Genomic DNA, 57,671 nt, shown 5'->3' with positions numbered 1-57,671 from the left:
GCTTATAATAAACAACCAAATGAAAAGAACGCAATGTATTGGGCAAAATCGGCAAGCTTGAAAGGTGATAAAGCACAAGCAGTGGAAATATTAGAAGCGCATGTCTCATCCGAACCGCTAGCGATTAAGGCGAAAATGATGTTGGCAGTTGGCTATATTATTGAACAAAAACCAGAGAAAGCGATGGCTACATATAAAGCGGTCCTCCAAATTGAAAAGAATAATAGTGTCGCGTTAAACAACTTAGCAAATTTGGAATTACAACAAAATAACACCACGGAGGCATTACATTATGCTAAAAAGGCGTTAACAGTTAACCCCACAAACGTTGATTTTATTGATACTTATGCACAAGCCCTAGTCGCTGTTGGACAAATAAAGCAGGCAATTGAACAATACGATTTAGCGCTATCGTCAAATAGCACCCCTAAAGTTCAAATAATTATTCATAAGGCAGAGGCGTTAATTGCAGACAGTCAACGTGAATTGGCCAAATCGTTCCTAACATCGATTAAAACTCAACAGCCTGATGAGCGTGAACAAATTAATAAACTACTAAGTGAAATTAATTAACTCATCATTGGCTGCTGTCAGTGGTAATTTGCTATTTAAGTACACAGTAACGCATTTTGTGTAACTGCCAAGTTTAAACAAGCTCTTTCAAACGGTCTTCGAATTTAATCATAAATCGATTCAAGGCCGTTTTCCAATTTCTTATTGCCATCGTTTATTTATTTGATGCTTATTCAATTGCTAAATAAATTTTTTAGCCGATTCATCATGCAGAAATAATTTGCGTTTTTTAATGGCCTTACGAATAACACTGTTCAATGATTTAATTTCATTAGGGTTATAAATGGCTTTGCGTATATCACTAGGCTAGTTATCGCGTGCTGACATTTTGCCAATTATTACGTTATGAGCGCGAGATACTTGAGTGTTTACTGTCCCTGCGTTGCTCAAATTTCTCGAACGTCATTATGCCTTCCTCTTCGGTTATCTAAATACTGAGTAATTATTTATGTCCGTCAATTTTGACGTCTGAGGCGAGGTCAGCGGCTTATCTTGTTTGGTTTTAACCACCAAAAAGGCGCTGCCAATATAATCGTGTGTTCAATTTTACTGACTTTGTTAATTATAAATTTTTAAATAAACAATATGTTATGAATGATGATTGGCTAAAATATATAACTGCATTAATGTTTTTATGGTTAATTATTCTCAAAAATAGGCGTTTATCTTTATGCCTGAAATTTTTAGTTCCACCACGCATTACATATGTCTGCTATTTTTACGTATTTACTTTTCTCATAACCTTGTTTTTCGTTAAGTTATTGTTAAATAATATTAAATAAATAATGGCTTAATGTTTGCATTTACCTTGGTAGTAGCTGTTATTGATAAGGAGTTATTGATAACTAAGAAATATAGTTGTAATAAATTAATTTAATTTAATAGGAAGTAAAGATGTTTAATTTAAGAAAAAAATTAGGTTTAGCCGCATTGTTAACTGTAAGTCTAGTTGGTTCTAGTCACGCTGATACAATATTGGATGATTTTAGTTATAGCCCTGTTGTAGATATTGAGGTTAACTCAGGGGTTACATCAGAGACTACAGAAAGATTAGATATCAATGCTCTTGGTGGTGACGTAATTTACACGTTGATCTATAATGGTGGGCAACTTGATTCAAGTTCGAGAAGTATAGACTTTGGCGGTGATGACGCTTTAACTTGGAATAATGATGCTACAATGCTATCTACGTTATCATTATTTTACACTGGCACTAATGGTACACCTAGTGAGCCTCTTGATCTAACGGCAGATGGAAATCAAAATGCATTCTATTATGATATTCTAGCGTCTGATACCGGTTTTGATATCAGTATTATTGTAGGCTCTGGCGGTTTTGACTTTAATACCCGCAGTAGTGTTAATGAAAGTGCATATTCATCAGCATCTGCATCAGTTAGTGGCTTAACTCGTACTACGCTTAGTTTTAGTGATTTTAATACAGTCTTAGGCTTAGGGGCAAACTTCGCCTCTGTAGACTATGTTCATGTGTTGCTTTCGACAACCACTGCCGGTGCGGATATGATAATTACTGAATTTGGTACGGTTCCAGAACCTACTAGCCTCGCTATATTTGGTTTAGGGCTAATCGGCCTAGCCTTTGCTGCAAGAAAAAAATCATAATTACTGATTTTCTTTCCTGTATTAAAAAAGTATAGAAAAAAACCTCGTTCAATGAGGTTTTTTTTTGCTAAAAATATCCTCATGATTTAAAAATTAATAACCTTTCTCCCCTATACTCCACAGCAATGACAATTCATCAAGGTATAAGCATATTTTAATTGGCTAATTAGTGTCAGCTTTTTTTACAACTTGATTTGTGCGAAAAGTAGACGATTCATTAGGTGGTTGTATTCAAATGATTTGTTATATTTGGCCTGTTTAATGCAATTGTTTACTCGCAACGGTTGTAACTTGCATAATTTTTAATTATGGAGAATGAAAATGTTAAATTTAACTAAAAAAATATTAATGACACTGGTGCTAACCTTAGGGATGGCGAGTTACAGTTATGCAGACATAGTCCTAGATGATTTTGACTATACGCCTGACCCACAAATAAATCTTGAAGTTAATGCTAGTAATACTTCGGACAGTACCCAGCGAAATAATGTTAACGTCTTGGGCGCGGATGTTGTTTATGATTTAGAATATATTTCTGGCGACTTAGATTCATCTGCAGTCACCTTTGGTGCTGGTAATCTGGCGCTTAGCAATGACGTCCTAATGAAATCTTCGTTATTGCTAACATATTCGGAATTAGTTGCACCGGGAGCTCCTATCGCCGATTTTAGTGCTCTTAATGGCTTTTATTTTGATCTGTTAAACTCTGATTTAGGTTTTTCAATCTTAGTGACCATTGGCTCTGACAGTGGCGCGAATACAAGTACCTCAAGTACTGTTTCAGGTGCAATAGCTAGTTTGACGCGTACTAATATACTTTTTAGTAGTTTTATGACTGGGCTAGGCACAGGCGCTAATTTTGCTGCGGTAGATTATGTTTCAGTTTTAATCACGTCAGAATTAGACTCTGTCGATCTACTGTTAACCGAATTTGGTGCGACAAATGTACCTGAGCCTACATCATTGGCCATTTTTGGTTTAGGCTTAATCGGATTAGCCTTTAGTGCGAGAAAAAAAGTTTAATCATCGATGGTGAAAGTAATAATATGAAGTATAAAAAAACCTCGTGCAAACGAGGTTTTTTTATACGATTTTATAGTGCAGGAGTGGTAGGGTGTTAGAAGAGTTTTTCCTTAGACAAGCAAAATACACGACTAAAAAAATATTATGCTTGTTCTTCCTAGTCTATTTGATTTTTCCACTATACTTATTGCCTCAAATTCTTCCCGAAGGTCAACCGCTAGACTTACAACTTTATTACACGCCAATGCAGGCCTATAAGCTTATCGCATCTTATGGCGTTGAAAACCGCCTTGCATATATTAAGGGACTCATCACTATTGATATGGTGTACCCACTTTTTTATTCACTTTTCTTAAGCTTATTACTGACTTTTTTTATTGCGCGAAGTTATGCAAAAAATCATAAAATGCAGTACGTAAGAGTACTACCTTTTTTTATCATGTTAGTTGATATTATTGAGAATATTTGTATTATTTTAATGCTACTTGAATTTCCCTGCGTAATCGAAAGCCTTGCCTTAGTGTCAGGTTTGATGACGTTATTAAAGTGGCTACTCATTGTAATGATTTTTGTTATATTGTGTTATGCCGTGGTTCATTTTTATCTGCATCGCTCTGATATTGAAGCGTCAGAAAACAACGCGTGTTAACAAATAACTGTTAACACTGAGTGCTTATCATCGAGTTACTGTGAATCTTTTACATACCTAAGCTCTTCTAAGCTTAACCTTACTGATCTACTCGTAGGGAGTGTAGAACGTCCTAGGCGACCGGCAAATATAGCACGACCAGCATTACTGTCGCCTATTAAGCTTTTAAAACAATGGTCCATTTTGATGGCATTTTCTCTAGCCTTTTTATTTTCAGTAAATTTTACATCAGTGCGTAAATACTCAGAAAAAATAACAGGTGTCTGCTCGGGTTGAAAGCCAAGTTGCAACGCTGTGGCTTGCAGCCAAAATTTTTGTACTGCTGCTCCTGCTTCTAAATAGCTTGCTAGCCCAGAGGGCTCTTTGTCAGCAATAATAACAAAGTGCGCACAACTTTTTATTGCGGTTGAAAAGTCCAATAATAGTTTAGGAACCACAGTACCGGCCAGATACTTATCAAGAAAGTGAAAGCGCGACCAGCTTTTTAATGACCAACGGGATAGAGTAATAGTTAAGGGGTCTATACCTAAAGATTTTGCTGGTAGCTTATCTTTACTAAATGTTGAGTTACAGTTTTTCCCCGGGCTAGTATCTTGCTCAATAGGAGTGAATTCGACTATTTTTGAATGCACGTTAAAGCCTTCTTCCATACTTAATCGCGTGGTGGCATTACCGTACATCAACTTAGCCACTTGCCAACGTTCAGCAAAAGACTCTTTCCAAATAACTGAATAGCCTTCAGGTAGTGTTGCTGCTAATTTTTGTTTTTCGGTTGTAGATAACGGCCTTGTTCCCATCCTTTTTCTCTGCACACAACGTGTTTTTATATAAGGAAAAAGAGCGTGAGTTGAAAGTGGCGTTTTAGACGCTTGTATTGCTAATTTAAAAGTAGGAAACAAGTCATAGCTTTCTTGGTCAGGCTCAAGACCGTTTTTATTGTTTATTTGACTGCAGCATATTTCAAAATTGAGAGATTGCGCGGCAATTTTTGCATTTTCTAGAAAGCAACCAAGCGCAAGTTTACTGGCGTTACCCTTTAAATCATAAACAACATCTTTTCGGGTATCATGACCATGAATGATGCAGCTATGCTCGTCTAAGACTTCAATTCTTAGCGGTTGCATATTGTCGCCACTGGGTGACCATTTAGCGTATTCAAAAATTTGTTCTATCGGTTTCAATTCAGTTTCAATCTTTATATTTGTTGTTGGCCGCATGACAATTTTTTTAGCTATTTTAAACATTAATCGGGGTAATATGCCGGCATTACCAAATGGTCTCCATGTTTTGGCGAACTTATTTCTATAGGCATCGAAATGTAAGCCCCACGGGGCAGCCAAAACAGGCCCTCTATTAAGTAATATTTTTAAAGCATAAGTTTCGGCAATTCCGGCACATAAATCTACGGCCATGGGGGTTGAAGGCCCGCGTTTTTCAATAAAACTGATGCGACTTTCATCAACAAGGTAAGAGCGCTGTAGCATAGCTGGAGATAAGCCAATGAGGAACTGAACTAGTTGGTCATTTTCAGTGTCTTTGTCGTCGAAGCGAAAGTATTGTTCGTAAGACATTTTACCCGGCATGAAACATAAAAATGCACAGCCCATTCCTAAAGGTGCTGCGGTAACTACGGGGATGTTTTTTTCATAACACTTTTGAAAAACGATTTTACGGGCTGCTAAAGCAAAAAAATCAAGGGCATCAACGTAGAGATCAACATCTTGTAAAAATTCATCTACATTGTGAGCAAATATTCCTTCAGGAAATTTTTTTATGTTGGCATCAGGGTTGATGTCTTTGGCCATATGTTCCATAACATCAACTTTTTGTTGTCCTAAAGTCGACATAAAGGCGCCAGACTGTCGGTTAAAGTTATGTACTTCAAAATTATCAAAATCAGATATCTGAAAATTATTGATGCCCAAACGCGCTAACGTTAGCAAGTGTGCACCGCCAACACCGCCAGCACCGGCAATAGCTATTCGTTTGTTTTTTAATATTTCTTGTTCATTCTCAGTCACCCAACCTATATTCCGAGAGAATGCTTCTTCATAGTTAAACATGAGGATCCTTTTATACTAAAATTTAGGTTTATTCAGCTAATATCAGTTGTTGATCTTAGTAATAGCATTAATACGGGAGATTACTATTTCAAACCTTTACCAATTTCTCTTTCTATCTCTTTATATAAACATTTAAATCCAGGGGTTAGGTTTTCCATAAAAATAGTTGGGTTGATGTAGTAAGGGGCACGCAAGCCATGATAATCAATGGCTTCGCCAAGCTGAATGAAGTTAATACCAACAAATCGTAGACTGCGGGCTAGCCTTGGTTCCATCATGACATACACGTGTTTTACGCCAGTTTTAATGCTTATTGACGCCCCGATCATATAAAGTCCAATAGCAATAAATGGAAAGCAACGTAACTCAGTTTCTGAGTAGGTGGGTTCATTAATCGTACCGACTGCTGAGCCCTTGAATTTATCTATTTTACGTCGTCTAAAGTCAGCTTTTACGGCAAGGCGAGATATTTCACCTACTTCATGGCGTGGAAAGTTACTTGGGTGTAGTTCTTTATTTTGTATGACATTGGGGCAATATTTTTCGATCGGTAGTAGTTCAGATTCGTTAGCTGATATCACCATTCTTACGCAGCTTGTGTAGGTATCCGACGGCTTATGTTTTATCATAGCGAAGATCGAGTGGGCATCAAACTCATCTTGTTCCTTGCCACCGTCTTTTACTTTTTCATAGGCCAATTCTTCACAATAAACGTTGTGACGAATGCGGAACACTTCGTCGCGTAACTCATCAGTATTGGCAATTTCAGGCTTTAAGAATTGGGTGAAATGCTCAGCAATATCCATCGCATCATGATTAACTTTCATTGATGCAATGCGTTTGGTGATGGCTCCAACCACGGGCACGTTTAGTAACTTCTTGCTCCAATTCATTACTTTTAGTTCCTGACTTTCAGTCGGTTATGCATGACGATAATTATGTTATTTTTAGTATAGCTATATAATTAATTTACCATTTTATGTAATAATTATGAAACATAATTGTTATTTATTTATTAACAGTTATGTTTTTAAACACTTAACGGCCATGATTAGTTTTAATGGGTACAATTTTCATTGCAGTTTCATAGCCAATATCGAAAAGTGAAAACTTTTTTTCTTCACTCATGCCAAAATCAACAGCTGAGCATAAGCCGGTATTGATAATGATAGTATTGTGCCAAAAGGCGTCATTAATATACTCACGTGATATGGTTGTCATAAAGGTTCTGATCAATAAGGTTACGTAATTTACGATAGGAAATAGCCCATCTGTTTTGAGCTCGTCATATTCATGCTCACCACGCAGACGAAAACACAATACGGGTGTGCCGTCCATAGCCCAATCTCGGTGCAAGGCATCCTCAGATAAAATACTGCCATCAACCATTAAATGTTTACCAAAGGGTTTAAAGCTGAAAACCAGTGGAATTGACATAGAAAAACGCACGGCCAAAGAAACTTTCATATTAGGTGTTCTTGCTCGGTTAAATATAATGGGTCGTCCAGTTTTAACGTCAGTTGCTACTATATGTAAGTTTCGGTTTAGGTCGATAAACCTTTTACCGGTTAAGTGTTGGTCAACCCATTGTTCAAAAATGTCACCGGAACTTAAACCGCCATTACGAATTAAGCACACTAATGAGAAACCTTTAAATTGATTATAATCGGTAGTTATCGCAATATGTTTAATTTCTGCTATCGATAATCCAGCAGCATACAAGCTTGCAATTATGCTACCTCCCGATACGCCAACAAGATGAGAGAAATCAATATGCAAATCTTTCAATGCTTGCAAAACGCCGATATGAGCGGGTGAGCGTGTTCCCCCGCCAGCTAAAATAGGCACTATACTCGCCACATATATCTCCTCGCTGTATCCAATTATTTAATTATGGGTAAAAATGACAAAATCGCTAGCAAAAAAATGTGCTAAGTTCAGGTAAAGTTTTAAATTTTTAAAAGGAGTGAAAATATGAATAAATTATTACCACTATTAATCTTTATTGGGCTGATATTCAGTTCAATAGCCTGTGCTGATTTAGCGGATACGGTTAGCTTACTTAAACCTTCTGTGGTTGGCATTGGTGTTTATACGCCGACAGGACAGCCGAAAAATCAACTTTATGGCACGGGCTTTGTCATTGGTGATGGCACTTATATCGTGACCAATAACCATGTTATTGAGCAAGAGTTAGATGATAATTTGTTACAGAAATTAGCCGTTTTTACCGGTAAGGGCCAAGCGGCGAAAGTGAAATTAGCTAAATTGGTTGCCCGTGATGAGGAGCATGATATTGCTATTCTTAAAGTTGAGGGGAAGGCGTTACCGGCATTATCATTAGCAAACAATGACTTTCGACGTGAAGGCAGTGCTATCGCGTTTACTGGATTCCCGATTGGCGCGGTGTTAGGGCTTTATCCTGTAACACACCAAGGTATTATTGCTGCCGTAACACCAACTATTATACCCGTTGATGATGCAAGACAAATAAGCATAGCGATGCTTAAGCGCTTAAGAGACCCTTATTTAGTGTATCAATTAGATGCAACGGCCTATCCGGGCAACAGTGGTAGTGCTATGTATGATGTTAAAACGGGTGAGGTTATCGGCATTATTAACAAAGTTTTTGTTCAGCAGAGTAAAGAAACCGTGATCAGCAAGCCGAGTGGCATTACCTATGCGATACCCGTAAAGTATCTACATAAACTATTAAGAAAGCATAATATAAAGGGCTAGTGACTATATCTTGCCTGATGATTTCAGCCGCTGGTAAAGTAAAAAAGCGGATTAATCTTCAGCACTTGTTTGTTGATTTGATGTGGCCGTTTTATTGTTTAGTAGCCTTGATATTGGTACTAGCTCTATGTTGTTTTTTTCGAGCAAAGGCAAGAGTTTATGTAATGATCTGATGGTTTCAGGATGTGGATGAGCGATAGCAACAACGCTACGATAACGTTTGGCATCGAGTATGAGTTGCTTAAATTGACTAAGAATATAGGCGTGTTCTAATTTATTATCGAGAAAAATATGTCGATGTAAACTGGGTACGCCAAAGCTTATGGCAACTTCTTCTGCTTGGCTAGCGCTAGTGGTTAAGCTATCAATAAACATTAAGTTTCGTTCACGCAAAAATTGCATGGTCCACGCCATAGGTTGATATAGCTCGGTAAGTTTACTACCCATGTGGTTGTTGATACCCAAAGCGAAAGGAATCTCAGCAAAGGCATGAGTTAAGCTTGCTCGAATACCCGTTTCATTCATAGCACTGGTTAACGCGCCTGGGCCGAGTTTTTTACCATTTTTTGCTTCCATGGGAATATGCAAAATAACATCATTTTTGTTTGCTTTTGCCTGTAACGCCAATATTTTTCCATAGGGCGTATGGGGAAGAATCGCGTAACTGATATTCCCGGGTAAATACAGTGCTTGCACGTCGCTTTTTCGATAGCCAATGTCGTCAATAATGATCGCTACTTGTGCAGGTTGAGCATAAAGCAAAGTAGGCCAAAGTAAGCTAAAGGTTAGTAGGAATCGCAGCACGGTTAGTTTTTTTTGATGAGATAATAAATCATTATTTAGGGTAACAGCTCAGATGGTTAAAATCGACTAGTTAAACGCTTAACAATGCATAAGCTTATTTACACCAAAGTTTAGGGTTGACGGCTATTCCGGTATGTCGAATTTCAAAGTAAAGGCCTGAGTTGGCTTGACCACCACTTTGACCTACTAAAGCTATGGGTTCACCCGCTTCTACACGGTCGCCAACAGCTTTAAGTAACGCTTGATTATGACCATATAAACTCATGTAACCATCGCCATGATCAACAACAGAAACTAGTCCATAACCTTTAAGCCAATCTGAAAATAAAATAGTGCCGTTATGAATGGTTTTAACTTGTTGGCCAATCGGTGCTGAAAGAAATACCCCTTTCCATTTTAAGTAGCCTTGTTTACTTGAACCAAAACGGTGGCGAATTTGCCCTTTAACTGGCCAACTCAGTTTACGTTTTAATTTACTCAAACCGATTAGGTTATCTACTTTTTGTGCGGTAGCAGCCATTTTTTTCAACAAGGCAACCAATGCTGACTCTTCTCGTTCTAATTTAGTTAGCTTCTGTTGTTCGGTAAGCGCTTTTTTATTGAGCGCTTTTAAGGTTTGTTTTTGTTTGGTTTTTGATAATTCGAGTAGTTGTTTTTGCTGACTTTGGGTTTGTGTTAATTGCGTTAATTGCTCTGCTTGCTGCTGGTATTGTGCTGTCACGTCATTCAGTTGAGTAATCGTACTTTTAAAGGCTTCAATTTCTTTAATACGGGCAGCATTGAGGTATTGATAATGAGTAATAGTACGCTGTACGTTACTAGGTTTTTGTTGGTTAAGGATTAACTTTATATAGTCGTGATGGCCAGTAGAATAGGCGGCTCTAAGCTGCTTGGCTAATATCTGCTCTTGCTGTTTTTTGGCCAGTGTTAATTGTTTTTTTTCTGCGCTAAGTTGGCCCAGTTTTTGGCGTGTTGTGGTTAGGCTACTACTGGTATTTGCTAAGTTTCGGGCCACTTCACCTATGGCGATATCGTCTGTTTTTAATTGTTGCTCTAGATCACTGATCTCTACATTAGTACTTGATAAGGTTTGTTTTTGCTGATTAATAGCCTGTTGAATATCAGACAGTTGCTGATTGGTTTTTGCACTATTTTTAACATTAGCGTCTGTTTGGGCCAAAATATCAAACGAGCAAAACATCAGCACTAAGCCAATAAAAAAAGCATAGCCAGTGCTAAATTGGCTACGTTCTAATATTGGCTTGCTGATATTCATCTTAAAAAGCATGTTTAGATTAAATTAAATTAAGTTAAGTTTAATAAGTTACACCCTGTCATATCTTTAGGCTGAGGCATATTCATTAATGATAAAATAGTGGGGGCGATATCACTCAGCGCGCCTGTTTTGGCCATTTTTGCATTTCGACCAATATATATTAACGGTACAGGTTCACAAGTATGTGCGGTGTGCGCTTGTCCTGACACCTTGTCCATCATTTGTTCTGCGTTACCGTGATCAGCGGTAATTAAACACTCGCTGCCAGTTTTCTCTAATGCGGTCACTATTCTACCAATACAAGTGTCGACGGCCTCACAGGCTTTTACTGCGGCATCAAAATCACCGGTATGACCTACCATATCACCATTTGGATAGTTACAAACAATAAAGTCATGCTCGCCGCTTTCTATTGCGGCCACTAATTTGTCGGTTAACAGGGTTGAGTTCATTTCTGGTTGTAGGTCATAGGTTGCTACTTGTGGTGATGGCACTAATATTCGTTGTTCACCGACAAAAGTATCTTCTTTACCACCGCTGAAGAAAAAGGTTACGTGCGCATACTTTTCTGTTTCTGAAATGCGCAGTTGCGTTTTATCATGCTTTTCTAGCCATTCACCTAACACGTTATTAAGTTTTACCGCGGGAAATGCAGAGGGCGTATCGATGTCGGCGGCATATTCGGTTAGCATAACAAAACTGCTGAGTTTGGGTGGTTTTTGGCGTGTGAAGCCTGAAAACTTTGTGTCGGTAAAGCAGCGGGTAAATTGGCGTGCACGATCGGCTCGAAAATTCATAAAGATCATGGCATCGCCATCTTCTACCTTAATCACTTCACCCTGTTCGTCGGTAATCGCTGAGGCTTTGACAAATTCATCATTTTCGTTGCGCGCGTAAGCTGCATGCAAAGCATCAGTCGCCTGAGTATAGTGAAACTCGGCTTGACCTGAAACCATTAAATTATAAGCTAATTCAACGCGTTCCCATCGTTGGTCTCTGTCCATGGCATAATAGCGGCCAATCACTGAGGCAACTTGCCCACAACCTAATTCAGCAAACTTTGCTTGTGCTTTTATTAACGAAGCTTCTGCACTGCGTGGTGGCGTATCACGGCCATCTAAAAACGCATGTAAATAAATCTTTTTTGCGCCTTTTTCTGCAGCCATTTCTAGCATCGCAAAAATATGATCTTCATGGCTATGGACACCACCTGGAGATAATAGACCAAAAACGTGTATCGCTTTATTGTTGCTAACGGCGTTTTCTACCGCATTGACTAAAACAGGGTTGCTTTGAAATTCTTTATCTTTAATCGCTTTGGTAATGCGAGTGAAGTCTTGATAAACAATACGGCCAGCGCCTAAGTTAACATGACCTACTTCAGAGTTACCCATTTGCCCGTCAGGTAAACCAACCGCCATGCCTGAGGTCTCAATCAGCATATTCGGTTTATTCGCCATTAAGTTATCTATTACCGGAGTTTTGGCATGATAAATAGCATTAGACTCTGGGTTTTCTCTATATCCCCAACCATCTAAAATAATAAGAACTGTTGATTTTTTGTTTGGCATCACGGCTTCCTTTATACAAGTAATGAGAGGTAAAAATAATTTTCAACAGCAGTATATCAAGACACGCAGTGAATATCTTCTGTCTATGTAGAGAAAATAGCAGAGAAAACACTTCTGATCTCATCAGTTTTACAAGTCAATTATGGTGTGAAAAGTTACAGCAATAAGAACAAAATTTGTTTATGCTTATTAAGATATTAAGTAAATCTGTTTTTCTATGAAAAGTTCAGTTTGGGTTTAGTTTATTAGCCTGTATACTATTGCCAAATTTTAGTTAATTAGAATATAAAACTTATGGACCAACTTATTACCTTCGCAATGAGTCAATCTTTGCTCAGCACTATTTGGCTGTTTATTGTTTTGATGATTATTGTCATGACGATTAGAATTCAAATGTCACCTATTAAACAATTAAGCACACAACAAATGACTTTTTTAGTTAATAGAGAGTCTGGTGTTGTTGTTGATAGCCGAAGCGAGAAAGACTTTAAAGCCGGACATATTGTTGATGCGTTACACCTTGGCAATGATAAAGTCAGTAAAAATGACTTTTCTAGTCTTGAAAAACATAAAGATAATCCCATCATTATAGTATGTAGTGCTGGCATGAGCGCAGGTAAAGTGGCTAGCCAACTAACAAAAGCGGGTTTTACTCGAGTAAGTTTACTTAAAGGTGGCATGAGTGCTTGGTTAAGTGCAGGTTTACCTGTAACTAAGTAGTGTGCAACTAAACAACGGACTATGATAATGGCAGTTGACATATATACTAAAGTAACTTGTTTTTATTGCATGAGAGCGAAAGCTTTACTTGATGATATGAAGGTTACTTACAACGAAATAAAAATTGATGGTGATGCACTATTGCGTGAAAAAATGATCACACGCAGTCAGGGCAGCGCAACAGTGCCACAAATATTTATTAACAACGAGCATATTGGCGGTTGTGATGAGTTACTTGCATTGCATGCGCAAGGAAAATTAGCTTCACTCTTAGCACAATAATATCAGTGAAAAACATAGAATAAAAATGCCTTAAAAAGGCGTAACTATATAGGAAATAATACAAAATGGCTGACGAAATTCAAAACGGCGCAGAAGCAACAACGGAACAACAAGCACCACAATTTGCTATTCAACGCGTTTATACCAAAGATATCTCATTTGAAACACCCAACTCACCGGCAATTTTTCAAAAAGATTGGAAGCCAGAAATACAGTTAGATATTGATACTAAATCAACTAAACTTGCTGATGATACTTATGAAGTAACTTTGTCGTTAACCGTTACGGCTAAAGTTGAAGACCAAACAGCTTTTCTAGCTGAAGTACAACAAGCCGGTATTTTTACCATAGGTAACTTGCCTGAAGCACAGTTAGCCCATACTATTGGTGCATTTTGTCCTACAACTTTATTCCCTTATGCGCGTGAATCAGTGGCGAACTTAGTTAGCCGTGGCTCTTTCCCACAAATTAACTTAGCACCGGTAAACTTTGAAGCTTTATTCGCCAACTATGTACAACAACGTGCAGCACAAGCGAATGCCGAACAAGCACCAGCAAGCACAGAAACTCACTAGTTTATGAGCCCTGATTCTGCAGCAATCTCCGTTATTGGCGCTGGCTCTTATGGCACAGCGCTAGCAATATGTTTAGCCCGTAATGGTCATAAAACATTGCTTTGGGGGCGTGATGCTCATCACGTTGCTGAAATGGCGAGTACACGCGCTAATGAAAAATATTTACCCGGTAGCCAGTTTCCAGAAGCATTAGTGGTTAGTGATGATTTGGCAAGCGTAGTCGCGGCCAGTAAAAATATTTTATTGGTGGTGCCGAGCCATGTATTTGGTGAAATGCTGGAGAAAATCAAACCTTATCTAAGAAAAGATACGCGTTTGGTCTGGGCTACTAAAGGTTTAGAGCACGATTCAGGGCGCTTATTGCAAGATGTAGCGCGAGAAATCTTAGGTAATGACATATCGTTAGCTGTGCTTTCTGGACCTACTTTTGCAAAAGAAATGGCCGCAGGATTACCAACGGCGATATCTTTATCTTCAACCGATGATGTCTTTGTTGAAGATATATCTAAATTATTACACTGCGGGCGAACCTTCCGTGTTTACAGTAATAGCGACTTTATTGGTGTGCAATTAGGCGGAGCCGTTAAAAATGTTATTGCCATTGGTGCCGGTATGGCTGACGGCATTGGCTTTGGTGCCAATGCACGAACGGCCTTAATTACCCGTGGCCTAGCCGAAATGACCCGCTTAGGTTGTGCATTAAACGCTGAACCGTCAACCTTTATGGGCATGGCAGGGCTAGGTGATTTAGTATTAACTTGTACTGACAACCAGTCACGTAACCGTCGTTTTGGCCTAGCGTTAGGCGCTGGCGCAGGTGTTGAGCAAGCGATTGCTGATATTGGCCAAGTGGTTGAAGGTTATCGCAACACCAAAGAAGTTTATATGCTGGCACAGCGCATGGGTGTTGAAATGCCGATTGTTGAGCAGGTTTACCAGGTACTTTATTGCGCTAAAGACGCCAGATTAGCCGCGGCAGATTTATTATCTCGTGACCGTAAATTTGAATAAGGTTAAATAAACCACATTTTTGGTGACTGAATAAATAGCGGGCAGTTTAAAGAATTACCAAGGTGAAAAATTACCCGTAGGCTCTGTGTATGTATGTAGGGTGGACTTTAGTCCATCAAGTTAAATGAAATTTAACGGTTTTCTCCATAAACTACATTAATTTTTCAATCTATATTTACAGATTATAAAAAATAATACCCGCTACAGATGTTTGTTTGCCCATCACCTTAATCCCCTGATCAACGTTCCACGGACTCAAGTCCGACCGACAATAAAATTCTGAACGTTGAAAATCACCTGTAGGCTCTATGTAGGTTGGACTTTAGTCCATCAAGTTAAATGAAATTTAACCAGCTTCAATATAAGGAGCATCAGGTTATAACGGACTTACTTTTACACTGAGTCTGCAAAGCCTAGCTGGCGCCATGCCTCATAGACAATCACAGCGGTAGCGTTTGATAAGTTCATACTACGGCTATCTTTTAACATAGGTATTCTGATTTTGTCTTGATCAGGTATTTGTTGTCTAACATCCTCGGGTAAGCCACCAGTTTCTGAGCCGAATAAAAGATAATCACCGGACTGAAAACTGATATCGCCATAATAACCGGTAGACTTTGTTGTCACTGCTAATATGCGCTTAGGTTGCTCACTTTCAATAAAACTTTGATAATTCGCATGGCGCTTAAGTGCCGCAAATTCATGGTAATCTAAACCGGCTCTGCGCAATTTTTTATCTTCTAGGTCAAAGCCGAGTGGTTCAATTAGATGTAACCTAAAGCCGGTATTAGCACATAGGCGAATTATATTACCCGTATTGGGTGGAATTTGAGGTTGAAATAAAACGACATCTAACATATCAAGTGCTTAATAAATTGTATAATTAAGTGGTATTATACCGTGCTTGATTCGGCTTTGCTTTATCTATGTTAAGCAATGTTAAGCAATATTTATTCATTAGGAGGACTTAGTGCAGGCTAACAAGATAGATTCAAACCAATATGCTTACTTAGTAAAGCTAGCAGCATTTGCGGCAACAGCAACGGCGTTGATTTTAGTGGTGTTGAAGCTTTATGCTTTTTTTGTCACTGATGCTAGTGCCATGTTAGCTTCTGCGACTGACTCGATTTTAGATTTATTCGCTTCCATCATGAATGTGGTGATTTTACGTTTCGCTTTGGCTCCGGCTGACAAAGAACATAAATTTGGTCACGGTAAAGCGGAGAGTTTAGCCGGATTGGTACAAGCTGCCTTTGTGTTGGGTTCAGCATTATTACTGGTGTTTAATGGTGTTGATCGCATTATTAATCCACAAGAAGTGGTGCGCACCGAAGTGGGTATTGTGGTCTCAATTATTGCTATTGTCTTGACCTTGTTGCTGGTGATACTGCAAAAATATGTGATTAACCGGACAAAATCTGTTGCTATCAGCGCCGATTCTTTGCATTATCAATCTGACTTAATTCTGAATTTAGGCGTGCTTGCGGCCCTGTTTTTAAGCCAAGGTTATTGGTTACAAGCGGATGGGGTTTTTACTGTTGCAGTCGCTATATTCCTGCTAATTGGCGCAGGTAAAATTATTTGGAATAGTGTTCATCACTTAATGGATCATGAACTTACTGAAGAAGAGCTTAATACTATTAAGAAAATTATTTTGGCGCATGAAGGCACTCATGGTTTACACGAGTTGAGAACACGACAAGCCGGGCCAGATCGTTTTATTCAATTTCATTTAGAGTTAGATGGTGAGTTATCTTTGTCAGAAGCTCATAGTATTGGCGAGGCCATTGAAACAGAAATTATTCTAGCCTTAGCACCCTGTGAGGTATTTATTCACCACGATCCTTTGTCAGTGTCTAACCACCAATAGGCTAAAGACGCAAAGGCCATGATTAAGACATAACTTCTTATGTTTTAGTCATGGGCTCTTGGCGTTTAGTTATGGGTTATTGATGTTGTGAAAACCATGTGATGGTTTTATCTATCGCGATATCCCGGTATTGGTCCACTTCAAAAAAAAGTTCGTGATAGGCGCCAGAGATGACTATGGGCTTACCGCCCGGGCAAGCACTGTGATTAAAGTTATTGAGTGTTAGGCAAAAGTTATCTTGAGCATGATTATCAACAATCTGTTCATTTTCTGCTTGCAACATTTGTATTGGTAGCGACAATTTTTCGATATCGATAAATAAATTATCCGAATTTATCATGGCTTGCTCTAGCCAATTAAAGGTGACTCCACCGAGTTTTAGTACTGGCTGGGCTTGATATAATGACTGAAAACGCTGAAAACGCTTTGCTGAATGCATTAAGCGATTTTGTGCAAATGAACTTTGATTACTATCACTTTGTCCAAAAAAATACCATGGTGTATTAGACAGCCAACGGTTTATTGTTGAGCCTGTTTTTATTAATGCTTTCGCTAACCAATCTGGCGTGTCGCCACTTGATATGGCTATCATGGGAGAGCTTAAACTTAATGCTTTGACCTTATGTGGGTATAGTTGCAGGTATCTTAATGCAATAGCGCCACCCATTGAATGTGCCAGCATAAAAGAGCTTTGCTGATGTTGTGGGTATTTTTCAGGTAAGACGTGGTGGAGTAATCGTTGTAAATCTTGCGCGTATTGATCAAAGTTTTCCACATAACCCTGTAAGTGGTTGGTTGTTAAGCGCATCGAAAGTCCTTGCCCACGATGATCAATGATAACGCTATCATAGCCTTGATTATCTAGGTCATAAGCCAACTCTTGATATTTTAGGTAACCTTCTGAACGCCCAGGTACAATAACAATATAAGGCTTTTGGGGACGTTTAAAGTTAGTGGCATAAGCGATGCGAATATTGTCATCTGTTTTGAATGATGCTTGAGTTACTGATTGCCAAAAGTTTTCAATGGCGGAAATTTTTTCTAAGGTAAGTGCTTGCTTACTCTCTAAGCTTTTTGCGTTGGTCATTGCTGAAATCCCTAAAGCTAGCCAAAAGAAAACTAGCGGATAAAGTTTTTTATGATTCATTCGTACTATTTTTACTGATATCAAGGGGTAACTCAATGGTAACCGTAAGACCATTCTCGTTATTGTTCTGCGCACTAATATTGCCATTATGCGCAACAATAGCTTGCTTAGCTATTGCCATGCCAAGCCCCGTGCCACCTGTGGCGCGATCACGTGATTGAGCAACCCGATAAAAGGGCTCAAATAACTTAGCTAAGTCCTCAGCGGGAACACCGATGCCAGTATCAATTATCTCGATAATAAAATGGCTGCTAGTTTTGTGTAAATGTACCTTTATCTGACCGTTTGTGTGGCTATATTTTATCGCATTAATTAAGATATTATTGATGGCACTGGATAATAAGTTTGGATCTGCTTGCAGCAGTGCTGATCTTTGACAGTCAAAGGTAATGGTTATTGATTTTTCATTAGCGATATATTGTGCGTCTTCAATGCAGAGGATTAATAGCTGTTTAAGATCGACAAACATCAATTCTATTTGGCTAATGGTGTTCTCCATTCTTGATAATGATAAAACATTAGCGATCATTTCGTCGAGCCGAGCGACCTCGAGTTCACATCGTTGTAAATGTTTGTGTAATAGTGCTTCGTTTATATTGTTTTGTTGAGCAAGCCCAAGTGCGATTTGCAATCGGGTCATGGGTGAGCGCAGTTCATGAGAAACATCGGCCATCAGTCTTTGATGAGCGCCAATGTTTTGCTCTAGCTTATCAGCCATTAAGTTAAAACTAATCGCACAAGCGCCAATTTCATCATTGCGTTGCGCTATTAAGGGAATGCGGGTGCTAAATTCACCATCACCAAAACGTGCGGCGGCTTTTTGCATAGCTATTAGAGGCTTGGTCAACGAGCGAGTCAGTAGCCAAAGTAAAATAGAGCTGATAATAATAGGAATAGCGAAACGCGGCCACGCGTGCATCCGGTCTAGGATGTTGCCAAAGGGAGGCTTTCTGTCGCGACTGGCAAGAAATAACTGATAGGGTATACCCGCAATATCAATCGTTAGCGGCCCAGTCATACGATAGAATTTAAACTTAACCGTAGTGAGGCTCTCGATATTATTCTCGATTAAAAACTGTTGTAAATTTTTTATTTGCCACTTATCAGTGGCGTATACGGCATGAGTTGAGATGTTTTTTAATAGTAATTCACGGCCTTCTTTTTGCGACAAAATGGCTAGCACTTTTTGTGGTGTGGCGATCAGGTTAGCTTTAATTTTTTGGCTAATTCGCTCTACTCTTGTAATATCAGAGTGATGCGTTGGGATAATAAAACTCTTGCTTCTAAATTGTTCAGATACCAACTTTGTGACACCAATGGTCAATAACACAATTAACCAAAAACAGATAAATAGCTTGGCACCAATAGAGGAAAACTTGCCGGCAATTTTAAACATTAATTTAATTCTCCAGTCAAGAAAATATAGCCGGCACTACGAATAGTCTTAAGTTTGTCGCTTGGGCTAAAAGGTAATAATTTTCGTCTGATATTACTGACATGCATATCAATACTGCGGTCAAACGCGCTTAATTTACGCTTTAGTACCTGTTCTGATATTTCACTTTTACTGACAATTCCCCCTGGCTTTGACATTAAATGCTCTATGATCAGATATTCAGTGCCGGTAAGTTCAATAAGTTGGTTATGGCAACTGACTTGACGGGTCGCATGGTTAAGTTTAACGCCGTTAACTTGCAGTGCGGTGTTTTGTTCTTTGCTATTTTTTACAATATCTATACGGCGAAGAATGGCGTTAATACGAGCAAGTAATTCACGATGTTGGAACGGCTTGGGTAAATAGTCATCTGCGCCAAGTTCTAAGCCTAATATTCGAGAGGCATTATCACCTTTGGCAGTTAGCATTAATATTGGGGTTTTGTGATTGCCACCCAGCGCTTTTAGCACTTCAAAACCGGTTAAGCCTGGCATCATCACATCTAATAAAATCAATGAAATTTTATCATCATAGGCTTTTTCTAATCCTGAGATGCCGTCATGGCAAGATATTAACTCAAAGCCTTCTGTAGCCAGATAATCAGATAATAACTCAGCAAGCTCTGTGTCATCGTCTATTAAGAGAAGTTTATGCTTTTTCATGGTTGCTCTCGTTAATCGCTAGGGTGAAGTATTCAGTACTTATACTCAAACCATTGAAACAAGGATGTTGAGGGCGTTTGGATATAAGCGAAACGGATTAATTATGTAGTCCAATTAGCATTATAATAACGTATAAGTTAAGCGCCAAGGGCTATCTTTACAAAACATTTACGTTGCTTTGCGTTTACTTTCGTTGCACAAATTATACTGGGGGTGAATTAATTGAGGAACAAACTTATGAACACACAAAAACTGTATTTAACAATAAAACCCCATGCGGCGATTGGCATACTTGTGCTTGGTATTATCAGCCTTAGTAGCTTTAGCGCCAATGCTATGGGTCACGAAAACAAACATCATAGCCATCACAATAGTCATCAACAGCATGAAGGTCCTGATAATCAGCAGGCAAAGCTGGAAAAACGCTTACATCACTTAGCTAAAAAGTTAGATCTAAGTCAAGCACAACAAAGTGAAATCAAGCTAATTTTTGTCAGTATGACAGAAGATAAACAGGCGAAAAAGCGCGCTATGTCAGACTTTAAAGCACAAGTGAAACCATTGCTGCAAGCGAGCGAATTTGATGAAAATCAGTTTGTAGCTATCTATGCCAAACATCAGCTGAATTTTCAACAGGCAGCAATGGAAAGGGCAAAAGTTCACCATGGTATTATGCAAGTGTTAACATCAGAGCAGCAGCAAGAGTTTTTAACTATGGGTAAACACCGTTAAATTTTACTCTAAAATACTAAAGGAGAATATTTTTGACATTGTGCTTTCTACTGCGCGGCCATTTTCTTTTGCAGGTAGAAAGCGCCATTTTTCCATGGCGTTACGAATGGTATTGCGAAAGTAGCTAACTTTGCTTTTAGACTCAAACTGAATGTCTTTAACTAGGCCATTTCGGTCTATACTAAACTTCACCATAATCTCTAATTCTATGCCTTTTCTTTGTGCTGAAGCCGGATATTTAGGTTCAGCTGAGTTTATTAGTCGCGCTGTTACCGTACTCGTTTTAAATGCCTGATGTTCGATGACACTCTTGTTTAATTGGCTTTGACTTAAGCGTGCACTACTCAATTTATTATCTGTCTGTTGTGGGTAGTTAGTACCAAATTGAGTTTGGTTTAATGCCTTTATTGGAGTATCCCTAGATGTTATTGGCTCGTTTAACAGTGAACTAACTTGTTGCTTATACGGGTTTGCCGCTGCGCCAACATATGTAGAGTCAGTGCGTTCAAATGCTAATGTTGAAATCGATTTTTTGCTTGCTATGTCTGGCGGTTGGTTAACTTGTGTTTCGTGTTGTAATTCTGCGTGATGTTGGGCTACATTTTTTTTATTATTTGCATTTACAGGCACAAAAGGTAACTCGTTATAATAGGAGCTAGTTGAATTATCACTTAAAACGTCAAGCTTACTTTTTGCTGTTATTTCGTTGTATTTTTGTTTTTTATCAATGGCTTGGGTTAAGTTCACTGCTTTTTTTACTGCCGGAAATTCACGAGTACTTGTGTGATCTCTAGCTAATAAATGGCTAGCAAGTGTGGTGTTGGCATTTGTTTGCTGAAAGGTTTCAAGGGGCGGCGTTATTGAGTTTTTATTTTGCACTGTTACAGAGTTATGCATTGTTACAGGGTTATGCAATGAAATACTCCCTGACTGTAGGTCAATAATCGGCAAGGTTAGCGAGTATTTAGATAAGAGAAAAATAATGCTGAATAAGATGGTAAATGAAGCAAGCCATTTGCCGGTGTCGGCAGTTTTTGTGCAGTGCTGCTGCTGGTCTAATAGTCGAACAACCCGTTGTTTTAAATCACCACCAGAAGCTGCCATAGCCATATTTGGAATGGTGTGATGGCGATGTTGCTCACACAAAGAAGCGGTATCTGCCAAGGTATGTGCATAGGCCAATGAACTACCACCATGTTGTACGGCAATGTCATCGCTACAATACTCTCTTTCGTTACGCATTTGTTTTGACACCCAATTAACTGCAGGATGAAAAAACAGTAATATTTCAACAAGCGTTTGTAAAAAATTGACCAAATAATCATGACGTCGAATATGTGCTAATTCGTGTAGCAAAAGCATATCTAACTGTTGAGGTGTTAAGCCTGACAACATACTAAATGGGATCAGCACCACAGGTTTTAGCCAACCTATTGCCATAGGTACATCGGTTTTTTGAGAAAGTAATAAGGCCACTTTTCTCGACAAGCCGACTTTAACAAGCAGCACATCAAAACGCTTTTGTAGTGCAATATCAACGGGAGTACAGCCCTGCAACGGCAGTTTATTAACATTGTACAGTTCTATGATTAACTTAAGCGCAAGTGTTGTAACAACAGTAAACCACAGCATAGCGACTAGAGGAAAATATTCTAACCATTCCATATACCAAGCATTTGCGGCTGTTTTTTCTAGATAAAAATTGTGATCCAGTAACGGCTGGGCATGAACAAAGTTTGTTACTTGACGAAAATCAGTATCGTAAACAAGAAAAAAAGTGATAATAGGTAAAATGAGGTTGGCTAACATCGCCACCGAGCTTAATGCGTAGCGTAATTGAGCTTTTTGATAGGATATTAGCGACAGTAAGGCTTTTAATACCACTGCAATTAGAACACCTTGCCATAAAAAATGGATAAGAGTTATGGTTAAAGCCGCCAATGATGGACTATGTATTAAGCTTTCCTCAATCATGCCTGTTTAAGTTACCTTTAAAGTCTTAGTTAATTAAGATTGTTGTTCTAATTCATTGAGTAACTGTCTAATATCTTCAATTTCTTCTTTGCTTGTTGAATTATCTAACGCTCGCATGACTAACTTTGATGTTGAACCACCAAAGGCTTTTAACACTAAATCTTTTAATAAAGACGATTGTGTTACCATCTCGCTATTCGAGGGCGCATAAACATGTGCTCGGTTGCTTTCGTCGCGAATAACTAAGGTTTTTTCGTGCATGATTTGTAATATTTTCAGTACAGTAGTATAACCAGTTTTTTGGCTTTGGCTAACCGTGTCATGGACTTGTCGAACTGTAGCTGGTCCGATTTTCCAAAGAATATTAAGCAGCGTTAGTTCCGCCTCTGTAGGCTTAATATTTGATTTATCTCGTAACATTGAGATTCCTTAAGGCAAATTTATTTAAAATTATACCAAGCGAACTAATTTTCTGCTTACTGTGAGAAGTAGTCAGTTTGGTATTGCTATACGAATATACTCGTATCTTATTATTGCTATCCTAGCTTGCGACGAATAAATGAGCAATAGTAATAGTTGAATTGCTCTATTTAATTGTCATTAGATTTAAATCATAAGTACTGAAAATATTTATTAGCCGATCGTGTGAATTATTGCTCTTACAGTACGGTGTGATCCCGGTGTAAAGTTTGTCAATATACCAATACAGGCGCGCCGCTTGCTAAAAAGCTAGCAGTGAGCTCTCAATAAACTCACCACTAGCCCTTGATGGGCAATTATTTGCATTTTGTGCAATGCCTATCACTGAGCTTTGAAGCGATGGGGTAAAATTTATGCACTGGCATCCAATGTCACTAAATCAGCATAATGTTCACCCAAGCGAGTTACTGTTTCTGGCCCCGCTTGCGGGTTAAATTTCACCATATTTGGCGCAAAAGTGGTGACAACAGTGGAGCCGAGTTTAAATCGACCCATTTCAGCGCCTTTCTCTAGTGTTATTGCCCCCGCGCCCTCTGTTGGATATTGCCAGCGAAATACATCTTTACCTGCAGGAGGTGTTATTGTGCCAGCCCAAATTGTTTCAATACTCGCGACTATGGTTGCGCCGACAAGCACCATCGCCATCGGGCCATGTGCGGTATCAAACACTGTGACTACGCGTTCATTACGGGCAAATAAGTTGGGTACATTATTGGCGGTTAACGGGTTTACTGAAAACAAATCACCGGGCACGTAAATCATTTCTCGCAAGGTGCCGGTAATCGGCATGTGAATACGGTGGTAATCTTTTGGGGCCAGATAAATACATGAAAATTCACCATCTTGAAAAGGTGCTGCAGTTGCTTGATCGCCTCCCAGTAAGGTTTCCAAACTGTAGTTAAAACCTTTCGCTTGAATAAGTTGCCCTTGTACAATCGGCCCTTGTTGACTAATGGCACCATCAACAGGATAACAAATAGTGTTTGGATCTGCGATTATAGTGCGTGCGCCTGCTTCTAATTCACGGGTGAAAAAGTCATTAAAGGTGGTAAAGTCAGTGGCGTTTTTTAACTTAGCTTCTGCCATATTAATGTCATAAGCTTTGATAAAATAACTAATGGCCTTAGTGGTAAGCCAGCCAGCTTCTGCCGCGGCAAATTTACCCACCAGTCGCGAAATTGCATGTTTTGGCATCAGGTGTTGTAGGGCGATTTTCAATTTATTAACTAGCACTATTTTTTCCTTATTATGGGGTTAACTGTCTTAATCATTAAAGCGTGAGGTTAGGGTATTATCACCTAAACTGGCTAATATTTTTTGGAAACTGGCTAAGCGCTCTGGGAATATCTTGCCTTCATCTTTCGCCGCAATTAAGGCACAGCCGGGATCGGTTTGGTGTTTACAGTCACGAAATTTACAGGTCCCTATGTAGGGGTCAAATTCGATAAAACCATTACTGACTTGTATGGGTGATAAATGCCACAAGCCAAATTCTCGTATACCGGGTGAGTCAATCAGATCGCCACCTTGTTCAAAATGATATAATCGAGCAACCGTTGTGGTGTGCTGACCCAGCCCTGAATTTTCTGAGACAATTTTAGTGACGACACCTAATTCAGGCATCAAAGTATTAGTCAGCGTTGACTTACCGACGCCAGACTGACCGACAAATACACTGGTATGTTGGCTAAGTTGACACTTTAACTCGGCAATACCTTCACCAGTTTCGTTACTCATGTAAGTCACTTGGTAACCAATTTTACGGTAAATATTAAGTTGATTTTCAATTTCATCACGATTGCTATCATCGAATAAATCAATTTTATTCAATAAAATAACTGGAGTAATACCGGTTTGTTCAGCTGCGACTAAGTAACGATCAATAATGTCGGCATTAAAGGCTGGTAACACGGATGAAACAATCAGTATCTGGCTAATATTGGCCGCAATAGGCTTAACACCGTCGTAAACGTCAGGGCGACTCAGTACCGACTCACGCTCATGAACGGCTTCAATTACGCCTGAAATACTGTGTTGCGTTTCTTTGCCTTTACGCCAAAGCACTTTGTCACCACAAACCAAGGAAGCAATACTGCGGCGCATATTACAACGAAAAATTTCACCATCGCTGCCCTCTACATCAGCATGTTGGCCAAAACGACTAATGATAGTACCGGTTTCAACTGCAGCGAGTTCATCATCTTGCCATTGTACTTTTTCAGTAGATTTACGTAATTTCTTACTTTGGTTCGCTTTGATTTGTCGCGTTTGACCTTTGGTTAATTTTTTGGCTTTAGCCACAAGTTATTCTCTTTTTATGTTAACTCAGAATTTGTATTTTTAATCTCTATTGGCAACAGATAAATAAATTTAATCGTGTTACCTTCTGCCGTATTATATACTCAAGTAGCGCTTAAATGCATGTGTAATCGTGCCTTTACAGCCACACTCTCTGTAGTTTATCTGCTAATATATATAATTTGATCAACAGTAAATAACGTAGGAATGACAATGAACGCTAACGATAGCAATTTAATTTGGTTAGATTTAGAGATGACCGGCCTTGAACCTAGTACTGACGTTATTTTAGAAATTGCGACCATCATTACCGATAGCCAACTTAATATTTTGGCTGAAGGCCCAGTGTTTGCTATTCATCAAAGTGATGAAATATTAAATAATATGAATCCTTGGTGTATCGAGCATCATGGCCAATCAGGTTTAACCCAAAGGTGTCGAGAAAGTAGCACGAGTTTAGCGCAAGCAAGTGCTGAAACCTTAGCATTTTTTAAGCCACATGTTACACAAGGTAAATCGCCTATGTGTGGTAATAGCATTGGGCAAGATAGACGCTTTATTAATAAATACATGCCGGAGTTTGAAGATTACTTTCACTATCGTAATCTTGATGTCAGCACAGTAAAAGAGTTGGCCCGTCGTTGGAAGCCAGAGGTATTAGGCAAAGTGGTTAAAACGGGAGCACATTTAGCCATGGATGATATTCGTGAATCAATTGCTGAATTGAAAGTTTATCAGGAACATTTTTTTAAGCTGTAGTAGCGGCATTTAAAACTGAGTAAAGCATATAATTAGACGCATTAGCGTCTTTTTTATGCCCATAATTCACTGATATACTCTGGCCTTCGAGGTGTTTTTCGAGCTTAATCTCGCTCCTACATGTCGCTCATCGTTTCCAGTTATTTAAACACCTTCGCGTTGTTGTTAGCCATTCATTACTGCGCAGTATTAGTCATCGTAGTGATTTTTCTATATTAGGCTGATAACTTATATGGCGGTTAGGCGGTGGTTTTAAGTAATTATAATTTCAATTTTAAAGCGTAATAAGATAAAAAACTTGAAGGTCTGACCAGTTTGCTTGACAATCATTAACGCATTTTGCAAAACATTTATCTAGGATATTTATGGTTAATCGCTTTAGTCGAATCGTTAAAAAAATTAAAAAGTTACCGAAAATCAGTCATTCATTTTTGTTAACAAAATTATTTTGCTCTCAGGTTAAATACGCCAGCACGTCAAAGGTCACTCTGGTCGATATAGAGCAGCAGCAAGTTAAGTTGTCCATGGTCAATCGCAAAAGAGTACAAAATCATATTGGTGGTGTGCACGCTATTGCCGCGGCGTTATTAGCTGAATCGGCGACAGGTATCGTTTTTGGTTTGAATTTACCCGATAGCTGTCTGCCTTTATTAAAGTCGATGACGATTAATTATCAGCGCAGAATGCAGGGAGATTTAACCGCTATTGCAAGCATTTCAGATCAGCAAATTGCATTATTGACCCAAGAAAAGGGCAATATGGACATTGCGGTTACCATCACTGATGAATCAGGCGAACAGCCAATTGAATGTATAATGACATGGGCATGGATCAGTAAAAAAACCAAAAATTAATAAGCGCTAACCATCATAAACATTAAAAATGCATGTGGCTTAAGGTAATACTAAGTAATCGCTGATTTATTTCAGTGCGCTGTGGTTAAACTTTGGCACTTATTGGACCTTAGCTCGTTACCGTTGATTTATCCCGGCTTGATCTTACTTCCTAGTTTAACGCTGAAACTGCAGCTGGTAGTGGAACGGGTATATATAGGTTAAGATAAAATGCTCTGCTGGCATGATTAATCTTTGCTAATTAACCTTAAAGCCATACACTCTTAATGGTATAACTAATTTATGCTGAGTTATTACACCATACAGCTTGGCGTAACTGGGTTATATAAGTATGTAAACATATTATATATTTGATTTATTAGGATATTACCCAAGCATGGATTCAACACTGCCGCTATATCGTCAGCTTAGCCGTCAATTTTTTTTATTGGCCTTGAGCTTTACTTTACTTTTTTTGCTGGGGTTTTGGTTGTACTTTCAATCGGAACAAGATTTAGCGCTAGTTAACTATCAACAATTGCCTGCCCTTGAACAGCACCATCAACGACAATTGTTATTAATTAAAAATAATCGCTTACTCAATGACATGCTCGATAGTAGGTCGGCGCTAAAATTTGATGAAAGTTATCAAACGCTAAATGAAAATTTAAAAAATATTTCTGCGTTAAGTCAAAACAATAAGCAGTTATTAGCGCAGTTAACTCAGCGTTTAAAAATGCAGGCAGAAAATGTCACACGTTTAACTGAAAGTGCTCGACGAAACCTTCAACTTAAAGACAGTGTCATTATTCAATTGACCCTAGTGACTGATAGTTTATCTCATTTAATCGCTGAGCAAACAAGCCAGCAAAATGACTTATATCGTCAAGTCAGCCAAGACAACTTATCCAAGCGGGTAATTACCATACGGGCGAAGGCATTAAGTAACTTAGTGAATAGCCTAAATATTAATCGTGAGTTGCATCAAGGTATCATTGATACTTTAGTGATGTTTAACCAACTTGATTTACAGTATGATTTAGTCGAATTTAATTATATTCAGCAAGAAATTCAACGCGATATAATGCGTTGGCTGGAAATTTACAGTCATGTGATAAATGAAGATTCAACTAAAAAAGCATTGGTTGAAAAAATATCAGTGCTTAATAGCTTGTTGTTTTATGAGCAAAAAACTTTTGCAAAATGGCGTGGTCAATTACGCAGGGCAGTTGATTTGCAGGCTGAATTAACAAAACAGAAAGCTGAGTTAATCCCCTTACTTGATAACAAATTTGTCGTGCAACCCCTTAAACCATCGCTTATCAAACAACAGCTCTTCGCATGGTTGGTCAAGGCTAATATTGACGTGCAGCCTAAGCATTATAGTTGGCTTATTGCCGGTGTTTTTGTTTTACTTAGCCTAATTTTTATCAGTTTACTTTTCAGTTTACGAAGAAAAATCAAGCACTTTGGTATACAAAGTACCGCTATCGTTGAAGAGTTTGTGACTACAGGTCATGTGGTAGCAGAAATACCTGGGCTTGAAGTCACAGCAATGCTTAATGCTATTAAGCAACTTTCTCAACCTTTACATCGTGAAGCCGACTTTAAACAGCAGCAGCAGCAACACCAAAGGCAAATAGTCTTTATGTCTCGTCATAGCGAGGTTGTTTTTTGGCAAATGCCTTTGCGGTCAGAAAAAAAGCAACAACAATTGTCAGCCTTACTCGGTGTTGACGTTAACACTCAACATTGGCGTCAGTGCTTTAGTCGGATAGATGTTCGGGCTATTTTGTCTCTTGCGCGACAAGCCAAAAAGCATCCGGGTGTTGAAAAAATTTCGTTAATGAGCAATCAAGAAAAAGCCCTGGCTTTAACGCTTGAATATGTTGGTGGTCTTTGGTGTGGCAGTTTATCTAATGCAGAAGAATATCAAGTGCTTAAAGATAGTAATGCACAGTTACAACAACAAATTAAACAGCAAAATCAAACAGATAAGCTTGCTATTATTACCCGTAGCGACAAAGTTTTAGGCCTAGTGAATAGCCTAATGCTACAAAGGCAGTTAGTGTCGATCACTCAGGGCGACGAACAACTTGCCTACCAGCAATTACGACAATTAGCGCGCTGGGGTGAACAACAAAAAACCTGTGCCCAATTACGTCTAAGCGATTTTGTCTTGACCTTATCTAGAGTAACACTTGCTAATGAAATGCATACAGTTTTAGCCAATGTTAGTGTGGCTGTAGTGCCAAGTAACAACTGCATTTATTTGCACATGGCAGAGAATCTAGCCTCTTTGGTGACACTTGAAAGTGAATTGTTTCAGGCCATGATAGCGACAATATGTCATAAGATGCTAACCGAGCAGCGGGGTGCTGAGCTTAATATCGCTTTGCAAGTTATTGACGTAAATAGCGGCCAACAAACCGTGCAGATAAGCTTTTTTCTTAACAAGCCATCTGATGCACAGATGCTATCTCAGGTGATTAACGAGTTAGCGTTCGATGATGAAATAACGGCTGACTTTGCTCATGCTACTGAGCATTATTTACGAGATTTGCAGTTAGTTTTTAATGTCAGTAATAAAGCTAGTCAACTGTTAGAATCGGCTGGAAAATTTTCTTTTGAATTTTCGTTAACTATTGCCGAAGAGCTGAATAAATCTAGCGAACACCCGCAAGTAAACTTAACTAAGTGTGAGCTTTTAGTTATTGCCACTGACAAAGTTAGCCGTGAAAGAATTTGTCATCAACTCGGCCAAAGCAAAGCCATAGTGGAAACAATGCAAGATTTGTCACTATTTCGTCGCCAAATGAGTATAAAACACCTAATGAAGTATCGCTTGGATGTGATTATTTTATCGCCTGAAGTCTACTGTTCAGATTATGATTTGATCACCCAACACTTGTCGAGTTTGCCCGCTAAAATACAACCTAAAATATTAGTTATTCAGCCACTTAACTGTACTAGATTACAAAGAGCAGGATTGTTTTCAGCCAGTAATTTACCTTGGTTTGCCGGTGAGTTAATCACCAATATTATCGCGTTGTTAAGTAATAACAACCAGATTAACTTATTAGTTGAGCCAGAGATTTTCTCACCTTATCGTTTTATACCTAGCCAAGTTGAAGTTTTACTGGGTGTGATCACGGTCAGTAAACATCAAGTTTTGCTGAGAATATTGCATTGGCTTGGTTTACAGGTGACTGTGGTTTCTCAACAAGAACAGCTCGAACACTTATGGCAGTCAGGGCGTTACTTAGTGGCTATTTGTGAGTTTTCCATTTTTAATCATACTGTTAATAGCACTGTTAATAGCACTGTTAATAATACATTGACTCCTGTTCGTGGCGTGTTTGCTTTGAGTAATAATAAAGATAAGTCAGACGATTTTTTCCACAAATGTAACTTACCAACGTCTTGGCATAGTGGCTATTTAGCCCCAATATTAGATATTCAACAATTAATTCAGCAATTATCTCCTTGGTTAAAGTCAGCTGCAGGCACGGGTGAAAATGAAGCCATATTAGCCTCACCGGCAGGTAAGCAAGATAATAAGTACAGTGTCATGTCAAATACTGTGCCTGATAAGAGCGATGTGACTGGTGAGCAAGTATTGAATATGGCTGATATTGAGCAGTCGTTAGACTTCTCTTTTGGCTTTGAGCAAATAAATAAACCAACAGCAGAGGCTTTGGATTTAAAACAATACGCAGAAAATCAAGGCTCTGCTGAGTTAGCCGCCTTTATGTTAGATGAATATTTAGCAGACATTAGCACCAATATCCAAGCGTTAAGTTCTGCACTAGCGGCGCAAGACTACCGCCTCGCTTTAGCGCTTTTACAGTCGTTAACTACCTTAGCGAATGTTATTGCCGCCAGACCTTTATTGGCGCAATGTCGACAGTTAAGTCAGTTGCTCAGCCCAAAAGCGTTAAATGGCGATTTTTCAGTAGCAGAAAAAGAGCCATTGCAACGTCAGCTAAATCACCTCAAACTATGTCTATTACAGCTAACTGAATTTGCAGAAGCGATATGAGTGTTCAATACTACCAGTCAAAAGACAAAGTTAAAGATGTTGCTAGCCCTTGTGTAAGTCATTGTTGCCTCAACGAGGACGATGTTTGTTTAGGCTGCTTTCGCAATATTGATGAAATTATGACATGGCGCCAGCTTGATGTAGCGGCAAAAAAAGAGGTACTTAACCAGTGCCGACAACGTCAACAACAATATGGAAAGTAGCAGGCTAAGACAATAGCCAGTAAGGTAAATCATGCAAGATGTTGAAAAAAATACCTTAGCGCAACTTGATCAACTTAATGTTTTAGTTATCGACGATAACCTGCTAGTACATAGTGTTTTAAAACAAATCCTATTTACGCTTGGTATAAAGGAAGTGCGTTGTGTGCAAAATGCCTATTATGGTCTTAGGTTGTGCGATGAAATGCATTTTCATATTATTATTTGCGCCTTTAATATTAAAAGCGACAAAGACGGTTTTCACTTATTAGAAGAATTGAAATTTAAAGGCCATGTAACTAAAACTACGGTATTAATATTCCTCAGTACAGAAACCAATGAAGCATTGGTAAACTCTATCATCGAGTTACAACCCGATGACTTTTGGACAAAACCGTTAGCGATAAAAAAAGTGAGAACCCGCTTCATCGCGATATTAAAGGTCAAGCAAGTGCTTTTTAATATCAACAATGCAATAGACAAAAAAGCCTACGCCAAAGCACTTTATTTTGCCGATCGACACCTACAAAATGACAAGTTAGCCCATTATCATCCTAATATTAACCGCATTAAAGGTGAGTCATATCTTTCCTTGCTCGAGTTTGAAACCGCAGAATCTTTTTATCGGAGATTATTTAAAACCTATAAATACTCCTGGGTGTATTTAGGTTATGCCAAGTCCTTATTAAAGCAAGGTCGCTTGGGTGAAATTAGCGATATGCTAAACAGCTTGATTGATAAGCCAGACACACGTTTTGGTGCTCACGATATGATGGCGCAGTATTTCATCGAACAAAAACAATACCAACAGGCCTATGAAGAAATTAAAAAAGCCATGGCACTGGCACCGAGAAATATTGAACGTAATAGAAAGTCGTGGGATTTAGCCCGCTTAACTCATGATTATAAAGGGCAATATGTCGCGACGCGCAACATAGTACAACAAGCGAAAAACTCCATTCATGACTCCCCCGAACTTTTATTGAATGTGATCAGAGCGGGTATTGATCTTGCTTGTGCAACTCCTGATGACAGTGCCAATGAAATATTGCGGCAAACGGATCGTTATATCACACAATTTGAGCATGACTGTCAAGATGTGAGCCTTTTTAAGCAACAATTATTAGTGGTTAAAGCTAGGTTACACAATGTCCGTAATGAACAAGTTAAAGCGATAAAATTAGTTGAAAATCATGTGTCGCTTATACCTAGCGCAGTAGTAGAGGATAATTTAGATCGGGTGAAAGTATTGCATGAGTTAGGTATGCGTGAAGAGGCCATAAAACTGCTTGAAGCTATCAATAATCAAATTGCCGGTAACTCGTTGAATAGCCAAGTGGTTAGGCATTACATAGCGCAAGAAAGCCAACAGCGTGAAGATATACACTTTACTGCCAAAGAACTTAACTGCATGGCGGTTGAGCACTTTCAGAAGAATCGATTACTACCGGCGTTAAAGGCCATTAAACAAGCATTACAATTGAGTCCAAATAATGTCAAATTACTGTTTAGCGAATTAAAAATATTGATAAAAATTAAGCAAGAAGATCAGGACACAGCTGAGCATCAGGTGTCAGTAGAGGGTATTCTCGCTGTGCTTTCAACGCTAAACTTGGAAGGTAAAGGCCTGGCAACGCTGAACGAATTAACGCTGAAATGGCAAAAATTAAACTAGTGGCAAACGCGATGATTGTTACCAATGACACTAATTTCCTGATCATTTCATCTGGGTAAAACAATCCACTACTGCGTTATTAAAATAAAGGCCATGGTTTTATCGGTTATTTTAATAAATAAAGCAGACTCGTTAATTAACGACCCTAGTATTATTTAATTTATTAGGTGCTAAGCATCGCGAGGCATACCTTTTTCAACTGAACGAATTAATCGTGCGGTTAAACGTAAATTTTGATCTTTAGCTAAAGCTTGTTGTTTAAGTTTTTGTTGTGATATTGCCCACTCAATATGTTCAGCAACCATAGGGGCTGAGTTTGCTATTTTTTCTGTTAACGCCTCAATATTAGCTGTGGAGAAGTCGGCATTACCTAAGGCAACGGCGATATTGCGCTGCCAACACTGAAAGCCAATACGACGAATAGGCGAGCCTTCAGTTTTACTTAAAAATGTTGCTTCGTCCCACGAAAACAGAGTTAATAAAGTGATATTGTCTAAGTTTTGTCGAGGTTTAAAATCATCTTCACTGCCAAGCTTGGCAAACTTGTTCCACGGGCAAATTAATTGGCAGTCATCGCAACCATACACTCTATTACCAATTAAAGGCCTAAACTCTACGGGTATGGCGTCACGTAATTCTATCGTTAGATAGGATATACAGCGTCTTGCATCGACCACATAAGGTTCAACTATGGCTTGAGTTGGGCAAATTTTGATACAGGATACACAACTACCACAGTGATTTTCTGCCTTAGTATCACTAATTAACGGTATATCAACCAAGAGCTCGCCGATAAAAAACCAAGAGCCCGCTTGCTTGTTAATCAGTAATGAATGTTTACCCACCCAACCTAAACCTGCTTTTTCGGCCAGAGGTCTTTCAAGTATTGGCGCAGAATCCACAAAAGGGCGATAATTAAAATCGTTACAATGGTTTTTAATTATCTCACCTAATTGTTTTAGACGTTTACGCATTAATTTGTGATAATCGCGACCTAAAGCATATCGGCTGATATAAGCATGATCGCGGTTTTTTAAAATACGGGCAAATTTCGCATCAGTAGGTAAATAATCCATGCGTACGCTGATAACATTTAGAGTACCGGCAACCAATTCCTTTGCTCTGGCCCGCATTAAGCCATGGCGGGCCATATAATCCATAGTGCCGTGATAATTATTTTCTAGCCAATGCGTTAAAGCGGCCTCGTGTTCAGATAAGTCGACATCGCTAATACCCACTTGTGAAAAGCCAAGTTCTTGGCCCCAAAGCTTGATTTTTTCTGTTAAATCTTGATAGTTAAGAGCAGGTGTAGTCATGGCAGCCGAATGTTCAAACAATAAAGGTGGTATCAAAGTGTCAAATAGTTTAACACATCATGCTTATAAGGTTAATCAACTACAACGCTATGAGGCTGACGCAGCACAGGCGATCGGTATCAGTTTATTTCAACTGATGGAACGAGCAGGCCATGCGGTGTTAAGTCAAATACAGCAGCATTTTCCCGCCGCGACTCAACTCCTCATTGTTTGCGGTAAAGGTAACAATGGTGGCGATGGCTATATTGTTGCCAGATTAGCTCATCAAGCCGGTCTAGCTGTAACTGTGCTGGTTAATGCTGGGCGTGAATCTATTACGGGCGATGCACAACAAGCGCTAGCTTTACTTACCGTGCTGCCAGTAAAAATTGATTTTTGCCCGCAAAGTGAGGCAATGGAAACCCTTGTCGCTAGGTTTCAAGGCGGTGTTATTGTTGACTGCTTATTTGGTATTGGTTTTAGCGGGGTATTATCTCCAGCCCTTGTCGACTTTATTACTCAGATAAACAACCAGCCATGCCCACGGGTGTCGGTTGACGTGCCGTCAGGACTTAATGCTGACTTAGGGACGGTATCAAGTGTTGCGGTCAAAGCCGATTTAACAGTGACATTAATAGCCTATAAGCAAGGTTTATTGACGGGGCAAGCCGCAAATTATGTCGGTAATCTTCAGCTTGAAACGCTAGGCGTAAATCAGGCATTAGCGGCGTTAACCACAGCAGCATGTTTTCGCCAAAGTGATAAAAAATTACCAGCTATTCTACCCAGAGCCCCTTGCAGTCATAAAGGTAACATTGGCATGTTGCTAGCGGTTGGTGGTTTTCACGCTTTTACCGGCGCTATTTGTTTGGCTGCAGAGGCGGCTTTGCGAGCGGGTGCCGCACTAGTCGGTGTTTGTTGTCACGAAAAGTCACGTAACACTTTACTGAGCAGACAAGCAGAGCTGATGGTAGTGGCAAATTCAGCCGAAAGCTTAAACCGTTCAGTGCTATTAAAAAAAATAAAAGTCATCATACTTGGTCCTGGCTTAGGGCAAGAGCTTTGGTCAAAAGCGTTATTTAATTTGGTGATTAAGTGGCCTGAGCCAAAAGTAGTGGATGCTGATGCTTTGAGGTTACTTGGCAAAAGTTCATTAAAAAATGCTCAATGGGTATTAACACCTCACTCCGGTGAAGCGGCTGCTTTGCTATCATGCTCGATTGCTGAGGTTGAAGCTGACCGATTTTCAGCGGTAAAAAAAATAGCGCAACAATATGGCGGTGTATGTGTGTTAAAAGGTGCCGGTACACTGGTATCTAATGGCGATATTGTTTGGGTTAATAGTACGGGTAATTCAGGCATGGCCAGTGGTGGAATGGGTGATGTGCTCAGTGGTATTATTGGCGCACTAATCTTACAAAGTGAGGATTTATTTGCCGCTGCCCGCTTAGGTGTCTATATTCACGGTCGTGCAGCTGATATTATTGCCCAAAAGCACGGTCAAATAGGGTTACTTGCGAGTGATCTTTACCCCGAAATTCAGCGGCTAATTAATGGTAATTGCGCTGCAGATGAGATACTTTAGAAGTAATAACAATACGATGAATAATTTTGTGACAAAAAAAAACTTTATATTAGCCGATGAATTGGCAACAATCGCTTTGGGTAAACAATTAGCCGATATTGTAAAAACGGAGTTGAAACAAGGGATTGTTGTTTACTTAAATGGGGATCTCGGTGCCGGTAAAACTACCTTAACACGAGGTTTTGTGCAAGGAATGGGGCATGTCGGTAATGTTAAAAGCCCCACATATACCTTAGTTGAACCCTATGACTTAGCAGACTGGCAAGTGTATCATTTTGACTTATACCGGCTGGCTGACCCTGAAGAATTAGAGTACATGGGCATTCGAGATTACTTTAATAGCCAGTGTTGTAGCTTTATCGAGTGGCCTGAAAAAGGTCAGGGTATGTTACCAGAGCCAGATATGATTATAGACTTAGCTTATCATGAAGAGCAGCGTCAAGTTTCACTCCTGGCTAAAACAGCTTTAGGTAAACACTTACTGTCAATTTTGGCGCAGTAGTGCGCTTTATTGAGCACAGGCCGTTTCAGCGCAGTATCATAAAAAATCAACAGCTAAAAAAGGCTCTTGAACGGCCCGTAAAAGGTAAGTAATTCAATGCGTTTAGCAAGTTTGTCAAAAAAAATTATAGTCATACTTATGCTCTGCCTAGGCGTAGTAAGTATTGCTAACGCGAGCAATAGAATTGACAGTGTACGGGTCTGGCCTGCGCCTGAAAATACCCGTATCGTTTTTGATCTTAGTCAACAACCTGATTTTAAATACTTTTCATTAAAATCCCCTCACCGCTTAGTGATTGATTTTAAAAATAGTACAAACTATGTCGATTTAATGTCGGTGATAAAAGCTGATCGTCGCGTGAAAAAAATTCGCACCAGTCGCTCAAAACAGCAAGGAACGACCCGCTTAGTACTTGAGCTAGCGGATAACTTTCGTATCTCTGTATTTCCGCTGGCGCCTGCGGGGCAATATGGTGACCGGCTAGTTATTGATCTCTACGATAAACAAAGTCAGACCGTTGCACAACACGACAATAGCAAAGGTAAACGCGATATCGTTATTGCTGTTGTTGCCGGTCATGGCGGTGAAGACCCAGGTTCTATAGGTTCTGCAGGAACTTATGAAAAACGCATAACCTTAAAGATAGCCCAAAAACTCGCTAATTTAATTAACAAAAAGCAAGGTCTAAAAGCGGTGATGATCCGCAGTGGTGACTATTATGTTAACCATGATCGTAAAACTGAATTAGCCAGAAAATCTAAGGCTGATCTGCTTATTTCCATTCACGCTGACGCCTTTACCTCATCACAACCCAACGGCGCTTCAGTGTTAGTACAAGCTACGCGTCGTGCTGATTCAGAATTTAGCCAATGGATTCAAAACCGAGAAAAAAATTCCGAACTACTAGGTGGTGCAGGTGAAACTATTAGAAAAACTAAGGATAACAACTTAGCGATAGCACTGGGTGATATGAAGAAAGAATACACTATGGCAAGCAGTTATGATTTTGCTGAACATGTAGTTAAGCAGCTGAAGAAAGTCACAAGACTACATAAGCATAAGCCAGAACGTTTAAGCTTAGCGGTATTAAAATCTTCTGATATTCCGTCAGTATTAATTGAAACCGGTTTTATTTCTAATCCACAAGAAGAAAGACGTTTAAATAATGCCAATCATCAATACAAGTTGGCTAAGGCAATATATATTGCTGTAGATGACTATTTCTCTCGTAATCCACCTGATGGCACATTAATCGCTGCGACACGGTTTCGTGAACACAAGGTTAGCCGCGGCGAATCGCTTTCTGTAGTTGCTCAGCGTTATAAAGTTTCCGTTAGAAAATTAAAATCTGCCAATAATCTCACCTCTAATGTGGTTAGAATTGGCCAAACACTCAAAATACCACAGGCAGATTAATCTTCGCATGACCATTGCCATATTACCCGCTCGCCTCGCCAACCAAATTGCCGCTGGTGAAGTCGTTGAACGTCCAGCCTCGGTTGTTAAAGAACTGGTAGAAAATAGTATCGATGCTGGCGCCACAAGCATTAAAATAGACATTGAAAAAGGCGGTGCCAAGCGCATTCGCATTATCGACAACGGCAAGGGTATTGCCAAAGCAGAGTTAGCGTTAGCGCTGAGCCGACATGCCACCAGTAAAATTAAAGACCTGGATGATCTTGAAGCCATTAGTAGTTTGGGCTTTCGTGGTGAGGCATTAGCCAGTATTAGTTCTGTCGCACGGTTAACTTTAACCTCTAAGCCTGAAGCACAAGCGTCAGCATGGCAAGCGAATGCAGAAGGGCGTGATATGGCGGTGTCAATCAAGCCTGCTGCTCACCCAAATGGTACAACAATTGATGTGAGCGACTTATTTTTTAACACGCCAGCAAGACGAAAATTTTTACGCACAGAAAAAACAGAGTTTGCTCATATTGAGGAAGTGATTAAACGCATTGCATTGGCAAATTTTGCTATTACTTTTGTGCTTACCCATAACCATAAAGTGGTTAAACAATTTCGCGTCGCTAATTCATCAATACAGCGTAGTAAAAGGGTTGCACAAGTTTGTGGACAAAAATTTATTGATCATGCGATAGAAATTAATTGCGAACATGATGGCCTACATTTACAGGGTTGGATTGCCCAACCAAGTTATTATCGTAACCAAAATGATCTTACCTACAGTTATGTTAATAATCGTATGATGCGCGATAAGTTAATTAATCATGCCATTCGTCAAGCTTATGCCGATTTATTGCCCAGTGACAGCTACCCTGCATTCGTCTTGTTTCTACAACTCGATTTTTGTGAAGTTGACGTTAATGTGCATCCGTCCAAACATGAAGTACGTTTTCATCAAGGGCGTTATGTGCATGACTTTATCTATTCTGTCTGTAATCGTGCCTTAACTAATGAGTTAGCGCTCAAGGTTGATAATAGTACCGGCGAAATTCTAACGCCTGATAACGAGGTTCAAAGCCCTCAGCAAGCTGAGATTCAAGCCCCTAGCTTTATTACCCCTTTACGGGCAAGTACTGATAGTGATCTGCACAGTAATACTTTAGCTAGAGATCAGGCTGCAAGCCAGAAGGCTGAATATACCGCTGATAACAAAGACCCGCGAGTTAGCAGAAATTTATCTCAAGCTAATGAGCGACATTATTCGACAAAAATAAATCCTCAAGCGAGCAAAGCCTACAGTGATCTAATGACACCGTTAGCGCTTAATTCACAGGTAACTGAGCCTGAGCTACCACCCATAACGACTGATGTAGCATCAACAGCCGCCATGGCAACATTGGTAAATACCGCATCATCAACTCAAGACGAAATGACAGATGCGACAAAAATTTTATTCTGGCAGGCACCACATTACCTTGTTATTCAACAACGCCAGGCATTACGTTTATTATCAGTGAACAAGCTCGAACACTTGTTACGGCTGCAAGTCGTCCAGCAACGTTGGCATGAAAAGTTGGTGAGCCAGCCGTTATTGCTGCCAATAAAAATTAAGGTCAGTGAAAAAGTAGCTAGATTTGTGCAAATAAATGAAAAACAATTTCAGCATATGGGCATGGAAATTCGTCAGTTACAGACCAGCACATTACAAATTCGACAATTTCCTGCTTTGTTAAGAAATAAAGATATAGCTAATAGTTTTGATAAGCTAATTAAACAGTTAGACGTTGAAAATCAAGAGGGTGCCTACGCAGAAATTGATTGGCAAATGGCATTAGCTAGCCTTATGCTAAGCGAAGAATGTACGCAAGCACAGGCATTACAAGTTTGGCGAAATGCGGAAAGTGATTTTAATTGTCAATTTGAACAGCAACTACGCTTGAATTCGGTCGCCATAGACCTCACATCTTCTGTAAATGAGTTAGATAAAATATTACCGAAATGACTAAGCTGGCAAACCAAGAGCATATTGACGATAAACAGCCACCCGTTATTTGTTTAATGGGGCCTACAGCCTCAGGTAAAACGGCTCTAGCAATGGCATTATATGATGCACTACCCTGTGACATTATTAGTGTTGATTCAGCGTTAGTTTTTAAAGGTATGGACATTGGTACGGCGAAACCAACAGCGGATGAATTAGCTGCTTATCCACATCAATTGATCGATATTAAAGATCCCAGCGAAAGTTATTCTGCTGCTGATTTTTGTCAAGATGCGCTTAAGGCCATTGCAAAAAGTCGAGAAAATGGTCGTATTCCTTTATTGGTCGGCGGTACTATGATGTACTTTAAAAGCTTGATTGATGGTATTTCGCCATTGCCTCAAGCTGATCAAAATATTAGAGATATAATAGCGTTAGAAGCGGCTGAAAAAGGTTGGTTGGCTATGCACGAAGAGTTGCAGAGTTTTGACCCGGTTTCAGCGGAGCGCATTCATCCTAATGATCCGCAGCGACTTGCAAGAGCGATAGAAGTTTATCGAAAAACAGGTAACACTTTGACACAATTGACCGAAATAAAAGGTGCTAAAGTCAATGGAAATATTTTACAATTTGCGATAGCACCGAAAGAGCGTAGTGACTTGCATGCGCGAATAGAATTACGCTTTACGCAAATGATAGCACAAGGCTTTGAACAAGAAGTGACTGGCTTGAAAGAAAGGGCTGATTTGGACCTCGACCTGCCGGCTATTCGTTGTGTTGGCTACCGACAAATGTGGCAACATTTAGCGGGCGACTATGATCACGATGAGATGGTTTTTAGGGGGGTCTGTGCAACACGTCAGTTAGCAAAAAGACAGTTAACCTGGTTACGGAATTGGCAAAATTTACATTGGTTACATATGGAAGATGAAAATAACTTAAAAGTTATTTTATCGGCAGTAAGCAAACTTTAAACATTAATGTATAATTAAAACGGCTGTGTATTAACCAGCTAGTTTTATTGAATAATTTTAATAAAGTATTCAATTGAATACTTAACTTTCACTAAAAATAAAAAAGGTAACTAATAATGGCAAAGGGGCAATCTTTACAAGACCCATTTTTGAATGCGTTACGTCGTGATCGTATTCCTGTAGCAATTTACTTGGTTAATGGCATTAAACTACAAGGGCAAGTAGAGTCATTCGATCAGTTTGTAATTTTACTTAAAAATACTGTTAGTCAAATGGTATATAAGCACGCTATCTCAACGGTAGTACCCGCTAGAGCGGTAACTAGTATGCCAGTCCCACAAATGAATCAGGACATAGAAGATTAATGCAAAAAACTAGTATTGTATTGAGTCGCTCATTTGTTTGATAGATATCAGGCAGGTGAGCGGGCTATACTCGTTCATCTAGATTTTCCCGATGATAATACCCGTGAAGACTTACAAGAGTTTGAAATGCTTGTAAGTTCTGCGGGTATCACTGCGTTAAATACCATCACAGGTAAACGCGCTACCCCGCACCCGAAATATTTTGTTGGTACAGGTAAAGTGCAAGAAGTGGCTGATGCTGTGCGTATGTTCGATGCGAATATTGTCTTGTTTAATCATAGTTTATCGCCATCTCAAGAAAAAAACATTGAAGCCTTGTGTCAATGTCGTGTGGTTGATCGTACGACGCTAATTTTAGATATTTTTGCCCAACGAGCTCGAACTCACGAAGGTAAATTACAAGTAGAATTAGCACAGTTACGCCATATGAGTACACGATTAATACGCGGTTGGACTCACTTAGAGCGCCAAAAAGGTGGTATTGGTTTACGTGGGCCAGGCGAAACTCAGTTGGAAACAGATAGGCGCTTATTACGTGATCGCATGGTCAACATTCGTAAACGCTTGGGAAAAGTTGAAAAGCAAAGGCAACAGGGGCGTCGGGCGAGAACTAGAGCTGAGATCCCAACACTTTCTTTAGTGGGTTATACCAATGCCGGCAAATCAACATTATTTAACCAAATAACGCAAGCAGGTGTGTACGCCGCCGATCAATTGTTTGCCACTTTAGACCCAACTTTGCGTAAAATTGAAGTGGATGAAGTCGGTCGTGTTATTATGGCCGATACCGTAGGATTTATACGTCATTTACCCCATGATTTAGTGGCCGCATTTAAAGCGACGTTAACTGAAACAAGAGAAGCAGAATTGTTGTTGCACATTATTGACATTGCTGATGAACGACGTAGCGAAAATATTGAACAAGTAGAAGAAGTTTTAAAAGAAATAGAAGCGGGTGATGTTCCACAACTTTTGATTTGTAATAAAATAGACCAGTTAGATGATGTTGAACCTAGAATTGATCGTGATGATCAAGGGCTACCGATTCGTGTTTGGCTGTCAGCCCAAAAAGGCATTGGCATTGAGCTTTTATTTCAAGCACTGTCAGAACGATTAGGTAAAAAAATCATCAAACACCTACTCCGTTTACCGCCTAGTGCCGGTAAACTTCGCGGTCAACTTTACCAGTTAAATTGCATTACTGATGAGCATTATGACGAGGAAGGTAATTGTTTATTAGATATAAAGTTACCGGTGAGAGAATGGAATCAGTTACTAAAACAAGACGAAGCAGAAATAGAGCACTTTATTCACACTTAACAGACTGATATATTAGCGTAGTTAATATAGCAGTTAGCGCATTAATTTTTATAGCGGAGAATAGCATGGCTTGGAATGAACCGGGGAATAATGAGAAAGACCCCTGGAAAAACAAAGGTGGCAAAAATCAAGGCCCACCTGACTTAGATGATTTATTAAAGGATATCGGCAATAAATTTGGCGGTATTTTTGGTGGCAACAAATCAGGAGGCGGCGCTGGGAAAAACTTTTCTAGTATCGGCATCATGGTAGTGCTTATTGTGGCGATTTTGGGCTATGCCTTCGCTGGATTTTTTACCATTAAAGAAGCTGAAAAAGGTATCGTTTTACGCTTTGGTCAGTATGCCGGCACGGTAGAACCTGGTTTACGTTGGAAGTGGACGTTCGCTGAACGTATTATTCCAGTTGATATGCAAACCACACGTAACCTTCCTTCTTCAGGCTTTATGCTAACAAAAGATGAGAATGTTGTTCGTGTTGAAATGCAAATTCAATATCGTGTGGTTAATGCACGTAACTATATTTTCAGTGTTACTAATGCCGACGAAAGCTTAAGCGAATCGCTTGATAGTGCTTTGCGCTATGTGGTTGGTCACTCAAAAATGGATGACATTTTGACCAGTGGTCGTGAAGCTGTACGCCAAGCGGTATGGAAAGAGTTAGAAGAAATTATTAAACCTTATAATTTAGGTTTGATTGTTGTCGATGTTAACTTCAAGGACGCTCGTCCTCCTGAAGAAGTCAAAGACGCTTTTGATGACGCCATTGCTGCACAAGAAGATGAAGTGCGTTTCTTACGTGAAGCGGAAGCGTATGCAAGAGGTATTGAACCTCGTGCTCGTGGTCGTGTTAAGCGTTTAGAGCAAGAAGCATTAGCTTATAAAGCGCAGATACTACTTGATGCAGAAGGTGACGTTGCTCGTTTCAACAAATTATTACCTGAATATCAAGCAGCACCTGAAGTTACCCGTCAGCGTATGTATTTAACGTCTATGGAAAAATTTTATAGCAACACCAGTAAAGTAATGGTTGATGTTGACGGCGGCAATAGCATGATTTATCTACCACTAGATAAAATTATGCAACAGCAGTCTAGTAGTCAACGTGCTACGCAACAATCAGTACCGGCGATAAACCAGTCGTCAAATAGTACTAATACTGCACCAGCATTATCCGGTCGTAATGATCGTTTCAATAATGGGAGAGACTAAGCCATGAAGAATTTTATATTGGCAATTATTGCCTTAATACTTGTGCTAACAGTTTCGTCTGTTTTTGTTGTGACTGAAGGCCAACGTGGCATAGTTTTCCAGTTCTCAAAAATTACGCGTGACGGTGATACCGGTGACATGAAAGTTTATGAGCCAGGTTTACACTTTAAATTTCCATTTATTAACACAGTACGTAAACTTGATGCGCGTATTCAAACTTTGGACGAAGAGCCAGATCGTTTTGTAACATCTGAGAAGAAAGATTTAATGGTCGACTCATTTGTTAAATGGCGTATTGTTAACTTTTCAACCTATTATTTGCGTACTTCAGGTTCAATTGAGAACGCTCGCGCGTTATTGAAACAGAAAGTAAATAATGGCTTACGTACCGAGATTGGTACACGTACGATTAAAGAAATTGTTTCTGGCGATCGAGATGACATCATGGCCCAAGCATTAGAAAGTGCTACAAGTAGCCGTGAAGATTTAGGTATTGAAGTGATTGATGTTCGCATCAAAGCTATCAACCTACCTACAGAGGTCAGTAATTCAATTTACGAACGTATGCGTGCTGAACGTACCGCTGTGGCGAAAGAACATCGCTCACAAGGTCAAGAGCAAGCTGAAATCATCCGTGCAACTATTGATGCTAAAGTAACGGTTATGTTAGCAACAGCACAGAAGAATGCACAAGAAGTTCGTGGTGAAGGTGATGCCCTAGCAGCAAAAGTGTATGCCGACTCTTACACACAAGACGCTGAGTTTTATAACTTCTTCCGTAGTTTAGAAGCTTATGAAAACAGTTTTAGCTCTAAGAGTGATATTTTAGTTATTAAACCTGACAGTAATTTCTTTAATTACCTAAAGAATGGTAAAAAAACTAATTAGTAGTTAAGGTTAAAGAGTAATTTAAAAGCCATGACATTGTCATGGCTTTTGTGTTTTTATCACTTGAAAAATGTACTCAAAGTGTTCTAGATTTGGTTTTGATTGTATGGGTTTACATAAGGAATTTATATGCTGTCTACCTTGCTAACAGCACTTGCTATTGCATTAATTATTGAAGGAGTGATTCCGGCACTATTTCCGAATAAATGGCGAGCCTATGTTTTAAAACTAGCCAATGAACCGGTTAATACTATTCGTCAAATAGGTTTATTTTTGCTGTTAATCGGTATTATTCTGTTTTGGACGGTAAATTAATTCCTTTGCTAACTCTGCACTACCACTGGTTTTTTTAATAACGCATTAAAATTCAACAATTATTGCTTGGACTCAATATTGATATTTGATAGAATCCTCGCCTAATTTTCTTACCAAAATGTGAACATGGGTAAAAACGTCGTAGTTCTAGGCACCCAATGGGGTGACGAAGGTAAAGGTAAAGTCGTCGACTTACTTACTGATAAAGCCAAATATGTAGTGCGCTATCAAGGTGGCCACAATGCGGGTCATACACTAGTCATTGATGGTGAAAAAACCGTTTTACATCTTATTCCATCTGGCGTATTACGTGACAACGTAAAATGTTTAATCGGTAACGGTGTTGTTCTTTGTCCTAAAGCACTTATGACAGAAATGGCCATGTTAGAAGAACGTGGCGTACCAGTACGTGACCGTCTTTTAATCAGCGATGCATGTCCATTAATTCTTCCTTACCACAACGCATTAGATGCCGCTCGTGAAAAAGCGCGTGGTAGCAAAGCTATCGGTACTACAGGTCGTGGTATTGGTCCAGCTTATGAAGATAAAGCTGCTCGTCGTGGTTTACGTGTTGGTGACTTATTTTGCGCAGAATCATTTGCCGTGAAATTAAAAGAAATTATGGAATACCATAATTTTGTATTAACGCAATACTACCAAGCTGAGCCAGTAAGCTATGAAGAAGTACTTGCTGATGCAATGGCGGTTGCTGAAACTATTAAAGGCATGGTTGCTGATATCTCTGAAATGTTAGATCAAGCGCGTAAAGCGGGCGAATCTATTATGTTTGAAGGTGCACAAGGTACATTGCTTGATATTGACCACGGAACATATCCGTATGTCACCTCATCAAACACCACAGTGGGTGGCGTTGCTACTGGCAGCGGCTTTGGTCCACTTTACTTAGACTACGTGCTAGGTATTACTAAAGCATACACAACACGTGTTGGTTCAGGTCCTTTCCCAACGGAATTAAATGACGAAGTGGGTAATCACTTAGGCACTGTAGGGCATGAATTTGGTGCAACTACTGGCCGTGAACGTCGTTGTGGTTGGTTTGACGCTGTCGCTATGCATCGTGCGGTGCAAGTTAACAGTATTAGTGGTTTTTGTTTAACTAAACTTGACGTTTTAGACGGCTTAAAAACATTAAAAATATGTACTGGCTACAAAACAGCTGAAGGCGACATTATTACTGTGCCACCAACAGCAGCTGAGGGTTACGAAAAAATTACCCCAGTGTATGAAGAAATGCCAGGTTGGAGTGAAACCACTGTTGGTGCTACTTCTATTGACGCTCTACCAGCCAATGCGATTGCTTACATTAAACGTATTGAAGAGATTACTGGCGTACCTATTGATATTATTTCAACTGGCCCAGATCGTGTCGAGACTATGATTTTAGTTAATCCGTTTGACGAATAATTAAATTTCATTAAATCGCTTTAAAAAAACCACCTTTTAGGTGGTTTTTTTATACCTAAAATTGCCTAACTATTCATTCAAGATAACCCCCCCTGCAGTATCTAAAGTACTATCCTGTTGGATGGTAATTGAAGTAAAGAGGTTAAGTTGTTTAGCTTCAGCTCAGAGGCAAGGTTAGGAGAACAGTAGTTAAATTCTGTTATCTATCATGAAATGATACAAACGTGCTGAGCTTTATAAGTAGAGCAGTGGATTTAAACTTAAACCTTATGATTAAGTTGCTTATGGTCTGATCAGCGATTCTAAGCGCTATTTTTCTATGAATAGTTAACAATATATGTTGAATATTTAGCTAAGTTATATGAAATATTAATTTTAAAAGGCTATATTAATTATAGCTTGTAGCGAATTAATATATACAAAATAGCTTGAAATTAGCCAGCGCATTGCAATAACATGTAAACAACAATAATAGCATCGACTCAAGTTCACCCATAAAATTCACGTAGTAGACTTACACATTAGGAATAAACATGACGGATCTTCGCCAACAAGCACTTGATTATCACCAATACCCAACGCCGGGCAAAATTAGTGTTGAATTAACGACCCCTGCTGAAACAAGCCTAGATCTCTCACTTGCTTATAGCCCCGGTGTTGCTGAGCCTGTTCGCGCTATTGCTGCAAACCCTGATGACGTTTATAAATATACCGGCAAAGGTAATACCGTTGCCGTTATTACCAACGGTACCGCCATTTTAGGTCTAGGAAATTTAGGACCAATGGCCTCTAAACCTGTGATGGAAGGTAAAGCGTTATTGTTTAAACGTTTTGCTGGCATTAATTCGTTTGATATTGAAGTTAACCATAAAACCGTTGAAGACTTCATTAACACGGTAGCCAATATTGCGGACAGCTTTGGTGGAATTAACTTAGAAGATATTAAAGCACCTGAATGTTTTGTTATTGAAAAGGCACTCATTGAACGCTGTAAAATACCCGTATTTCATGACGATCAACACGGTACTGCTATTGTAACGGCAGCGGGAATGATAAATGCGCTAGAAATTCAAGGTAAAGAACTGCGACACGCTAACATTGTTTGTATGGGGGCTGGCGCTGCAGCTATTGCCTGTATGGAACTGTTGATTAAATGTGGTGCACAACGTGAAAAAATTTATATGCTCGACACTAAAGGGGTTATTCACACCCGCCGTGAAGATTTAAATGTATATAAAAAATTATTTGCTAACAATACGGATAAACGCACGCTAGAAGACGCTATCGATGGTGCTGACGTATTCATTGGTGTATCTGGCCCTAACTTACTATTACCTTCACACGTAAAGCTTATGGCCGCTAAGCCAGTGATTTTTGCGTGTTCAAACCCAGATCCAGAAATTAAACCTGAACTGGCTTTGGCAACACGCGATGATTTAATTATCGCTACCGGTCGTTCAGATTATCCAAACCAAGTAAATAACGTGCTTTGTTTCCCCTTTATTTTCCGTGGTGCTTTAGACGTGCGTGCACGTACTATTAATGATGAAATGAAAATTGCCGCCGTACATGCTATTCGCACCTTAGCAAAAGAACCAGTACCAACTGAAGTATTAGCCGCTAGTGGCAGTGACAACTTAGCCTTTGGTAAAGATTATATTATCCCTAAGCCTATGGACTCGCGTTTACGTTCCGCTGTAGCCATCGCGGTTGCTCAAGCGGCAGTGGACTCAGGTGTAGCGGCACTCGCAATGCCTGAGAATTACCAGGGCTAACAGTTACGCTTATAAGCAATGTAGCTTTAGATCGAGAATGAAATAGAAGGGAAGCTTATTGCTTCCCTTTCTTTTGGGCACTCTTAAATTTAACTTCTAACTTAGGCATTGGCGACATCAAACATTGCTAATAAATTGATAACAGTGAATGTGATTGGCACGATTTGCTACCGTCGTTAAAAAATTGCTACTATTACGGCTATTGCTAATATAGCCACGTTATATCGTGGCTTAAGATAAACCTCGATATTTAGCGTAAATAACAGAGTTTATTCGTAGCTAGTCAATCACTTTAGGAATATTAATGGATAAAGAAATTAAAGCCTATCTCGCCGATTCTGAACTATTATTAAACGCCGTAGGTGAAGGTATTTACGGTTTAGATACACAAGGGCGGGCTATTTTTATTAACCCGGCTGCAGAAGCCATGACTGGCTGGTCTTACGCTGAACTATTGGGACAAAATATTCATCAGTTTCATCATCATAGTTATAGCAATGGTGAGCCTTATCCCGCTTGTGAATGTAAAATATTCAATACCGCGCTTGACGGTATTTCTCGACAGGTGAGTGGTGAGGTGTTCTGGCGTAAAGATGGCAGTAACTTCCCTGTTGAGTACACAACACGAGCGGTTTATAAAAATAACCATATTATTGGTGCTGTTGCGGTATTTCGTGATGTGAGTCAGCAACAACAAATTGAGTTGGCACTGCGCCGTGCCTTGGAAAATGTACAATCACTTACTGAGCAGCTTCAGGCTGAAAATACTTATTTGCAGAATGAGTTAGCGCAAGAGTGGTCGTCTGCTGGCTTGGTGGGTAGAAGCCCAATAATCACCAAAATGTTGTCGCAAGTAGAGCTAGTTGCACAAACTGATAGTACCGTACTTATCTTGGGAGAAAATGGCACAGGTAAAGAATTGGTTGCTCGTAATATTCATGCCTTAAGTCAACGTAAAAACTCTACTATGGTAAAAGTTAATTGTGCTGCATTTACCCCCAGCTTACTTGAATCTGAACTATTTGGGCATGAAAAAGGCGCATTTACTGGCGCTACTGAACGACGCAAAGGCCGTTTTGAATTAGCGAATGATGGTACGTTATTTCTTGATGAAATTGGCGAATTATCTATGGAAGCACAAGGCAAGTTACTACGGGTGTTACAAGAGCAAGAGTTTGAACGGGTCGGCGGCAGTGAAACTGTTAAGGTTAATATAAGGATTATCGCGGCCACTAACCGTGATTTATCGGCGATGATTACCCAAGGTACATTTAGAATTGATTTGTTTTATCGGCTTAATGTTTTTCCGATTACTGTTCCACCGCTGCGTGATCGTCAAGAAGATATACCACTGTTATCACAGGCTATTATTAGCACACTGAATAAAACGCTAGGTAAAAACATCAGTGCTATTAGTAACCGTAGCTTAACTCAATTAATGCAATATCAATGGCCTGGTAATATTCGTGAATTGCAAAACGTACTTGAGCGCGAGATAATTCTAACTAAATCGACTATTCTAAATTTTAACTTTAAAACCTCGTCAAAATCACTTAACCCTCCTGTTATTGAAACCTTAGCACAAGTGGAAACACGCTATATATTAAGTGTGTTAAAAGCCTGTAAATGGCGCATTGGCGGTGAAATAGGTGCCGCTAAGCAATTAGGCTTACCTGAAAGTACATTACGCTCTCGCATGAGTAAATTGAAAATTGTACGTCCTAACTAATAATTTTCACTATAAAAATAATATGCTAGGCACGATATATCGCCAAGTCGTGATATGTCGTGCTTTATGGCGGGTTCTGTATAGAGTTGGTAATTATAAATTACATATTAAACAATGAGTTAATTTAATTTTATAACTTGGTTCATATTTTGCTATTAGCAACTATCTTAAGGTTAGTTTTAGCAGTAAACCATGAAGTTTGATTTTAAAGCAGAAGATTTGATCATTAAGCCCTACAAATCTGAATCCTCAGTCTATGTCCGTAAACAAAAAGGTCGTTATCAGCGTATTCGACAATTCACTGGCTTAGCCTTTGTTTTATTATTTATGTTGATGCCTTGGCTTAATTTTCAAGGCAATCAGGCTGTTTTACTGGATATCGGTAAGCAACAGTTTCATATTTTTTCACAAACATTTTTCCCGCAGGACTTTATCATTTTAGCGGGGTTATTGCTGGTTAGTTGCTACTTACTTTTCTTTTTAACCACGTGGCTTGGTCGAATTTGGTGTGGTTATACCTGTCCTCAAACTGTATGGACCTTCAGTTTTATTTGGGTGGAAGAATGGTTGGAGGGTACGCGTAATCAACGTATTAAACGTGATGAACAGCCATTGTCATTAGATACCTTAGCGAGAAAGTCTGCCAAGCACTTTTTTTGGGGATTAATCGCATTTTTTACCGCCACAACATTTATCAGTTACTTTTTACCGGCCCGCGTACTGTATCTTGATTTACTACAATGGCAGTGGGATGGCCTGACAACTTTCTGGGTGCTGTTTTTTGCTGTTTGTACCTACGGTAATGCCGGTTGGTTACGTGAAAAAATGTGTATTTACATGTGCCCGTATTCACGCTTTCAATCAGCTATGTTCGACAAGAATACCCTCGTAGTTGCTTATGATAAATTACGTGGTGAAAGCCGCGGCGCTCGTAAACGTAACCAGCAGCCAAAAGAGCTAGGTTTGGGTGATTGTGTAGACTGTAACCTTTGTGTGGAAGTGTGCCCCGTGGGTATTGATATTCGTAACGGCTTGCAATACGAATGTATTAATTGCGGTGCTTGCATTGATGCCTGTGATCAGACCATGAGCAAGTTTAATTATGCTAAGGGCTTAATTAGTTATACCAGTGAAAATGCACTTCAAGGTAAAAAGGTTAAATTGCTACGGCCGAAAATTATTGGCTATGCTGTTATGTCGTTATTAGCCATGGCGTTTATGATTTTTACTATTCAAGTGCGGGTGCCAATCGAATTTTCTATTTTACGGGATCGTGGCACATTATTTCAGCTCGACTTTCAAGGTAAGGTGACAAATAGTTATTTATTGAAAATTACCAATAAATCAAAAATTGATCGCCAATTTGAGATCACAGTGTTGGAAAAAGTGCTGAGTTTAAGTGTTGACGGTAAGGTGATGATAAAAGCGGGTGAAATTGCCAGCGTGCCGGTACATTTAACGATGACTCCGGAAAACATTAGCCAAAAAATTACGGTAGTGACACTGGCTGTTGCCGTTGATAATATGCCAGATATTAAGGTTGTTAAAGAAACTAAATTCTTTTCAAATTAATTAATTTCGTTAGCTAATGACTAGTGATTGTGAAAAAAGACCTCGACGTGAGGTCTTTTTTAATTAAATCATGCAAAGTACATTACGAAGGAAAAATACGTTAAAATATCATGACTTGGACGATGAGTAGTGAAAATGAATAGAGAACAAAGCATGAGTAAAACGATCAAACAAAGCATATCAAATATTGCCCTCGTGGTTGAAGATTACGATGATGCAATTGCATTCTATAGCAAAAAATTAAACTTTCAGCTTATTGAAGATACTGACTTAGGCGGCGGAAAACGTTGGGTACAAATCTCCCCACCGAATTCAAATGGCACCAACATACTGCTTGCTAAAGCCAGTAACGACGAGCAAAGCCAGTCAGTTGGCAATCAAGCGGGCGGGCGAGTATTTTTATTTCTACAAACCAATGACTTTTGGCGCGACTATCAACAGATGAAAAGCCAAGGTGTCGAGTTTAACGAAGAGCCGCGCGTGGAAGAATATGGCACCGTTGTCGTGTTTAAAGATTTATATGGTACAAAATGGGATTTATTGCAGTTAAATGATGTGACTGGCTAAATTTATAGCTATCAGCCGTCAGTCATGAGTTAATGCAGCTGCTTCGTTAAATTCGATGATATTAAAGTTTCAGTTATTAAGCTTTTTAATTTGTGGACACTATGAAAAATTAAGGCTAAGTAAATCAAAATTATGTAAAGTTGGATGAGGCCATATGGGTGACGGGCATAATTTTATTTTATTTGAACGATGCTGACTTTAAAAGTCACTTTAATACAAACTAAAGCAATATCGTTCCAGTTTGAAGAATATTCAAATAGCTCTGAAGAACAGAGATAAATTTTTTTGATATGTAGCGGCACACTACAGGGGGTTGTTCCGCTTTATATTTCAAAGCATCTCTTGCTAATCACTCGTATTTTTCAGCAATAAAAAAGGCGCTAATCAGCGCCTTGTTTATTTACTTGTTGTACTACTCGTTTTAATCTTCTAATTCCGCTTCGTGTTCACTAAAGTCAGTTATACCTTTTGCTTCCAAAGCCCGACGAACACTCGCGGGTAATTTTTGTGTGTTGTCTTTCGCCAAGTCACTATCATCAGGTAATGGTTGGCCAGTAAAGGCGTGTAAAAACGCTTCACATAACAGCTCACTGTTGGTGGCATGACGCAAGTTATTCACTTGGCGACGTGTACGTTCATCAGTGAGCACTTTTAACACACGTAAAGGGATAGACACGGTGATCTTTTTGACTTGTTCACTTTTCTTCCCGTGTTCGGCGTATGGGTTAATATACTCGCCATTCCACTCTGCCATGAATATTCCTCTATGCTAATTAATTGAGATAAACTTATCCTTGTTAAACCTGTCTGGTAGGCCAGTTTGTGATAAATTTATTCTTACTACTTGATTTTACTGGTTGTGGGGCGTGAGTCAATAACGAATGTGTAGAAGTTTAGAAGTCTAAAGTACTTGACCCAAGAACTTAAACCATTTAGATTGATAGACGTCCAAACATCTATACAGAAAATATTTTTACCGGAGTACACATGAGCGAGAAAAAAATTGCCACTACCGCTGTTCGAGCGGGTATTAATAGCGACCAACACCATGGCGCTGTTATACCAGCTCTTCACCTTTCAAGCACCTATGCACTGAAAGGTTTTAACGACAAGCGTCAGTTTGACTATTCACGCACCGGTAATCCAACTCGCGCTACATTTGCCCAAGCTATTACAGATTTAGAGCAGGGTGCCGTTGGCATTGTGACAAATACCGGCATGTCAGCGGTACATCTTATTTGCCAATTACTTGATACACAAGACACGGTTGTTATTCCGCATGATTGCTATGGCGGAAGTTTTCGATTATTTACCCATCTTGCCAAGCGGGGTCAGTTTACGCTCGTGGTGGTTGATCAAAACGATCAACAAGCCTTGGCCCAAGCTTTAGCAACAAAACCTAAATTAGTCTTAGTTGAATCACCGAGTAATCCATTGTTACGCTTAGTTGATATTGCTGCCATTACCAAACAAGCGCATCAAGTTGGCGCATTAGTGGCGGTTGATAACACCTTTATGTCGCCGGTATTGCAGCAACCCTTGTTATTGGGTGCTGATATTGTTTTTCACTCCACCACCAAATATATTAATGGTCATAGTGACGTGGTGGGCGGTGTGCTAGTCACCAAAGAACAAGCCTTAGGTGATAAACTAGCTTGGTGGGCAAACTGCATTGGTATCACGGGTTCAGCTTTTGATAGTTTTTTAGCTTTACGTGGCTTAAAAACTTTGCCAATACGGATGAAGCAGCATCAAATTAATGCCAATGCTGTGGCAAAATTTTTGCAACAGCATTCGGCTATTCAACAGGTTTATTTTCCGGGTTTAGCTAGCCATCCGCAACATGAATTAGCTAAAAAACAGCAGTATGATTTTGGCGCTATGATGAGTTTTGAGCTTAAAGGTGGCGTTGAAGCGGTTAAAATACTGTTTGATAAACTTGAACTTTTCACCCTAGCGCAATCACTTGGTGGTGTTGAAAGTTTGATCTGTCATCCCTCAACCATGACCCATGCGGGGATGGAAATTGAAGCACAACTTACCGCCGGTATTACCCAGTCATTAGTGCGACTTTCTGTTGGTATTGAAGATATTGACGATATACTGGCCGACCTATCTCAGGCGCTCGATGCCAGCCAAGCTTAAAGCGGTTATCCATAGTTATCAATAATTTAAAGGCGGTATGACAAGGTTGTCATACCTGTGGTAGTAAAATGATCGATTCAAATACAGCGGTAACGCTTAGCTCTGCAAAAAATCACTTGGTAAAAATTGCCTGTAATGTCCATAAATTTGGTGGTAGTAGTTTAGCCACCAGTGCTTGCGTTGAACGTGTGGTGGATATTATTCGTCAACATTGTCAACTCAATGACATTATTGTGGTATCTGCCAATGGCAATACCACAGATGCATTATTTACTCTTTATCAACTCGCGGTTGAGCTTCAGGAAATAACTTTGCTTAACACTGAGCAAGTGAGCAGGAGCCATGACGTAAGCACCTTGCGTGAGAATTTGCTGGTAACTATTACTGCACTTGATGCGACGCAAGCTCAGTTAATTGATGAACTCTTAAATGCCAGTAGTGCCGCCAGACTCAAAAGTTTATTGAAGCAGGATGTTGCACAAATAACAGAAAATTTACTGAGTGATCCCCTTAGTGATCCACTGAGTTATCAAAATGACTTATTGGCTTTTGGTGAGGTTTGGTCAGCGCGATTGTTATCTGCGGTATTGAGTGAAAGTGTGTGTCCAAGTTATATGTTGGATGCTAGAGACTTTCTTTTACTAGAAAATGAAAAAAATTGTGCCGTTGACTATAGCGTGAGCCAAGAAAACTTTTTACCGCTGCAAAAACAAGACCAACTGGTGATCGTTACCGGTTATATTGCGCGTAATCAACAGCAACAAGCCTGCACGTTAGGGCGCAATGGTAGTGATTACTCAGCAACCATAATGGCGGCATTGTCGGGCGCGGGCAATGTAACGCTTTGGACTGACGTTGATGGTATTTATAGTGCTGATCCAAGGCTTGTCCCCTTAGCGAGAAAATTACACCGTTTACCTAACGCGGTTGCCAATGAACTTGGCCGTTTGGGTAACCCAGTATTACATGCCAAAACCTTACAGCCGTTAACCAACCATAATACCCATTTACATGTTGCCAGTAGTTTTGCACCCGAAGTTAGCGGCACTGAAATTGGCAAGTTTGGCCAAATAGCGAAACAAGAACTTTCGGTCACCAGTTTAAACGATTTAATATTAGCGAAATCAACCAGCTTTTTAGCTAAGTCGGGCGAATTAGCGGTAAGTGAATTTTCACCGATTTGCTACAACCTTGACGAAGGTTACCTAGTCGTCACGCAGGCCCAACAAAAAGCGCTCAGTCAATGGTTAGCCAGTCATGACACTGAAGTGACCTTTAGGCCGGTAGCGATTATTGCCATTGTGGGTCATAGTGTCGCGAAACAAGGCGATATGCGTGCTAGATTTAAAAGAGCGCTTAAGCATCAACAAAGCTTACATTTTTTACATGCCTTTAATGAACACAGTTATATTGCGGTTTTACCTGAGCCATGCTCGAGTGAAATACTCAATAATGTTCACGCGGATATGACCAAAGACGCGAAAAACATTGCCCTTGTTGTCGCCGGATTAGGTAATATTGGCCAACGATTTTTAACCATGTTACCCAAGCAAATAGCGCGTGTTTCAGGCTTAGACAATGTGCATTTAGTCGCCTTAGTGGGGGCAAGTAAAGCCTTAATAAATACCGATGGCATAGATGTCGCTAATGCTTTGTTACATTATCAACAACAAGCGCAGCCGTACGACAGTGAGCAACTGTTAACTTGGCTGACTAATCACCCTTATGACGAGTTAATTGTTGTTGATATCACACCCAGCGAAGACTTTAGTCACTTGTATGAAGAATTTTTTGCTCGTGGTATTCATGTTATTGGCGCCAACAAGTGGGCGGCATCTTCAAGTACTGAAAATTATCAGCAATTGCTTAAAACAGCAGAAAAAAATAATAGCTTATGGTTGGGTAATACCACTGTCGGTGCTGGTTTGCCTATTAACTCAAGCATTAAAGAGTTGATGAATAGCGGTGATAAAATAACGGAAATTTCGGGTATATTCTCGGGCACTTTATCTTGGTTATTTCAATTTTACGATGGCACAACGCCATTTTCTGCGCTGTTGTCGAATGCCTTAACGCAAGGGTTGACTGAGCCGGATCCGCGAGAAGATTTATCAGGGCGAGACGTACAGCGTAAATTATTAATTTTAGCACGTGCCGCAGGTTTTGAATTGTCTTTAGCTGATATTGACTGTCAGAATTTAGTGCCAGAGTTATTGCGTGATATTAGCTTAGAGGATTTTCTTCAACGAACGTCTGAGCTTGATGAGTTGTTTTTATTGCGTTTACAGCAAGCACAAGCAAAAGCCTGTGGAATTCGTTATGTTGCTCGCTTTATCAGTGAACATGGTCAAGTGAGTGCGAAAGTTAGCTTGGAAGAATTAAGCCATAACGACGCGTTTTCACAATTAACCCCATGTGATAATGTTTTTCAAATTAAAAGCGAGTGGTATCAAGAAAATGCGCTGATTATTCGTGGCCCAGGTGCTGGACGTGATGTCACTGCCGGTGGTATTCATGCTGATTTAGTCACTATTTGCCAGCAGCTGAATCATCGTCAGCAGCAAGTTAAAATCAAAGGTTTAAATTAAATATTTTTACTAGCAGGAAGTGATGCCAAGGAGGTATAAATAGCGTTAAGCAGGAAGGTTAAGCAGGAAAGTTAAGTAAAGTTTTGGCGCGAGACTTTATGATCAAAGTATCGCGCCAAATTCACCAGGAAATTAATTAACCTGTTTTTTATTAGCCAACAAAACAGTGTATTCTTGTTTTGTTAGCTGTTAATTAGCGAGGTCTTAGAAAGATGTACCTATGCTAAATACTAGGTTTTCGTCACTTTCAGTACCTGATAATTCTTTTGAATTAGCCACAAGCGCAATACCCACGTCAAAACCTGAAACTTCTGTACTGTAACCTGCTTCTAGGTAGTCGCCATCAAAATCGTCACCCCAAGTGCCGTAAGTGGCATAAAAACCTTTATGTTCAACCGTTGCAGATAAGAAATCATAGTCTTGGTTTGCAGCACCTTCAACTTCCCACTCACCGACATTATAAGCAAGTGAAAACATACCGTAGCTTAAGCCTAAGTTTACTTCATTATAAGAAGTATCAAAATCACCCGTATATTGGTAAGTCGTAAAGCCAACGCTATAGCCTACACCACCGTCGAATTCGCCGCCGTAACCGCCATAAACGTCTACTTCTAATCCCTCTTGTACGTCAGCTGCCCAAGTGCCAATATAAAAACCACTGTTTTCATAATCAACACCAGCACTAGCAGAGGCCGTGTCTGTTTGTACTATACCTCGGAAGATATATTGTGATACCGCGCCAACATTGGCACTTAAGCCTTCTATGTCAGTAGCAGATGCTGACGTTGTTGTAAGTGCAGAAGTTGCTAATATCATCGCAATTGATAGAGAGGTCATTGTTTTTTTCATGTTTTAGTCCACTAAGTTTTTATAATTACTAAGGACTTTGCAAAGACAGTGCCTATTTAATTAATTTTTTTATAAAGACTTTATTTTCAGTGGTTTAGTGGTTTTATTGCGGTTTTTCTTGCTTTAGTCAATTGGCCACTTTGTACAGGCTTGGTGCAAAAAAAA

The 57,671-nt window shown here is 39.5% G+C and carries 50 protein-coding genes (1 of these 50 only partly in view); 33 read left to right on the top strand and 17 right to left on the bottom strand.

Features of this window, described 5'->3' with window-relative positions:
- The 4 genes from prsT to H4J59_RS10840 form a co-directional block, all read left to right on the top strand.
- Positions 1–573, top strand: partial view of an XrtA/PEP-CTERM system TPR-repeat protein PrsT gene (gene prsT, locus H4J59_RS10855; protein WP_182239273.1) — the final stretch only. Its footprint begins 2,217 nt before the window's first position; the window shows 573 of its 2,790 coding nt (coding positions 2,218–2,790); the start codon falls outside the window, past its left edge; the stop codon is at positions 571–573.
- 894 nt (positions 574–1,467) lie between these two features.
- Complete coding sequence (locus H4J59_RS10850; protein WP_182239271.1) at positions 1,468–2,196, top strand: PEP-CTERM sorting domain-containing protein; 729 nt, start codon at positions 1,468–1,470, stop codon at positions 2,194–2,196.
- 321 nt (positions 2,197–2,517) lie between these two features.
- On the top strand, positions 2,518–3,219 hold the full coding sequence (locus H4J59_RS10845; protein ID WP_182239269.1) for a PEP-CTERM sorting domain-containing protein: 702 nt from the start codon (positions 2,518–2,520) through the stop codon (positions 3,217–3,219).
- A 91-nt stretch (positions 3,220–3,310) separates the two neighbouring features.
- A complete protein-coding gene (locus tag H4J59_RS10840) occupies positions 3,311–3,868 on the top strand; it encodes a hypothetical protein (RefSeq protein WP_182239267.1) in 558 nt (185 codons plus the stop codon).
- A 35-nt stretch (positions 3,869–3,903) separates the two neighbouring features.
- Here H4J59_RS10840 and H4J59_RS19660 read toward each other — a convergent pair whose 3' ends face one another.
- The 3 genes from H4J59_RS19660 to H4J59_RS10825 all read right to left on the bottom strand — a co-directional run bounded on the left by H4J59_RS19660 (position 3,904) and on the right by H4J59_RS10825 (position 7,791).
- Positions 3,904–5,931: a ThiF family adenylyltransferase gene (locus H4J59_RS19660; protein ID WP_182239265.1), complete on the bottom strand. Its 2,028-nt coding sequence runs from the start codon at positions 5,929–5,931 to the stop codon at positions 3,904–3,906.
- Between the two features lie 83 nt (positions 5,932–6,014).
- Positions 6,015–6,824 (bottom strand): PEP-CTERM/exosortase system-associated acyltransferase, encoded by an 810-nt coding sequence (locus H4J59_RS10830; RefSeq protein WP_182239263.1) that lies wholly within the window; start codon positions 6,822–6,824, stop codon positions 6,015–6,017.
- A 145-nt stretch (positions 6,825–6,969) separates the two neighbouring features.
- Positions 6,970–7,791 carry a patatin-like phospholipase family protein gene (locus H4J59_RS10825; RefSeq protein WP_182239262.1) on the bottom strand — a complete coding sequence of 274 codons (822 nt, stop codon included), beginning with the start codon at positions 7,789–7,791 and terminating at the stop codon, positions 6,970–6,972.
- A gap of 114 nt (positions 7,792–7,905) precedes the next feature.
- Here H4J59_RS10825 and H4J59_RS10820 point away from each other — a divergent pair, with 114 nt between their 5' ends.
- Positions 7,906–8,670, top strand: coding sequence for a S1C family serine protease (locus tag H4J59_RS10820; RefSeq protein ID WP_182239260.1), 765 nt, complete (start codon positions 7,906–7,908; stop codon positions 8,668–8,670).
- 51 nt (positions 8,671–8,721) lie between these two features.
- On the opposite strand, the gene H4J59_RS10815 is transcribed toward H4J59_RS10820, so the two are convergent.
- From H4J59_RS10815 to gpmI, 3 genes are all read right to left on the bottom strand, one after another.
- Entirely contained in the window at positions 8,722–9,432 is a 711-nt protein-coding gene (locus H4J59_RS10815) for a divergent polysaccharide deacetylase family protein (RefSeq protein ID WP_259369485.1), read from the bottom strand.
- A gap of 136 nt (positions 9,433–9,568) precedes the next feature.
- Entirely contained in the window at positions 9,569–10,750 is a 1,182-nt protein-coding gene (locus tag H4J59_RS10810; protein ID WP_182239259.1) for a murein hydrolase activator EnvC, read from the bottom strand.
- Between the two features lie 29 nt (positions 10,751–10,779).
- Positions 10,780–12,321 carry a 2,3-bisphosphoglycerate-independent phosphoglycerate mutase gene (gene gpmI, locus H4J59_RS10805; RefSeq protein WP_220469791.1) on the bottom strand — a complete coding sequence of 514 codons (1,542 nt, stop codon included), beginning with the start codon at positions 12,319–12,321 and terminating at the stop codon, positions 10,780–10,782.
- Between the two features lie 294 nt (positions 12,322–12,615).
- Here gpmI and H4J59_RS10800 point away from each other — a divergent pair, with 294 nt between their 5' ends.
- The 4 genes from H4J59_RS10800 (at position 12,616) to gpsA (ending at position 14,909) form a co-directional block, all read left to right on the top strand.
- Entirely contained in the window at positions 12,616–13,041 is a 426-nt protein-coding gene (locus H4J59_RS10800; RefSeq protein WP_182239255.1) for a rhodanese-like domain-containing protein, read from the top strand.
- A gap of 21 nt (positions 13,042–13,062) precedes the next feature.
- Positions 13,063–13,323 carry a glutaredoxin 3 gene (gene grxC, locus H4J59_RS10795; RefSeq protein ID WP_220469790.1) on the top strand — a complete coding sequence of 87 codons (261 nt, stop codon included), beginning with the start codon at positions 13,063–13,065 and terminating at the stop codon, positions 13,321–13,323.
- Between the two features lie 65 nt (positions 13,324–13,388).
- The gene (gene secB / locus H4J59_RS10790; protein ID WP_182137297.1) at positions 13,389–13,898 is read left to right on the top strand and encodes a protein-export chaperone SecB; all 510 of its coding nucleotides are present in this window, start codon (positions 13,389–13,391) and stop codon (positions 13,896–13,898) included.
- Between the two features lie 3 nt (positions 13,899–13,901).
- Positions 13,902–14,909, top strand: a complete 1,008-nt coding sequence (gene gpsA, locus H4J59_RS10785; protein ID WP_182239253.1) for an NAD(P)H-dependent glycerol-3-phosphate dehydrogenase — start codon at positions 13,902–13,904, stop codon at positions 14,907–14,909.
- Positions 14,910–15,302: 393 nt separating this feature from the next.
- Here the strand turns inward: gpsA and trmL are convergent, their stop codons facing one another.
- Entirely contained in the window at positions 15,303–15,767 is a 465-nt protein-coding gene (trmL, locus tag H4J59_RS10780; protein ID WP_182186235.1) for a tRNA (uridine(34)/cytosine(34)/5-carboxymethylaminomethyluridine(34)-2'-O)-methyltransferase TrmL, read from the bottom strand.
- Between the two features lie 112 nt (positions 15,768–15,879).
- Between trmL and H4J59_RS10775 the strand changes: the two genes are divergently transcribed.
- A complete protein-coding gene (locus tag H4J59_RS10775) occupies positions 15,880–16,779 on the top strand; it encodes a cation diffusion facilitator family transporter (protein WP_310733183.1) in 900 nt (299 codons plus the stop codon).
- A gap of 76 nt (positions 16,780–16,855) precedes the next feature.
- On the opposite strand, the gene H4J59_RS10770 is transcribed toward H4J59_RS10775, so the two are convergent.
- Genes H4J59_RS10770 through H4J59_RS10760 form a run of 3 tightly spaced genes read right to left on the bottom strand, consistent with a single transcriptional unit; the run spans position 16,856 to position 20,023 of the window.
- Positions 16,856–17,926 carry an alpha/beta fold hydrolase gene (locus tag H4J59_RS10770; RefSeq protein WP_182239251.1) on the bottom strand — a complete coding sequence of 357 codons (1,071 nt, stop codon included), beginning with the start codon at positions 17,924–17,926 and terminating at the stop codon, positions 16,856–16,858.
- Positions 17,916–19,322 (bottom strand): ATP-binding protein, encoded by a 1,407-nt coding sequence (locus H4J59_RS10765; RefSeq protein ID WP_182239249.1) that lies wholly within the window; start codon positions 19,320–19,322, stop codon positions 17,916–17,918. The genes H4J59_RS10770 and H4J59_RS10765 overlap by 11 nt, the downstream gene beginning before the upstream one ends.
- Positions 19,322–20,023: a response regulator transcription factor gene (locus H4J59_RS10760; RefSeq protein WP_182239247.1), complete on the bottom strand. Its 702-nt coding sequence runs from the start codon at positions 20,021–20,023 to the stop codon at positions 19,322–19,324. The genes H4J59_RS10765 and H4J59_RS10760 overlap by 1 nt, the downstream gene beginning before the upstream one ends.
- A gap of 237 nt (positions 20,024–20,260) precedes the next feature.
- On the opposite strand from H4J59_RS10760, the gene H4J59_RS10755 reads away from it, so the two are divergent.
- Entirely contained in the window at positions 20,261–20,755 is a 495-nt protein-coding gene (locus tag H4J59_RS10755) for a Spy/CpxP family protein refolding chaperone (protein WP_182239245.1), read from the top strand.
- Positions 20,756–20,758: 3 nt separating this feature from the next.
- Here H4J59_RS10755 and H4J59_RS10750 read toward each other — a convergent pair whose 3' ends face one another.
- The 4 genes from H4J59_RS10750 to rsgA all read right to left on the bottom strand — a co-directional run bounded on the left by H4J59_RS10750 (position 20,759) and on the right by rsgA (position 25,510).
- On the bottom strand, positions 20,759–22,729 hold the full coding sequence (locus tag H4J59_RS10750) for a M56 family metallopeptidase (protein ID WP_182239244.1): 1,971 nt from the start codon (positions 22,727–22,729) through the stop codon (positions 20,759–20,761).
- 33 nt (positions 22,730–22,762) lie between these two features.
- Positions 22,763–23,149, bottom strand: coding sequence for a BlaI/MecI/CopY family transcriptional regulator (locus H4J59_RS10745; protein ID WP_182137305.1), 387 nt, complete (start codon positions 23,147–23,149; stop codon positions 22,763–22,765).
- Between the two features lie 411 nt (positions 23,150–23,560).
- Positions 23,561–24,403 (bottom strand): archaetidylserine decarboxylase, encoded by an 843-nt coding sequence (gene asd / locus H4J59_RS10740; protein ID WP_182239373.1) that lies wholly within the window; start codon positions 24,401–24,403, stop codon positions 23,561–23,563.
- Positions 24,404–24,472: 69 nt separating this feature from the next.
- Positions 24,473–25,510 carry a small ribosomal subunit biogenesis GTPase RsgA gene (rsgA, locus tag H4J59_RS10735; protein WP_182239242.1) on the bottom strand — a complete coding sequence of 346 codons (1,038 nt, stop codon included), beginning with the start codon at positions 25,508–25,510 and terminating at the stop codon, positions 24,473–24,475.
- Positions 25,511–25,720: 210 nt separating this feature from the next.
- On the opposite strand from rsgA, the gene orn reads away from it, so the two are divergent.
- The 5 genes from orn to H4J59_RS10710 all read left to right on the top strand — a co-directional run bounded on the left by orn (position 25,721) and on the right by H4J59_RS10710 (position 33,016).
- A complete protein-coding gene (gene orn, locus H4J59_RS10730) occupies positions 25,721–26,266 on the top strand; it encodes an oligoribonuclease (protein WP_182195824.1) in 546 nt (181 codons plus the stop codon).
- A 365-nt stretch (positions 26,267–26,631) separates the two neighbouring features.
- Positions 26,632–27,120 carry a DUF4442 domain-containing protein gene (locus tag H4J59_RS10725; protein ID WP_220469789.1) on the top strand — a complete coding sequence of 163 codons (489 nt, stop codon included), beginning with the start codon at positions 26,632–26,634 and terminating at the stop codon, positions 27,118–27,120.
- A gap of 376 nt (positions 27,121–27,496) precedes the next feature.
- Positions 27,497–31,141, top strand: coding sequence for a hypothetical protein (locus tag H4J59_RS10720; RefSeq protein ID WP_182239240.1), 3,645 nt, complete (start codon positions 27,497–27,499; stop codon positions 31,139–31,141).
- Positions 31,138–31,344, top strand: coding sequence for a DUF1289 domain-containing protein (locus tag H4J59_RS10715; protein WP_182239238.1), 207 nt, complete (start codon positions 31,138–31,140; stop codon positions 31,342–31,344). Before H4J59_RS10720 ends, H4J59_RS10715 begins: the two co-directional genes overlap by 4 nt.
- A 31-nt stretch (positions 31,345–31,375) precedes the next feature.
- A complete protein-coding gene (locus H4J59_RS10710; protein ID WP_182239236.1) occupies positions 31,376–33,016 on the top strand; it encodes a response regulator in 1,641 nt (546 codons plus the stop codon).
- A 170-nt stretch (positions 33,017–33,186) separates the two neighbouring features.
- Here the strand turns inward: H4J59_RS10710 and queG are convergent, their stop codons facing one another.
- Positions 33,187–34,332, bottom strand: coding sequence for a tRNA epoxyqueuosine(34) reductase QueG (gene queG, locus H4J59_RS10705; RefSeq protein ID WP_182239234.1), 1,146 nt, complete (start codon positions 34,330–34,332; stop codon positions 33,187–33,189).
- Here queG and H4J59_RS10700 point away from each other — a divergent pair.
- From H4J59_RS10700 to H4J59_RS10630, 15 genes are all read left to right on the top strand, one after another.
- Positions 34,331–35,896: an NAD(P)H-hydrate dehydratase gene (locus H4J59_RS10700; protein WP_182239233.1), complete on the top strand. Its 1,566-nt coding sequence runs from the start codon at positions 34,331–34,333 to the stop codon at positions 35,894–35,896. The genes queG and H4J59_RS10700 overlap by 2 nt on opposite strands.
- A gap of 16 nt (positions 35,897–35,912) precedes the next feature.
- On the top strand, positions 35,913–36,398 hold the full coding sequence (tsaE, locus tag H4J59_RS10695; protein ID WP_220469788.1) for a tRNA (adenosine(37)-N6)-threonylcarbamoyltransferase complex ATPase subunit type 1 TsaE: 486 nt from the start codon (positions 35,913–35,915) through the stop codon (positions 36,396–36,398).
- A gap of 96 nt (positions 36,399–36,494) precedes the next feature.
- Positions 36,495–37,814 (top strand): N-acetylmuramoyl-L-alanine amidase, encoded by a 1,320-nt coding sequence (locus tag H4J59_RS10690; RefSeq protein WP_182239229.1) that lies wholly within the window; start codon positions 36,495–36,497, stop codon positions 37,812–37,814.
- Between the two features lie 7 nt (positions 37,815–37,821).
- The gene (gene mutL, locus H4J59_RS10685; RefSeq protein WP_182239227.1) at positions 37,822–39,804 is read left to right on the top strand and encodes a DNA mismatch repair endonuclease MutL; all 1,983 of its coding nucleotides are present in this window, start codon (positions 37,822–37,824) and stop codon (positions 39,802–39,804) included.
- Positions 39,801–40,757, top strand: coding sequence for a tRNA (adenosine(37)-N6)-dimethylallyltransferase MiaA (miaA, locus tag H4J59_RS10680; protein WP_182239225.1), 957 nt, complete (start codon positions 39,801–39,803; stop codon positions 40,755–40,757). The genes mutL and miaA overlap by 4 nt, the downstream gene beginning before the upstream one ends.
- 116 nt (positions 40,758–40,873) lie before the next feature.
- Complete coding sequence (gene hfq / locus H4J59_RS10675) at positions 40,874–41,122, top strand: RNA chaperone Hfq (protein ID WP_182137317.1); 249 nt, start codon at positions 40,874–40,876, stop codon at positions 41,120–41,122.
- 33 nt (positions 41,123–41,155) lie between these two features.
- Positions 41,156–42,442, top strand: a complete 1,287-nt coding sequence (hflX, locus tag H4J59_RS10670; protein ID WP_182239223.1) for a ribosome rescue GTPase HflX — start codon at positions 41,156–41,158, stop codon at positions 42,440–42,442.
- Between the two features lie 65 nt (positions 42,443–42,507).
- Positions 42,508–43,653, top strand: coding sequence for an FtsH protease activity modulator HflK (gene hflK, locus H4J59_RS10665; protein WP_182239221.1), 1,146 nt, complete (start codon positions 42,508–42,510; stop codon positions 43,651–43,653).
- A 3-nt stretch (positions 43,654–43,656) separates the two neighbouring features.
- Positions 43,657–44,541 (top strand): protease modulator HflC, encoded by an 885-nt coding sequence (hflC, locus tag H4J59_RS10660; protein WP_182137320.1) that lies wholly within the window; start codon positions 43,657–43,659, stop codon positions 44,539–44,541.
- A gap of 129 nt (positions 44,542–44,670) precedes the next feature.
- Complete coding sequence (locus H4J59_RS10655; protein WP_182239219.1) at positions 44,671–44,856, top strand: DUF2065 domain-containing protein; 186 nt, start codon at positions 44,671–44,673, stop codon at positions 44,854–44,856.
- Positions 44,857–44,982: 126 nt separating this feature from the next.
- The gene (locus tag H4J59_RS10650; RefSeq protein WP_182192214.1) at positions 44,983–46,281 is read left to right on the top strand and encodes an adenylosuccinate synthase; all 1,299 of its coding nucleotides are present in this window, start codon (positions 44,983–44,985) and stop codon (positions 46,279–46,281) included.
- Positions 46,282–46,814: 533 nt separating this feature from the next.
- Positions 46,815–48,056, top strand: coding sequence for a malic enzyme-like NAD(P)-binding protein (locus H4J59_RS10645; RefSeq protein ID WP_182239218.1), 1,242 nt, complete (start codon positions 46,815–46,817; stop codon positions 48,054–48,056).
- A gap of 304 nt (positions 48,057–48,360) precedes the next feature.
- Positions 48,361–49,785 (top strand): sigma-54-dependent Fis family transcriptional regulator, encoded by a 1,425-nt coding sequence (locus tag H4J59_RS10640; protein WP_182239216.1) that lies wholly within the window; start codon positions 48,361–48,363, stop codon positions 49,783–49,785.
- Between the two features lie 192 nt (positions 49,786–49,977).
- On the top strand, positions 49,978–51,357 hold the full coding sequence (gene ccoG / locus H4J59_RS10635; protein WP_182239214.1) for a cytochrome c oxidase accessory protein CcoG: 1,380 nt from the start codon (positions 49,978–49,980) through the stop codon (positions 51,355–51,357).
- Positions 51,358–51,510: 153 nt separating this feature from the next.
- Complete coding sequence (locus tag H4J59_RS10630; protein WP_182239369.1) at positions 51,511–51,924, top strand: VOC family protein; 414 nt, start codon at positions 51,511–51,513, stop codon at positions 51,922–51,924.
- A 421-nt stretch (positions 51,925–52,345) separates the two neighbouring features.
- Here the strand turns inward: H4J59_RS10630 and metJ are convergent, their stop codons facing one another.
- Positions 52,346–52,678, bottom strand: a complete 333-nt coding sequence (gene metJ / locus H4J59_RS10625) for a met regulon transcriptional regulator MetJ (protein WP_182186199.1) — start codon at positions 52,676–52,678, stop codon at positions 52,346–52,348.
- 233 nt (positions 52,679–52,911) lie between these two features.
- Here metJ and metB point away from each other — a divergent pair, with 233 nt between their 5' ends.
- Together metB and metL are read left to right on the top strand one after the other, a co-directional pair.
- On the top strand, positions 52,912–54,069 hold the full coding sequence (metB, locus tag H4J59_RS10620; RefSeq protein WP_182239212.1) for a cystathionine gamma-synthase: 1,158 nt from the start codon (positions 52,912–52,914) through the stop codon (positions 54,067–54,069).
- A gap of 68 nt (positions 54,070–54,137) precedes the next feature.
- Positions 54,138–56,657, top strand: a complete 2,520-nt coding sequence (gene metL / locus H4J59_RS10615) for a bifunctional aspartate kinase/homoserine dehydrogenase II (RefSeq protein WP_182239210.1) — start codon at positions 54,138–54,140, stop codon at positions 56,655–56,657.
- 204 nt (positions 56,658–56,861) lie between these two features.
- On the opposite strand, the gene H4J59_RS10610 is transcribed toward metL, so the two are convergent.
- Positions 56,862–57,506 carry a TorF family putative porin gene (locus H4J59_RS10610; protein ID WP_259369484.1) on the bottom strand — a complete coding sequence of 215 codons (645 nt, stop codon included), beginning with the start codon at positions 57,504–57,506 and terminating at the stop codon, positions 56,862–56,864.
- Positions 57,507–57,671: the final 165 nt, after the last annotated feature.

Source organism: Colwellia sp. MB02u-10 (genome assembly GCF_014077185.1).
Lineage (GTDB): Bacteria > Pseudomonadota > Gammaproteobacteria > Enterobacterales > Alteromonadaceae > Cognaticolwellia.
The sequence above is the reverse complement of the archived record's forward strand: the minus strand, read 5'-3'. Positions and strand labels throughout refer to the sequence as shown.

Bases quoted from the DNA above. Each gene is read 5' to 3' on its own strand.
- H4J59_RS10850 (WP_182239271.1), top strand. From the start codon at position 1,468: ATGTTTAATTTAAGAAAAAAATTAGGTTTAGCCGCATTGTTAACTGTA.
- H4J59_RS10845 (WP_182239269.1), top strand. From the start codon at position 2,518: ATGTTAAATTTAACTAAAAAAATATTAATGACACTGGTGCTAACCTTA.
- H4J59_RS19660 (WP_182239265.1), bottom strand. From the start codon at position 5,931: ATGTTTAACTATGAAGAAGCATTCTCTCGGAATATAGGTTGGGTGACT.
- H4J59_RS10830 (WP_182239263.1), bottom strand. From the start codon at position 6,824: ATGAATTGGAGCAAGAAGTTACTAAACGTGCCCGTGGTTGGAGCCATC.
- H4J59_RS10820 (WP_182239260.1), top strand. From the start codon at position 7,906: ATGAATAAATTATTACCACTATTAATCTTTATTGGGCTGATATTCAGT.
- H4J59_RS10810 (WP_182239259.1), bottom strand. From the start codon at position 10,750: ATGAATATCAGCAAGCCAATATTAGAACGTAGCCAATTTAGCACTGGC.
- gpmI (WP_220469791.1), bottom strand. From the start codon at position 12,321: ATGCCAAACAAAAAATCAACAGTTCTTATTATTTTAGATGGTTGGGGA.
- H4J59_RS10800 (WP_182239255.1), top strand. From the start codon at position 12,616: ATGGACCAACTTATTACCTTCGCAATGAGTCAATCTTTGCTCAGCACT.
- grxC (WP_220469790.1), top strand. From the start codon at position 13,063: ATGATAATGGCAGTTGACATATATACTAAAGTAACTTGTTTTTATTGC.
- secB (WP_182137297.1), top strand. From the start codon at position 13,389: ATGGCTGACGAAATTCAAAACGGCGCAGAAGCAACAACGGAACAACAA.
- gpsA (WP_182239253.1), top strand. From the start codon at position 13,902: ATGAGCCCTGATTCTGCAGCAATCTCCGTTATTGGCGCTGGCTCTTAT.
- trmL (WP_182186235.1), bottom strand. From the start codon at position 15,767: ATGTTAGATGTCGTTTTATTTCAACCTCAAATTCCACCCAATACGGGT.
- H4J59_RS10770 (WP_182239251.1), bottom strand. From the start codon at position 17,926: ATGAATCATAAAAAACTTTATCCGCTAGTTTTCTTTTGGCTAGCTTTA.
- H4J59_RS10765 (WP_182239249.1), bottom strand. From the start codon at position 19,322: ATGTTTAAAATTGCCGGCAAGTTTTCCTCTATTGGTGCCAAGCTATTT.
- H4J59_RS10760 (WP_182239247.1), bottom strand. From the start codon at position 20,023: ATGAAAAAGCATAAACTTCTCTTAATAGACGATGACACAGAGCTTGCT.
- H4J59_RS10755 (WP_182239245.1), top strand. From the start codon at position 20,261: ATGAACACACAAAAACTGTATTTAACAATAAAACCCCATGCGGCGATT.
- H4J59_RS10750 (WP_182239244.1), bottom strand. From the start codon at position 22,729: ATGATTGAGGAAAGCTTAATACATAGTCCATCATTGGCGGCTTTAACC.
- H4J59_RS10745 (WP_182137305.1), bottom strand. From the start codon at position 23,149: ATGTTACGAGATAAATCAAATATTAAGCCTACAGAGGCGGAACTAACG.
- asd (WP_182239373.1), bottom strand. From the start codon at position 24,403: ATGCCAAAACATGCAATTTCGCGACTGGTGGGTAAATTTGCCGCGGCA.
- orn (WP_182195824.1), top strand. From the start codon at position 25,721: ATGAACGCTAACGATAGCAATTTAATTTGGTTAGATTTAGAGATGACC.
- H4J59_RS10725 (WP_220469789.1), top strand. From the start codon at position 26,632: ATGGTTAATCGCTTTAGTCGAATCGTTAAAAAAATTAAAAAGTTACCG.
- H4J59_RS10720 (WP_182239240.1), top strand. From the start codon at position 27,497: ATGGATTCAACACTGCCGCTATATCGTCAGCTTAGCCGTCAATTTTTT.
- H4J59_RS10715 (WP_182239238.1), top strand. From the start codon at position 31,138: ATGAGTGTTCAATACTACCAGTCAAAAGACAAAGTTAAAGATGTTGCT.
- H4J59_RS10710 (WP_182239236.1), top strand. From the start codon at position 31,376: ATGCAAGATGTTGAAAAAAATACCTTAGCGCAACTTGATCAACTTAAT.
- H4J59_RS10700 (WP_182239233.1), top strand. From the start codon at position 34,331: ATGGCAGCCGAATGTTCAAACAATAAAGGTGGTATCAAAGTGTCAAAT.
- queG (WP_182239234.1), bottom strand. From the start codon at position 34,332: ATGACTACACCTGCTCTTAACTATCAAGATTTAACAGAAAAAATCAAG.
- tsaE (WP_220469788.1), top strand. From the start codon at position 35,913: ATGAATAATTTTGTGACAAAAAAAAACTTTATATTAGCCGATGAATTG.
- H4J59_RS10690 (WP_182239229.1), top strand. From the start codon at position 36,495: ATGCGTTTAGCAAGTTTGTCAAAAAAAATTATAGTCATACTTATGCTC.
- mutL (WP_182239227.1), top strand. From the start codon at position 37,822: ATGACCATTGCCATATTACCCGCTCGCCTCGCCAACCAAATTGCCGCT.
- miaA (WP_182239225.1), top strand. From the start codon at position 39,801: ATGACTAAGCTGGCAAACCAAGAGCATATTGACGATAAACAGCCACCC.
- hfq (WP_182137317.1), top strand. From the start codon at position 40,874: ATGGCAAAGGGGCAATCTTTACAAGACCCATTTTTGAATGCGTTACGT.
- hflK (WP_182239221.1), top strand. From the start codon at position 42,508: ATGGCTTGGAATGAACCGGGGAATAATGAGAAAGACCCCTGGAAAAAC.
- hflC (WP_182137320.1), top strand. From the start codon at position 43,657: ATGAAGAATTTTATATTGGCAATTATTGCCTTAATACTTGTGCTAACA.
- H4J59_RS10655 (WP_182239219.1), top strand. From the start codon at position 44,671: ATGCTGTCTACCTTGCTAACAGCACTTGCTATTGCATTAATTATTGAA.
- H4J59_RS10650 (WP_182192214.1), top strand. From the start codon at position 44,983: ATGGGTAAAAACGTCGTAGTTCTAGGCACCCAATGGGGTGACGAAGGT.
- H4J59_RS10645 (WP_182239218.1), top strand. From the start codon at position 46,815: ATGACGGATCTTCGCCAACAAGCACTTGATTATCACCAATACCCAACG.
- H4J59_RS10640 (WP_182239216.1), top strand. From the start codon at position 48,361: ATGGATAAAGAAATTAAAGCCTATCTCGCCGATTCTGAACTATTATTA.
- ccoG (WP_182239214.1), top strand. From the start codon at position 49,978: ATGAAGTTTGATTTTAAAGCAGAAGATTTGATCATTAAGCCCTACAAA.
- H4J59_RS10630 (WP_182239369.1), top strand. From the start codon at position 51,511: ATGAGTAAAACGATCAAACAAAGCATATCAAATATTGCCCTCGTGGTT.
- metJ (WP_182186199.1), bottom strand. From the start codon at position 52,678: ATGGCAGAGTGGAATGGCGAGTATATTAACCCATACGCCGAACACGGG.
- metB (WP_182239212.1), top strand. From the start codon at position 52,912: ATGAGCGAGAAAAAAATTGCCACTACCGCTGTTCGAGCGGGTATTAAT.
- metL (WP_182239210.1), top strand. From the start codon at position 54,138: ATGATCGATTCAAATACAGCGGTAACGCTTAGCTCTGCAAAAAATCAC.
- H4J59_RS10610 (WP_259369484.1), bottom strand. From the start codon at position 57,506: ATGAAAAAAACAATGACCTCTCTATCAATTGCGATGATATTAGCAACT.